The sequence below is a fragment of the Bacillus salitolerans genome (genome assembly GCF_042680805.1).
In the GTDB taxonomy this organism is placed as follows: domain Bacteria; phylum Bacillota; class Bacilli; order Bacillales; family SA4; genus Bacillus_CJ; species Bacillus_CJ salitolerans.
On the sequence record NZ_JBHUEM010000020.1, the window covers coordinates 1 to 57671 of the forward strand.

Genomic DNA, 57671 nt, shown 5'->3' on the forward strand with positions numbered 1-57671 from the left:
TCAAGGCTATATGTTCATGAAGACATTTATGATGAGTTCATGGAAAAGTTTGTAGAAAAGACGAAAAAGCTTCAATTAGGAAATCCATTTGATAAAGGGACTCACGTAGGTGCTATTATTGACCGTAATCAACTTGAAACCATTGATGGCTACGTGAAGTCAGCTATCCAAGATGGAGCAACGATTGTAACAGGTGGTAAGGAAGCAGCAGTTGAAGGCTTTGAAAATGGATACTGGTATGAGCCAACGATTATTGCAGATGTTAACCATGACATGAAGGTTGTAAAAGAAGAAATCTTTGGACCTGTAGTGGTTGTCATGAAATTCAAGGATGAAAAGGAAGCTATTAAACTAGCTAATGACAGCGAGTTTGGCTTAGGATCTGCCCTTTGGACAAAAGATTACGCACGTGCAACACGCGTGTCGAAACAAATCCAAGCTGGTATTGTCATGGTAAACTGCCCATTCTCAGCCTTCCCTGGCACGCCATTTGGTGGTTACAAACAATCAGGATTTGGACGCGAGCTGTGTGTTGAAACACTTGATCTTTACACTGAAACGAAAAGTGTCATATCCTATTTTGGAAGTCGCCCATTAAATCCGTTTGGAGTTTAGTATATTTATAGAAACGAGCACTACTAAAAGTGCTCGTTTCATTTCTAACAGATATTGCTTATGAGGTGAAAATAATGAATCTATTAATCGAACGTAACAACCATATTGTAACTGTAACACTGAATCGAGAAGAGGCTCTTAATTGTTTTAATTATGAGACACTGCAAGAGCTTGGAAATGTAGTTGATAGTTTAGCAACAGAAAAAGAGGCAAGAGTTATTATCTTTACAGGTGCTGGTGGTAAGGCTTTTAGCGCAGGTGCTGATTTAAAGGAAAGAAAGCATTTAACCGAGCAAGAAGTTAAACGAAATGTAAAAAAAATAAGAGAAGTATTTGATGCAGTGGCTAATCTTCCTCAACCTACAATTGCTGCAGTTAATGGCTATGCATTCGGTGGGGGCTTTGAGCTCATGCTAGCTTGTGATTTTAGAATTGCGGTCGAAGAAGCAAAAATGGGGCTTACAGAGGTGAGCTGGGGAATTATTCCAGGAGCGGGTGGGACACAGCGCCTACCTCGCCTAATCGGTGAAACGAAAGCGAAGGAATTAATCTTTACAGCACGTAAATTCTCTGCAGCACAAGCCCTCCAGGATGGAATCGTTAATTATGTTGTATCAAAAGACCAACTAATGGTAAAGTGCATGGAATTGGCAGAGGAAATGTTAAATAATGCTCCTGTTGCCCTGCAGCAAGCAAAATATGCGATTACCATGGGAATGAATACCGATTTACATTCTGGTCTCCTGATAGAAGGAAAAGCGTACGAATTAACGATTCCTACTAAAGATAGAGTAGAAGCTTTAGAAGCATTTAGTGAAAAGAGAAAACCAGTTTTTAAAGGAGAATAATAGTCCTTATCTTTAAAGTGTTTTATTCTAATAGAATTTATCGTGAGGTATCATGAGTTTTTATCACTGTAACACTTTAACTTGTTAATATATCAGGGGTGTGTTATTGTATTTTTTATTAGTTATGAACATATTCCGTATATACCGTAATCAAAACGTATTAATTCTAGAATTTAAAGGATGACTCGTAATATGAACACAAGATCAATGATATTTACATTATATGGGGATTATATCCGACATTATGGTAATAAAATCTGGATTGGAAGCCTTATTAAACTACTAAATGAGTTTGGCCATAACGACCAGGCTGTTCGTGCTGCTATCTCTAGAATGTCAAAACAAGGTTGGGTAGAGTCTGAAAAACAAGGGAATAAAAGCTACTATTTCCTATCAAGCCAAGGTGTAACCCGTATCGAAGAAGCTGCTAATCGTATTTTCAAGCTAAGACCAGAGAAATGGGATGGTAAATGGAGAGTATTAATGTACACCATTCCAGAGGAAATTCGCAATATTAGAGACGAATTAAGAAAAGAGCTAATTTGGAGTGGATTCGGTACCTTTTCAAACAGTTGTTGGGTTTCCCCAAACAATTTGGACACACAAGTAACCGAGTTAATTAAGAAGTACAATATTAAAGAGTACATTGATTTTTTTGAGGCTGAATACAAAGGACCTCATGATGATCACCGACTAGTTGAAAAGTCATGGAATCTGCATGAAATAAATGAAAAGTATCAAGGCTTCATTTCTGAATATAGCCAAAAATATATCATTGATCGAAATAAAATCCAAAAGGGTGAAATGACCCCTGCTGAATGTTTTGTCGAACGAACAAAATTAGTACATGAGTATAGAAAATTTCTGTTCGTTGATCCCGGTCTTCCTGAAGAACTTCTTCCCGATAAGTGGTTAGGTGGTCATGCAGCGACTTTATTTTCTGATTATTATAAAGAGTTAGCGGAACCAGCCTCGAAGTTTTTTGAAGAAGTCTTTAAAGAAGGTAACACACTTATGAAAAGAGATAAACAATATGATGTACTCAATCACCCATTGATGCTAGATTAAAGAGGATAAGAAAAAACCTATACGGTTTTTACAGGAGAGAAAATAATAAACTTGAGCCCACCAATTAGCACATACTTGGTGGGCTCTTTAATGCAATTCAATAAAGAACTATCCAACTATAATGCATTTAGTCTAATTATATTCTTGCAGGTGATAAATAAATCATCGTAAGTCAAAGAATGTGATAAATAAACTTGGATTTAGGTTTATTGGTGATTGAAAATACAATGATTGAACATTGTCCATTTACGATAATTTTATGAAGTATAATGTAATAGTTTTTTAGGAGGAGAAATAGATGGGCATAAAACATGACCTAGTTTTAGATATTGCTGGAGTTATTGCAACTAATTTCTCACCGATATTCTGGGAGGCTTTATCTTCAATATTTGAAGTTTCTCATGTGGATCTAATAACGTTTAGAACGGAAGTCCGTGAACAGTTATGGACTGGACAAATGAAAGAGCATGAATTTTGGGATAGGTTAGTTGAAAGGTTTCCAACAGTTGATGGAAGATATGCAGCAAACCTGCTATTATCAGTAATAAAACCATTACCTGCTCTTCTAGAAATCCCGTCGTGGAGTAAGCATGCAAATATTCATTTATTAAGTAATCATCGAATTGAATGGGTGAAACATATAATTAAACCTGTTGAGGGCTACGTAAAAAGTATTACTATATCTGGGGAAGTAGGATTTTGTAAACCACAACCCGAAATATACTTAAGTTAATTCTTACTTGAACGGAAAGGTACATGTTTTGTTCGTCGATGATCAAGAGAAAAATCTTATTGAGGCACGGAATATAGGGTGGAATACTCTACTTGCTGACGATAAAGGTGAATGGATAAGCAATGTCAGTCAACAGTTACTAAGCTAAAGGAGCAGTTATCTTTAATTTTTTTGGTAAAACCTAGTCATTAAAGGGGAGGGATAGGGTGAAGAAGTTCTTAGTTTTGTTATCTTTATTGTTATGGAAGGGATTTTGATATGTCCATAATAAATTCATTCAAGAAAGGTGCAGAGAAAATATCTCTGAAAAATAACCAAATTGATTATTTTTCACCTCCCGTTGAATCTTTTGCTGAATGGCATTCGGGTGCTGTTTCGTAGGTGAATTACGATGTTTTTATTCTGTTGAAATTATTGGAAGAGTTTTTATTGTAGATGAAGTTCAACAATCACTGATTAATTTAGTAAAACAAAAGTACTAAAGGTTATTAGTGTAACGGGTTCGTTTATGAAACAACTGTATTCAGAATTCATTTAAAGGTGTGGTGAATAGTGTTACTTTCAGAAACGAGTAAGTTTTCTCGGGGAATATTGTTTGCAGTGATGTATCTACTAAACATTTGTATAACATGGCTTGCATTATCACTTTCTGAATTTATTGTTTCATTATCAAGACTAGATGAGAGTAAAGGATATATGCTTACTAATGTTGAGGAATATCAGATTTTTATTACTCATACTGCCATAATGTTTGTTATCCAATGCCTTATTTTACGCTTTATTTATAAATTCATGAGAAGAAGACAATACAAAAAATTAATCATTACTATTAATATAACTGCTCATTCTTTACTGTTATTGTGGTTTGTGCTTTCGGCTTACATATATACAATAATCTTGGACTAAACCAAATTTCTATGAATAAAGAATTCTAATTCAAAGAGGTAGCAATTCGATTATAATTGCAGGCACTTATCCAGCTTTATAATTCAATGGATTTACTTATGGAGGTTATCATGCGCTTACTCCATATCAAGACGTACACATCATTATAAGAAGGCCATACTTATAAAAGGGTCAATCCTTTGCTCTGTCGAATGTAAAACTGACAGCGCGGGATATATTGTTGTTAATCAAAAAGTGTCTATAACTGAACAATTTGAAGTAACAAAAAAATCACTAGGAAATTTCCTAGTGATTTTTTGTGTCATTTACTAGTCAAATGAGAAATTTATAATGCGTTTAAACTTTCTCTTTTCTTTCTTATTTCTTCATAATTTCCTCTTTAAATTGTTGCCCTTTCTCAACGTACGAATCGATGGAAAGTTGGATTAGCTCAAGGTCTTTATCAGTTAATTCGCGAACTACTTTCCCTGGGGAGCCAACCACAAGTGAACGTGGGGGGATTTTTTTTCCAGGAGAAATTAAGGTATTTGCTCCGATAATACATTCTTCACCTATTTCAGCACCATCTAAAATAGTAGAGCCCATTCCAATGATGGTACGGTTATGTATGGTACATCCATGTAGAATGGCATTATGTCCAACTGTGACTTCATCGCCAATGACTAACGGAGAACCCTCGTATAAATGACAGGTAACATTATCCTGTATACTAGTCTTATTCCCAATCGTAATCGGTCCTTCATCTCCTCTTAAGACCGCATTAAACCAAACAGACGAGTATTCTCCAATCGTTACGTCCCCAATAATATGTGACCCAGGTGCTACAAATACAGAAGGATCCACTTTAGGTGATTTTTGTAAAAATGAATATAACACAGTTTTTCTCCCCCTATCTATTGTCATAATATTTCAATTAGTATAACATTATTTATACGGGGAGGGAAATTATATGAATAAACTAACACAATTTTTACATATAGACTATCCAATAATACAAGGTGGAATGGGTAATATTAGTAATGCTATTTTAACTTCTAGTATATCGAATGCAGGTGGTTTAGGAACAATTGGAGTTGGTACTATGACACCTGAAGAAGTGGAGAGAATTGTCATTGAAACGAAAGAGCATACATCTAAACCAATTGCAGTCAACATTCCAATTTCAGTGACAAAATTTCCAGAAGAGATGGCAGAGCTTGTAATAAAGTATAACGTTCCAATTGTTTCACTTTCAGCAGGTAATCCATCACCATACATTCCAGTATTTAAGCAAAAAGGGATAAAGATTATTTGTGTAGTGGCCACAAAAAAACAAGCAATAAAAGCGGAAGAGGCAGGGGCAGATATACTAGTTGCTGAAGGGTATGAAGCAGCCGGAATAAACTCTACTTTAGAGACCACAACACTGACATTAATTCCTCAAATTGTTTCAAGTGTAAAGATACCCGTTGTTGCTGCTGGAGGTATTGGTGATGGCAGAGGATTGGCCTCAATCTTAGCTCTAGGGGGAAGTGGAGTGCAAATGGGAACAAGATTTATTGCAACGAAAGAAGCTCCATTTCATCCAAACTATAAAGAGGCTTTATTAAAAGCTTCAGATATAGATACCGTAATTGTCGGTAGAACAGTAGGGAAAATTAGGAGGTTAATGAACACTTCTTATGCAAAAAGTCTATTAGAATATGAAAAAACGGGAATTTCTGAAGAGGAGTTTACTAAACTTACTTCAGAGGAGTATCATAAAATAGGTGCGCTGGAAGGAAGACTTGAAGAGGGATTTATTAATAGTGGGCAAATAGCGGGCCTTCTGGATGATCTACCATCAGTCGAGGAACTCATAAAAAGAATGATTCGTGAAGCAAAAGATAGAATTAACGAAATCCAACATTTATTATAAGAGAACCTAGTAAAAAACTAGGTTCTTTATTAATAAATGGATAGAAAACCATAAAATGTAAACATGTATATATATATAATATCTTGAAATAATATATTTTTCTAAAGTACTTAGAAAAATATGGATGAAAAAACGCTATTAATCTAAAATAACATTATTTCACCAAATTTTTTGAAAATTATTGACAATTAACATTTCGTGGTGATAATATAACGTTATAATAACGAAACGTGTGATTTACATCACATTTCTTGAAAACGTTTACAGTATACATACCTATATGTTGAAAATATTAGCAATTTTCCAATACTATTTTTGCTAGTGTTTTTCATATTCATTATTAGAAAACGGATCAGTTTCATTCATATGAATAATGATTTTTTGTTTTCTAACCATCAATTTTTTAATGAAAAAGGGGGATTTTTATGGGAAAGCGTTTTATTAGTATGATGATAGGTTTACTAGTTTTATCTGTAATTCTATCAGGATGTGGTCAAAGTGCATCATCTGACAAACAAATTGTGATTGGTGTTACGCAGATTGTTGAACATCCATCACTTGATGCTGCATTTGATGGCTTTAAACAGGCTCTGGAAGATAACGGTTACAAAGAAGGAGAAAATGTAAAGTATGATGTGCAAATTGCACAAGGTGATATGAATAACAGTCAAACTGTTGCGAATAACTTCGTTGGGGACAAAGTAGATCTTATCTTTGCAAACTCTACACCAAGTGCCCAAAGTGCTTTAAATGCGACAAAAGATATTCCTATTATCTTCACTTCTGTAACAGATCCGATTGGAGCAGAACTAGTCAAGTCATTTGAAGAACCAGGTGGAAACGTAACTGGTTATACTGATACTCACCCAGAAGCAATTGCCCAAACATTTGATTTTATCATTGAAGAAATGGGAGCAAAGAAAGTCGGCGTCATTTATAACGCTGGTGAACAAAACTCCGAGGTTCAAGTCGAAAAAATTAAAGAGATTGCTTCAAGTGCAGGTATAGAGATTGTTGAAGCTTCTGTTTCAACTTCAGCAGATGTAAAACAAGCTACAGATTCACTAGTAGGACGTGTTGACGTCATTTACGTACCAAAAGATAACACAGTAGTGTCAGCGTTAGAGTCAGTTATTTCTGTTGCAAATGATAAAGACATTCCTTTATTTGTTGGAGAGCTAGACTCCATGAAAAAAGGAGCTATTGCAGCAAGTGGATTCAGCTACTTTGATCTTGGATACTCAACCGGACTAATGGCTATTAAAGTGTTAGAAGGAGCCAAACCATCTGAACTTCCTGTAGGTGTTCCAGAAGAATTAAATATCGTTATTAATACTCTTGCAGCAAAGGAGCAAGGTGTGGAAATTAAAGATTCATGGAAAGACCTTGCAGAATTTTACGATGGAGAATAATAGAGAGGATGGATAACTAGTGTTTACTGCCATATTCGGCTCATTTGAGTCAGGAATCATCTACGCCATCATGGCTTTAGGTGTCTACTTATCATTTAGAATACTGAATTTTCCAGACTTGACCGTGGATGGCAGCTTTGTCACAGGTGCGGCTGTTGCAGCAACATTAATATATAGTGGGGTAAACCCAGTTGTTGCAACAGTTACCTCCCTTCTCGTAGGTTTTCTGGCAGGCTGTGCAACTGGTGCTTTACATACGTTTGGGAAAATAAACCCATTATTATCTGGTATTTTAATGATGATTGCCTTATATTCTATTAATTTACGAATAATGGGTAAATCAAACATGCCACTCTTAAATTCGGATACATTGTTCACATCAGTAGAGAATACTTCATCATCTTTAGGGATTGATAGCGTACTAAATAGCATTCTCAGCTTTATTGGATTAGGTGATTCCTTGCCTAGTTCATGGGGACTATTAGTATTCATGGTTATCGTTACATTTTTTATTAAGTTTTTAGTGGATGTATTCTTAAAAACTGAACTAGGATTAGCAATTCGGGCTACTGGGGATAATCAAAAAATGATTCGTAGCTTATCGGCAAACACAAATGGCTTAATTTTATTGGGCCTTGGAATATCAAATGCATTAGTTGCTTTATCAGGTGCACTTATCGCTCAATATGGCGGGTTTGCTGATATCGGTATGGGCATTGGGATGATTATTGTTGGTTTAGCTTCAGTTATTATTGGAGAGGCTTTATTCGGTACGAAGACTCTAGTACGAACGACGCTTGCAGTAATCGGTGGTGCTATAATTTACCGTATTGTTGTCAGCTTAGCACTAAGAGTAGATTTCTTAGAAACCGGAGACGTAAAAATAATAACAGCTACGATCGTTATTCTATCGCTAATTATTCCAAAAATTATGGATGCTTATAGGGAAAGAAAACGCAAGAGACTTAGACTTTTGGAATTACAAAAAGTAGACATTCCTGTATCTGGGGAGGGTGAAAATAATGCTGCAATTAAGTAAGATTCATAAGGTATTTAATGAAGGTACCCCAGATGAAAAGATAGCATTAGATAATATCAATCTTTCCTTAAAGCAAGGTGACTTTGTCACAATTATCGGAAGTAATGGTGCTGGTAAGTCAACACTCATGAATCTAGTCTCAGGGGTATTACAGCCAGATACGGGTACCGTTCTTATTGGAAACAAAGATGTAACCTATTTACCAGAACACAAAAGAGCGAAATTGATTGGACGTGTATTCCAGGATCCGATGGCTGGAACTGCTCCAACCATGACTATTGAGGAAAATTTGGCGATGGCCTTTTCAAGAGATAAAAGGAGAACCCTACGTCGGGGGGTTACAAAAAGTCGTCGCGAATTTTTTAAAGAAGTTTTAGAAAGCTTACATTTAGGACTTGAGAACAGATTTAATGCAAAGGTAGGTTTGTTATCAGGGGGAGAACGACAAGCACTTTCTCTTCTTATGGCTACCTTTACAGAGCCTTCTATTTTGCTTTTAGATGAGCATACGGCCGCATTAGATCCTTCAAGAGCTGAGCTAATCACAAACCTTACAAAGGAAATTGTTGATAAATATGGGTTGACTACCTTAATGGTTACTCATAATATGCAACAAGCAATCGATTTAGGTAATCGACTTATCATGATGGATAAAGGGCAAATTATCCTTCAATTTGAAGAAGAAGAAAAGAAGCAGTTAACAGTGGAGAGATTGCTACAAGAATTCCAGAAAATCCGCGGAACATCTATGACAAACGATCGTGCATTGCTTTCTTAAAATAACATGAGAACAAAGAGAGTAATTAGAATGGTTATTTGTCTATTACTCTTCTTTTTTGCGTAAATATGATGAAGAAGGAGGAGGCGCATGAAACCGGGTATTCAAATAGGAGATTCAATATCAATGGCAATAACAGTCACATCAGATATGTTCGCAAAATTCGATGGTGTGCTTGTGCATCCTGCTTATTCAACAGTCTCCATGGTCTACCATATGGAATGGGTATCTAGGCAAATCATTCTTCCATATTTAGAGGATCATGAGGAAGGAATGGGGAGTGCAGTATCTGTTAAACATATTGCACCATCAATTGAAGGTGCAAATCTAATGATTACCGCAACTGTTACAGCTTATGAATCTAACTTCGTCTTAACGAGAACAGATGTGAAGCATGGATCAAAATTAGTTGGTCTAGGGGAGGTCAAGCAAGTTATTTTACCGAAAGTTAAAATAAATGAGCTCTTACAAACTACAAAATAAAAACAATACCTATTATCGATTCTAGTTATCAATCTAAAAAATCGTGCAATTTATTCTCTTAAAGAGGTGAACAAGGATGAACATGTTTGAAAAAATTAGTGAACATCAACAAGTGGTTTTCTGTAATGACGAGCACACTGGATTAAAGGCAATTATAGCCATTCATAATACGACTCTTGGACCAGCACTAGGTGGTTGCCGAATGCAGCCATATAAATCAGTAGATGAGGCACTCGAGGATGTACTTCGTTTATCTAAAGGAATGACATATAAATGTGCAGCAGCAGATGTCGATTTTGGTGGTGGGAAAGCCGTTATCATTGGGGACCCACTCAAAGATAAAACACCTGAATTATTTAGAGCATTCGGTCAGTTTGTTGATTCGTTAAATGGACGCTTTTATACAGGGACTGATATGGGAACCACACCAGAAGACTTCGTACATGCTCTGAAAGAAACGAACTGCATTGTTGGAGTAGAAGAGGTTTATGGTGGAAGTGGAGATTCATCCGCACCTACAGCTTTAGGGGTTATTTATGGTCTACAAGCAACAAACAAGGCTGTTTGGGGCAGCGAAGACTTACATGGAAAAAGCTATGCTATACAAGGGCTTGGAAAGGTTGGATTTAAAGTAGCAGAAAGATTATTGGAAGAAGGAGCCAATCTTTATGTGACAGACATCCATCAGCATGTCATTGATGACTTGTTAACAAAAGCAAATAAGCTTGGTGTCACTGTAAATGTAGTAAAAGGTAATGAGATTTATTCAGTAGACGCAGATGTATTTATACCATGCGCAATAGGTGGAATTCTGAATGACGATAGCATCCGTGATCTAAAAGTAAAGGCAGTTGTAGGTTCCGCTAATAATCAGTTATTAGAATTAAAACATGGGAAAATACTCCAAGATAAGGGAATCTTATATGCTCCAGATTATATTGTTAACGCTGGTGGACTTATTCAAGTAGCTGATGAGCTATATGAACCGAATAAGGAAAGAGTATTGAGAAAAACAAAGGCAATTTATAACTCATTATTAGATATATATAAACAGGCAGAAGAATCAGGTTTGACGACTGTTGAAGCAGCTAACAGATTTTGTGAAGATCGGATGATGGCTCGAAAAAATAGAAATAGTTTCTTCTCTCATGCAAAACGTCCAAAATGGGATGTTCGAAACTAAATGTGTTGATTTTTTTAAGGGGTGAGGAAATGGAAAAACAATTTCCGATTATTGGAATAGTAGATGGAAATGGTAATGTCATAGGGAAGGATTATGAAGACAAGATTACGAGAGAACTAGCTGAAACATTTTATCAACATCTCATTAGAATTCGTACGTTTGATCGTAAGTGTGTGAGCTTACAGCGTCAAGGTAGAATTGGAACGTATGCACCCTTTGAAGGTCAAGAGGCATCCCAAGTGGGTACTGCTCTAGCACTTAAGGAAGATGATTGGCTGTTTCCTACCTACCGAGATCATGGTGCGGCCATGACATTTGGTCACTCCTTAACGAACATCCTTTTATTTTGGAATGGACGTAATGAAGGCTGTGTTCCTCCAAAGGGGAAGAAGATATTCCCACCAGGGATTCCGATTGCAACTCAAATACCTCATGCCGTCGGAGCAGCGTATGCTGAAATGAAAAAAGGAACTAAAAATGCAGCGATTGTTTACTTTGGTGATGGTGCTACATCAGAAGGAGATTTTCATGAAGGGTTAAATGTAGGAAGTGTTCTTAACGCACCAGTCGTGTTTTTTAATCAGAATAATGGTTACGCCATTTCTGTACCCCTTCATAAGCAAATGAAAACAAAAACAATCGCGCAAAAGGCATTAGCATACGATATACCAGGAATTAGGATCGATGGGAATGATATTTTCACCGTTTATTTTGAAACGTTAAAGGCATTGAATCGAGCTAGAAACGGTGAGGGACCAACATTAATTGAATCTGTAACTTGGAGATATGGTGCACATACAACAGCTGATGATCCAACTAAATACCGTAATCAAGAAGAAAGTTTAAGTAAACGAGAAACAACAGACCCAATCCTTAGAATTGAACGACTTATGAAAAATAAGGGCTGGTATAACGAAGAATGGGTGAAGCAAGTAGAGAGCGACGTGTCGGTCGAAATTGACTCCTCAATTGAAGAGATGGAGAACTATCCAAAGGCAAATCCGAGTGACATGTTCGATTATGTATTTGCTACACCAACTTGGTCCATAACCGAACAAAAAAATGCGTTAATAGCTCAGTTCCAAAGAGGTGAAAACTAATGCAAACATTGGCGAAAACAAATACATTTACTATGGTTCAAGCTATAACAGATGCCATGAGGATCATGTTATCGGAAACGAAGGATGTTATTTTGTTAGGTGAAGATATTGGCCAAAACGGAGGGGTGTTTCGTGTAACAGAGGGATTACAGTCCGAATTTGGTGAAGATAGAGTAGTGGATACACCACTCAGTGAAGCTGGATTTGTAGGTGCAGCCATTGGTATGGCAGTTGCTGGTTTCAGACCAGTTGCAGAAATCCAATTTTTAGGATTTATTTACCCGGCTTATGAACAAATTATGACTCATGCCTCTAGACTTCGTGCGAGAACGATGGGACACTTTACTGTTCCGATGGTAATTCGTGCTCCTTATGGTGCTGGAGTAAGAGCCCCAGAGATACACTCAGATAGCACAGAAGCAATCTTTACCCATATGCCTGGGTTAAAGGTTGTATGTCCTTCCAATCCATATGATGCAAAGGGACTATTGATTGCGGCGATTGAAGATCCAGATCCAGTTTTGTTTCTAGAACCTATGCGCTCTTATCGATCCACAAAGGCAGAGGTTCCAGAAGGTAAGTATACGATCGAAATTGGAATAGGCAGTAGACTGAAAGATGGTGAAGATGTTTCTATTTTCGCTTGGGGAGCAATGGTACCGACCGTTATGAAAGCTGCTGAAGAAATGGAGAAACAGGGTATTTCATGTGATGTCATTGATCTTCGTTCACTTTATCCTTTAGACCGTGATTTAATTATGGATTCTGTTCAAAAGACAGGAAGAACTGTCATCGTGCATGAGGGTCATGCAACAGGTGGAGTTTGCAACGATATTCTATCGATTATTAATGCTACTTCTTTCTTATACCAAAAGGCTCCAACAGAAATGGTTGTTGGATTTGATATCCCAGTGCCATATTTTGGCTTTGAAGACTATTATTTACCAACACCAAGCAGAATCATAGAAGCCATTCAAAAAGTAATGAAGTTCTAGGGGGGACAATGATGATTGAAGTTAAACTTCATGATATTGGTGAAGGCATGCATGAAGCTGATATCACTCACTTTTTTGTGAAGCCAGGTGACAGAGTAAAAGCAGATGATCCAATCGTGGAAGTACAAACAGATAAAATGACTGCAGAAATACCTGCCCCTAGAGCCGGTATTATTAAGGAGATTACCGTTGAGGCAGGACAAACGATTTCTGTAGGTACAACCGTAATTATTATAGAGGAAGATTCACCAAATCAAACAGTAGATGTATCTACTTCATCCAAAACTTCAAATGGAGTTCAAACAATACAAATACCTGCTCCAACTAGTATAGAAACGTCTAGTAAGAAAAAGCGAATATTAGCTTCTCCCTATACAAGAAAGCTAGCAAGGGAAAAGGGAATTGATATTGAACTTGTTCATGGAACTGGTCCAGCGGGACGAATCACTGATGAAGATGTAGCTAATTTTGCTATAGTTGATACTAGTGAAATAGAATCACTAAACAATACGAGTCTAGAAAAAGCAGTACAACCTGAGTCTGAAAAACCGAAAACTCAAATCGTCCAAAATGTAATTCCTTATCGCGGTAGAAGAAAACAAATAGGGAAGAAAATGCAGCAATCATTGTATACTGTTCCGCATTGTACTCACTTTGAAGAAGTGGATGTAACGGAATTAATTGCACTTCGTGAGCAGTTAAAAAAGGATGGAGTTAATATTTCGGCTACTGCTTTCTTTATCAAGGCGTTGTCGCTTTCCTTAAAAGAATTTCCGATTTTTAATGCTAGATTACATGATGAGAAGGAAGAAATTCATCTTATTCATGATCACCATGTTGGGCTGGCTACCGATACAGAAGACGGCTTAGTTGTGCCAATAATAAGGAATGTGGAACAAAAGTCTTTAAAGCAAATACATGCTGATATGAAAGAGCTGACTGGAAAAGCAATTGAAAATACGTTAACAGCAACTGATGTAACGGGTGGAACGTTTACAATTAGTAATGTTGGACCACTCGGTGGTTCCATTGGGGCGACCCCCATTATCAATCATCCAGAGGTTGGTCTTATGGCGTTTCATAAGACGAAGAAAATGCCAATTGTGAATGATAAAGATGAAATTGTTATTCGATCTATGATGAATGTATCCATGTCATTTGATCACCGAGTTGTTGACGGAGCAACAGCAGTGAAATTTACAAGTTATTTTGCAAAGCTAATTGGTAATCCAACTTTTATGCTTTTGGAGATGATATAAATGGTCGTTGGTGAACTAGCACAGGAACGTGATGTGATAATTATTGGTGGTGGTCCTGGTGGGTATCATGCAGCCATCCGGGCTGCACAACTGGGCTTACAAGTAACGTTAGTAGAATCTAATAAACTCGGAGGAGTTTGTTTAAATGAGGGATGTATACCCTCGAAAGTAGTTGCAACAAGTGCCCAAAAGTATAAAGAAGCAAGCAAGTATTCAGCATTTGGTATTGAGTTTACAGATATATCTATGAATCTTACAAAACTACAAGCCTATAAGCAGCAGGTCATTGATCAGTTGCGCCAAGGTGTTGAAGCTCTTTGTAAAGCAAATAAGGTTGAGGTTATTAAGGGCAACGGGTATTTCCTTTCAGAAGAAAAAATCGGTGTTGAATGTGGACATCAATTTGACGTATTTAAATTTAGAAACGCGATCATTGCTACAGGAGCCTCATTCAGTCAAAAGATTGATAAAAGTCCCAACATATTTAGTGAAAGAACCATCTATTCTCTTGAAGAGGTGCCAGAGCATTTAGTCGTGTTTGGTTCAGATTATATTTCGATTGAAGTCGCATTTGCCTATCATTCTTTAGGAGCAAAAGTCTCCTTATGCATAGAAGGGGATGACTTTTCGTTTGACTCGTCGATTAATCGTGAACTTATAAGGGTATGTAAAAAGAACAAAATAAAAGTGTACAAAAATAGTAAATTTATTGAAAGTGAGCAAAATGAGCAACTAGTAAAGATAACACTTCAGTCTGGAGAAGAACGAATTAGTCTCGAATCTACGCATTGTTACCGTTCAAGTGATGTGAGGGCAAATATCGACATGTTGGGATTGGATCGGATGAATATTCGTCTCTCAGCTAACAGGGAGATTCTGGTAGACAAACAATGTCGTACATCTATCCCGAATATATTTGCAGTAGGCGATGTTACAGATGGGGTTAAGCTTGCTGTAAGAGCAATAAAACAAGGAAAGGTGGCTGCGGAGGTGATTGCGGGTAAGTCATCTGAATATGATGAAGTGTTTATACCGGATGTTATCCATGCTGCGCCGCAAATAGCATGTGTCGGCTTAACGGAAGAAGAGGCAAACCTCCAATACCCCAAAATTAAGGTGAGTCAATTTCCACTTGCTTCTAATGGATATGCGGGTGTGGTTAATCAAAAGGAAGGCTTTGTAAAAGTTATAGCAGAAGAAGAATCAGGTCTTATCCTTGGCGTGCATATGATGGGGCAAGGTGCTATTGAACTATTGTCGAGTGGCATAATAGGGTTGGAAATGGTAGCGAGAGAGGAAGATTTCAAGCTAGCTTATTTCCCGCATCCGAGCATGAATGAAAGCTTACTTGAAGCGATTGAAGGATTACGTGGTGAAGCTGTCCATGTTCCCCCATCTAAACAAATAGAAAAACAGACTGTTTAGAAGGGACTATAGAATAATAGTGTTTGATTTTGTGACAAAAATACCTATGACGTTTAATATTCGATTTATCACTTTATCGCTATAAAGCGTTTTAGCTTTAACGAGAACTCTTGAGAAATATAATAATAGTTTAATATGATGTAGTCAGAATTATTTAAGTATTACCAAAATAATAGGAGGCGGTAGTATGCAAGAAAATACAATGGCCGTAAAATCGGATGTAGAAGATTTTTTTCCAGTAACTGATGTTGATTATTTAGAAATTTACTCGGGAAATGCGAAGCAAGCGAGTCATTATTTTTGTACAGCCTTTGGTTTTAAACCAGTAGCTTATTCAGGTCTTGAGACTGGAAACCGTGAGACAGTGTCGTATGTATTACAACAAAGAAAGGTTCGCTTAGTGATTACTGGATCTTTAACGGAAAGCAGTAGAGTCGCTGCATTCACGAAAAAACATGGTGATGGGGTAAAAGATGTTGCCTTAACTGTCGACAATGTTGAAAAGGCTTACAAAGAAGCTGTGTCTAGAGGAGCAATTGAAATTATGCCTCCAACGGAATTATCTGATGAGCATGGTACCATCAAAAAAGCCGTAATCGGTACTTATGGTGATACCATTCATACGCTTGTAGAACGTAACGACTATTCAGGTGTATTTATGCCAGGATTTATCCCTGCCGATTTCACAGTACCATATGAAGATGCAGGCATCATTGGTGTTGACCATGTAGTAGGTAATGTTGAAAGCATGGGTGAGTGGGTAGAATATTATGAGAAAGTTATGGGCTTTAAAGAGTTAAAGCACTTCACTGATAAAGATATTACAACTGAATATTCAGCACTTATGTCGAAAGTTATGCATAACGGTGGGCGTATAAAGTTCCCAATTAACGAACCTGCTGAAGGTAAGAGAAAGTCTCAAATTCAAGAATACTTAGAGTTTTATAACGGAGCGGGAGTACAACATATTGCTATTCTAACAGAAGATATTGTCAAAACAGTTGGAATCTTAAAGAAGAACGGTGTCGAGTTCTTAAATACTCCTGATAGTTATTATGAGATGCTCTCAGATCGTGTGGGAGAAATTGATGAGGAAATTTCAAAAATTAAAGAATTAAATATTTTAGTAGACCGTGACGATGAGGGGTATTTACTACAAATTTTTACAAAACCAATCGTTGATCGTCCTACACTCTTCATTGAGATTATTCAACGAAAAGGAGCAAAAGGATTTGGTGAGGGTAACTTTAAAGCCCTATTTGAATCAATTGAACGTGAACAAGAAAAGCGTGGTAACCTATAAACGAATGGAATAACCACTGAAAGGGAGATGGAAGCGTCTCCCTTCAGTTTGTAAAGATAGGACTATTCTCAAAACGTGTTGCTAGTTATAGGGAGATTAATTCTCCTTTTTGGAAAGGAAGTGTTTTCATGGTCGTAAAAATTAAAACAAAGCATGAAGTAGAGTCTATAGCCCCTTATGTGTTAGGAAAAAAGCTTGAGGATGTCCAAAAGGAGCTCGGGCTTAAATCGATTAGAAAAATGTCTGAAAATGAAAATATTTATGGGTGTTCAGATCGTGTTAAACAATCACTTGCTAGCCATGTTGAAAGACTTCATCTTTATCCTGACGGATTAGCTACCGATTTGGCAGAAGCGGTGAGTAAGGAATTAAATGTACGTCCAAGCCAGCTCTTATTTGGAAACGGGTCTGATGAAGTGATTCGAATACTTGCCAAAGCATATTTAAATCCCGGTGACGAGGCTATTATGGCTGATGTAACCTTTCCAAGGTATCGATCAAACGTATTTCTAGAAGGTGGAAAACCCATTATTGTTCCACTTACGAACGGTGTCCACGATTTAGCTTTGATGAAAGATGCAATCACTGATTGTACGAAAATGGTTTTTGTCTGTAACCCCAATAACCCAACAGGGACCATTGTAGGTAAAGAAGCCTTACTATCTTTTATCAAGGAAATACCTTCTCATATTTTAGTTATAGTGGATGAAGCATATTTCGAATATGTATCAACAGATGATTACTTACAGACCATTCCTCTTTTAAAAGAATTTCCAAATTTAATCATTTTACGAACTTTTTCTAAGATCTATGGACTTGCCAGCTTACGTGTAGGTTTTGGCATCATGGATGAAAGTATTGTATCAGAGCTTAGAAAGGTCAAGGATGTTTTTAACGTTAATCACATTGCACAAGTCGCGGCTAACGCTGCCATTTTAGATCAGGAACATGTTAGGAAGTGTAGTCAGCTAAATCAAGAAGGGCGAAGTTTTCTTGAGAAAGAGTTTACTCGATTAGGACTTACTTATTTTCCATCCCAAGCAAACTTTTTTATGGTTGATTGTAAAGTCTCAGGTGATGAGATCAGTCAATACTTAATGCAAAATGGAATCATTGTAAGATCGGGAAGCTTGTTAGGCTATCCGAATATGATCCGAGTAACGGTAGGTACAGAAGAAGATAATCATTATTTTATTTCATTAATTGAAAAAAATTTAATTGAACAGGGTGTGAAATAAATTGGATATTAAGCCTGATACTCTTGAATGGAAAGATGCCTATAAGCTTTTAGTCGGATCTATCGTACCAAGGCCAATTGCCTTTGTCTCAACAGTAGATCAAGACGGTGTAGCCAATTTATCTCCGTACAGCTTTTTTACAGCTATATGCGCAGATCCAATGCTCGTTTGCTTTTCCCCAATGAGAAAAGGAACAACAGGGGAGAAAAAGGATACCCTATTAAACATTGAAAGTACGAAGGAATTTGTCATTAACATTGTCGGTAGCTCAATAGCAGAGCAAATGAATGATACAGCTATAGAATATGAAAAAACAATAGATGAGTTTGAGGTCACTGGGTTAACAAAAGTGGGCAGTATGACAGTTAAGCCGCCTCGGGTAAAAGAGAGCCTTGTTCATCTTGAATGTGTGCTACATGAAGTACTTCATTTTGGAGATCATCCTGGTTCTGGAAGCTTAGTTATTGGAAAAGTGCAGCATGTTCACGTTGATGATGAACTTTATTTCGACGGAAAAATCGATACCGAAAAGTTAGATCCGATTGGAAGATTAGCCGGTCAAATGTTTACCAAACCCATGACAGATACTTTTGAACTTGTTCGAAAAAGGTGATGAACACACATGAAATTTATTACATTTGAGAAACCAAACGGTGAGCGAACCTGCGGATGGATGAATGACGATCAAACGGTCGTTGATATGTATGAGGCATCTAGTGGAAAATTGCCGAGTAAGCTACTGGAAGTGATTGAGAATTGGTCTTCGTTAGTGGAGGAGATTAATCAACTTCAAAGTTCCCCTATCTCAAAAGGCAAATATGAGCTTAGTGAAGTACAAATAAAAGCACCACTGCCAAGGCCAACAAGTGTTCGAGATTTCTATGCATTTGAAGAACATGTAAAAAACGCTAGAGCAAGAAGAGGGTTAGAGGTTGTTCCAGAATGGTATGAGCTGCCTGTATTCTATTTTACAAATCATTTAGCTATTAAAGGACCAGGTGACCAAATTCAAATACCACCAAATTGTGAATGGTTCGATTATGAGCTAGAGATTGCTTGTATTATCGGTAAAGAAGGAAGAAACATTAAAGCTCAAGAGGCAGATGAGTATATCTTTGGCTATTGTATTATGAATGATTGGAGTGCAAGAGATATACAGGCAAAGGAAATGAAGGTCGGTCTGGGACCTGCAAAAGGGAAGGATTTTGCAACCTCGATTGGTCCATATATAGTTACTAAAGATGAGCTTCAAAGTTATAGACAAGGTAATCGTTACAATTTATCTATGACAGCCAAAGTAAATGGAAAACTCCTATCTAGCGGGAATTTCCAAGATATATATTATACCTTTGGTGAAATGATAGAACGTGCTTCAAGCGGAGTAACCCTATATCCAGGAGATGTCATAGGTTCAGGAACAGTCGGAACCGGTTGTATTTTAGAGCTTGGTACAGACATCCATCGATGGCTTAAGCCGAATGATGAAGTAGAGTTGGAGATTACTGGTTTAGGAACATTAAAAAATAGAATTATAGAATAGGTAGGTGAAAGCTTTGTTTTACAGACAAATGGGAAAAATTTCCCCAAAAAGGCACACCATGTTTAAGAAAGAAGATGGTACATTATATCGTGAACAAGTTATGGGAACAAAAGGCTTTTCAGGAACACAGTCTATCCTGTATCATCATTACCTGCCAACAGAGGTAGTTAAATCTACGGTTATTGGTTCATATTTACCAGAATATGAGCAAGATGAGTCACTCAGTCATCGTCATCTAATGACAGAGGATATTACTAAGGTAGGTAACGCGCTTGCTGCAAGAGAGTATTTATTAGGAAATAATGATTTGTTAATTGCCACAGCATTTGTAACAGAAGAGATGACTAATTATTATCGAAATGGTGATGGCGATGAGATGCTTTACATTCACTATGGTTCGGGAAAAGTCGAAACCATGTTTGGTACGATTTCTTATCGTCCAGGTGATTACGTTATCATCCCGATTGGTACGATTTATCGTATTTTACCGGAGCAAGATACAAAGATGCTACTCGTTGAGTCTTTTAGTCAAATTACAACTCCTCGTAGATATAGAAACGAGTATGGTCAATTGCTAGAACACAGTCCTTTCTGTGAGAGAGACATTCGAGGACCAGAGGAACTTGTAACCTACACGGACCGCGGAGAGCATGAGGTGATTACAAAATCACGAGGTCTCTTACACTCACATCTATTAAACCATCATCCTCTTGATGTCGTAGGTTGGGATGGCTACTTATATCCATGGGTATTCAACATTGAGGATTTTGAGCCAATTACTGGCCGTATTCATCAGCCACCACCGGTACATCAGACGTTTGAAGGTCATAATTTTGTTGTTTGCTCATTTGTACCAAGATTGTATGATTACCATCCAGAAGCAATACCTGCTCCTTATTATCATAGTAATGTAAATAGTGATGAGCTATTGTACTACGTGGAAGGAAATTTCATGAGTAGGAAAGGGATTAAGCGAGGCTCAATCACATTACATCCAAGTGGAATCCCTCATGGTCCACACCCTGGTACAACTGAAGCAAGCATCGGTAAGAAGGAAACGCTAGAACTAGCCGTGATGATCGATACTTTTAAACCGTTAAAGGTTGTTAAAAAAGCTAGTGAGATTGAAGATAAGAACTATATGTATACATGGATTGAGAACTAGGAGAACCCAAAGGGTTCTCAGGCTGTCGAGAAAGTCTCGACAGCCATTTTTTACTTTTTAACACAATTACGGTGGTTGTATAGTATAGATCATTCATTTTTTTCTAGAAAAAAAAGAGAACATCCGACAACATTTCCATGAGCGGGGTTCTCGAAGACATTTTGATGGTCATGGACGTGTAAAATGTCTCAGAGAGGTGTTCTCAAAGACATTTTGATGCGCTTAGACTAGTGAAATGTCGATTAGGAGGATACTATTGGATATATTAATGTGTTTTGATTGTGAAATCCATTTCCGGTTTTTCAACAAAAAGAAGAGCTGATATAGTCATCTACAGGCAGTCGAGAAAGATATTGACAGACTTCTTCATGAATAAATAATTGAATAAATTACCGCGTTAATTTAGCGTAGTATCCTTACAAAAAATAGGATCGTGGATTAATGCTAGAACCCAAAAATACTAGACAAAATGAAGCAGAGTTTGTATATTTTGATGACCTTGTACCGTGAGGAAGATTTTTATTTCAGACTCAACAAAGGGTTCTCTTTTTACATACTAAGTAAGAAGTAGAATAGAGAAACAAAACAAGTTCAGACCAAATACACTTGGAACGCTCACAACAATATTTTATTTGATTCATAGATTATTAATCCATTCCTAAGAAAATAGCTTTATAATGGTAGGTGATAATAAGGAGTGATGACGAAAATGACAACTGTTCATATTGTAGAGAATCCCAATGATTTATTAACCATCGTTGAGCCTAAATTATTGGAAAGTGAAGCGAAACATAATCTTCTTCTAGGACTGCTAGCTAGGGCAGTAAAAGAAGATACTAGCTTGGATAAGTACTTGCTTGGTTATGTAAAAGCAGATGTTCATATAGTACTAGCTTTCATTAAAACTCCCGGTCAGAAATTAATTTTTTCGAGTCTTCATGAGTCTTCCGAGACCATGATTAGTGAACTGGTTCATGAGCTTATTCAGAAGGGAATTACGATACCAGGTGTAATAGGAGAAAAGCACTTAGTGAAGAAATTTGTCACCCAGTGGGAACAGGAACAGAAGGTAACTTCTAAAGTAGATATGCACCAATTCATTTATCAGTTAGATCGTGTTAATCATATCGAGTTGAGTGATGGGGAAATGAGGAAGGCTGTCATACAGGACGTTGATCTGATAACCGATTGGATTTACGACTTTTCCTTCATCACACCTGATCCACTTTCGAAAGAACAAGCTTATATTCTAGCATCCGATTCCATTCACTCAGAAACTATCTTTCTATGGGTAGACAATGATAAAATTGTTTCTATGGCTAAGAAAGCACGACCGACGAAAAATGGAATTGTCGTAAACCTAGTCTATACGCCTAGAGAATACCGTAACAGAGGATATGCTTCAAGCTTAGTTGCCACTTTAAGCCAACAATTGCTTGATGAAGGCTATAAATTTTGTAGCTTATATACGGATGCTTCAAATCCTACATCCAATCATATCTATACAGAAATTGGATATAAGGAAATAGCTGAGTCTATTGTGTATTCTTTCTGCTCTGAGGATAGTTGAAGGTAACCTCTACAAATTGATAATAATGATAATTCAAATTTTCTATGCAAATAAAACATCCCAAAATGTCGAAACTGAAAAATTCACATCTTCGTATTCTAGAAGGAACGATGGGAAGAAATGAAAATCAACGGGATTTTTGGAAGATATATTCCATATATATGGGGATGAGTATTCATATCTTGAACAAAAGGATTTCTATGATCCATATTATGGAAAATGTAATAGGTAATAGTCTTAAGCGATGATAAGGAGTTGAACAAGTCGTTCCAACAAGAATCGTATCGTAACAAAGTGAGTTGAATGGAGGCTACATATGCGTAAACGTATTGTTTTTACAGGCGGGGGATCTGCCGGTCATGTGATATTAAACTTAGCACTAATTCCTACTTTTGTTAAGGAAGGGTGGGATGTAAGTTATATAGGTTCGATAAATGGTATTGAAAGAGATTTAATTTCCAAAGTTGAGGGAGTTACTTATTATCCTATTGCAACTGGGAAATTACGAAGGTATTTTGACATAAAGAATATGAAGGATCCTTTCAACGTACTAAAGGGTACGTATCAATCCTACAAAATAATCAAAAAAGTCAAACCACATATTATTTTCTCAAAGGGTGGATTTGTTTCTGTTCCCGTTATCCTTGGAGGCAGACTAAATAAAGTACCTTCTATCATACATGAATCGGATGTCACACCAGGTCTCGCTAATAAAATTGCGATTCCATTTGCTACAAAGGTATGTGTGACATTTGAGGATACAATCAAGTGGTTTAAAGAGAAGGAAAAAGTTGTTTTTACAGGTGCCATTGTTAGAGATGAAATTTTTAAGGGGAATGTAGAACAGGGCTTAAAGGACTATAACTTTAACAATAAGAAGCCGGTACTATTAATAATGGGTGGAAGTCTTGGTTCAAAAAAAATAAATGAAATGGTAAGAGCAAACTTAACTGACTTACTAGAGTTATTTCAAGTGGTGCACATTTGTGGAAAAGGGAACGTGAAGCACTCTTTGCATCAAGTAGGCTACAAACAGGTAGAATATTTAACAGATGAATTACCGAATGTAGTAGCAATGACTGACATTGTCATTTCAAGAGCAGGCTCAAACTCCATCTTTGAGTTTTTAGCATTAAAAAAGCCAATGATCCTCATACCCTTAACGAGGGAGCAAAGTAGAGGGGATCAAATTATTAATGCTGAATCTTTTAGGAAAGCGGGTTACGCTGAAGTTTTGCATGAAGAAAAGCTATCTAAGGATCAATTTCTAACTACGATCAAGAATGTTTATTCTAATCGTGATCAATATTTGATGAAGATGGATGATTATGAAGGTGATTTTTCTATACAACCTGTAGTGTCATTAATTAAGGATGTTGCAGAGTAATAAAACGAATTCATGAGGAGGAATAGTAACAAATGCTGCCATTAAAGCTTCCTAAAGAGGATAAAGAGAGTATTGTTGAAGAGTTACAGTATTATTTTGAAACAGAACGTGGTGAACAAATAGGGAACCTTGCTGCAGAGGGGCTGTTAGATTTTTTGATAAAAGTAGCAGCCCCGCATATATATAATCAAGCCGTTCGTGATAGTAGAAAGATTTTACTCGAGAGAATGACTTCACTTGAAGAAGAATTATATACGCTAGAAAAACCTATTCGTAGATAGTTATGATTCACAATCAAAACGGTCCCCTTTGGATGGAGGCTGTGTAATAACGAGAAATTCAATATCTGCATCGCTTTTATTGAATATTTGATGAGGTAAACCTGGTGTGATCTCTATACCTTGCTGACTATGAAGGGTAAAGATCTCATTACTTATTTCTATCGTAGCAGTCCCAGTAATAATAAAGAAAAATTGATGTGCTTGTTTATGGTAGTGTCTATTTTCCTGCGTGTGTGGGGGCATTTTTTCCAAAATCACAGTCTGGTTCTTGTTTTTAGCAAAATACCACCCATCACATTTGTCTCCCCATTGGTAATGATCTGCTGTCTGTTTTGTTATGATCATAATATCGCTCCTATGCTTGATAGTTATCTTTAATGTAAGGGTTACGGTGAAAAAATGAAAGCAGAAATACTCAACCTATTAAGAGGAATAGAAGAAAAGCATTCTATCCAAATAGTATATGCATGTGAGGTAGGTAGTAGAGCGTGGGGTCTCGAACATCGAAATAGTGATTATGATGTCCGATTTATCTTTATATACCCTATAGAAACCTATCTATCACTAGATGAGCCACTAGATGTCATTGATGTTCAAAGCAAAGAGATTGATTGTCATGGTTGGGATATAAAAAAAACATTGAAATTATTTCGTAAGCACAACCCAACTCTTTTGGAATGGCTGCATAGCCCAGTCGTATATCAAGACTCTTATGAAATATCTAAGGTGCTAAGGTCTCTCAATGAATCTAATTTTCAGATAAAACCAGTGTTGTATCATTATGTCAATATGGCCAAAAAAAATCTCGAGGACTTGACGAAAAGAAACGATAGTAAACAATTAATCAATATTTTCCGTCCTATTTTAATATGCAAGTGGATTCTAACAAGGAACGAATTTCCACCTCTCCAGCTGAAAGAACTGATTGAGCCTATTCATGAGCAGGAAGTCAAAATCACCATGTATCACATCATCGATATTAAGAAAAAAACACTTGAAGAAAGCTCACTTCAACAATTGGAATTTAATCATTTACAAAAGTGGATGACAGAGGAGTTGAGGTTTATTGAAGAGAGTGTATCAAAGCTTCAAGAACATTCTGCTATGAAGGTAAACATGACTCGGGAGGTAAACAAGGTGTTCAGAAGCTTCGTTTTGAAGTCACAGTGAGAAAGAGGAGATTTAGGTGAAAAAAGTAACCTTACTACTAGTAATAAGTTTACTACTGACTTCCTCAGGATACATGTACAAAAAAATGGATGGATTAAGAATGGAAAATGAACAGCTTATAAACAGAATGACTGTACTTAAAACTGAAAACACAAAATTGCTTAACATGCTCGAAAACTATAAAAGTCAAACGACTGAGCCTGTTTCTATGCTATTTCTTGAAAAGGAGCATGAATTAAGGTTTGTCTCAAAAGAGTTGCCTCTATTGCTCTTCCCGCAAGAAGGGGCAAGTGGAATCAGTCAAGTACCGGCCAATACCGTTGTTTCGATCAATGATATTGTTTCAGTAAACGGCGAGACGTGGTTACATATTACAAAGCCTGTATTTGACTCACCTATGAACATGAAGGGCTGGATCAAGGAAGTGGATACAGAGCTATATACTCACCAAAATAAATCACTAGTAAAAAGCCCAATCATCGTACCGGAGCAAACTCCTATTTTCAATGTGGATTTTTCGGGAGAAATACAAATGGTTGAAAATACTACTACTCAATCGACAAAGCAATGTTTTATTTCTGATGAACAGGACGATTTCTTTGCTTTAGGCTGTGGAGGAGGAGAGTCACTTATCGTAAAGAAATCACAAGTCGTGTATCCTCCTATAGAGAACGATTAATAGATGAATAACCTAATATTGGTGTTCATCTTTTTTGTATCTTGGTTTCATTTGGAATTAGCTAAACCTATACATTAAAAACAGTCATATGAAACGATATTTAACCTCAATCACGAACGCACGTTCATTCTTTTATATCGATATGAATTGAATGGAATGTAGACGAAAAATATCGGGGTAGGAGTAAGAGATACTGACATTAGGTATACTAATTAATAATAAACATCATGGAGGTAATACTTTGTATGTTGGTTGTCATGTCAGTATAAGAGACGGCTATTTAGGTGCAGCGAAAATGGCTCATTCGTTCGGAGCAAGTGCTTTTCAGTACTTTCCGAAAAATCCAAGAAGTTTGTCCGTAAAAGAGTTCGATCAGGAAGATGCAACAGCATGCAAACAATATTGTTTGGAGCATAACATTCAATCAGTCGCACATACCCCTTATTCTACTAGTCTCACTCCTACTGAACAGAAAAAGGGGGCAACGATTCAATCGTTATTAAATGATTTACAGATTGCGAGTAGCTGTGGTTCTATTGGCGTTGTCGTACATTTTGGAAGTGAAATTGATCCATTAAATCCATTAGCCGGATATCAATTAATGATCACAATCCTAAATGAGGTACTAAAAGAATGGGATGGTGATGCCCTTCTACTCATTGAGAACTTGGCAGGAAAACCAGGGACAATGGGGACCACGATCGAGGAACATATTCAAATAAGAAATTTATGTGATTTTCCTGAAAAAATTGGATTTTGCTTTGATACTTGCCATGCATTTGCAAGCGGTCTATGGAATGGGGAAAATAGTGGAGCTCTTGTGAAGAGTGGTAAAGAACAGGAATACTTCAATCACCTTAAAGTTGTTCATTTAAATAATTCAAAATATGAAAGTAGTTCGGGTAAAGATCGCCACGATAATATTGTTTCTGGAAAAATTAAGGTAAGCCAGCTAAATGATTTATTGCATCAAGACGTATTTAGTAAGATTCCCTTCGTTTTAGAAACTCCAGATCCGCCAAGCGGGAATCATAGGGAAGAGATCGAAACAGTGAGAACATTATTTAATCGGTAAAAGAAATGCTTACTTGTTAAACTGACTGATGATTTCCGGCGAGGGAGCTCACTTTCCACACTAGCAAAGAATGTGCTTTTGTCTGGGTTTGCCACAGAATGTTGCAGCTTTCAGCAGATGTTCCTAAATATTTGCACTCGGCGCTGAGCGCCTGCATGAGTTACGCCCCATCATTTTCAATCAACTGGGTAATTAATAAATCAACAATAACCTATACATAGTAAAATGAAAGCAGTCACCTAATTGGTGGCTGCTTTTTGAAGCTCTCGTTTAAATCGTAATTGAATAAAACGTAATCGTATGAATAAGAGTAAAGCTCCCACGGTTAATCCTAAACTTAATCCAATCCAATACCCAAATGCTCCTAGAGATGTAAATTGTGCTAGTAAATAACCAGAAGGTAAGCCGATCACCCAAAATGATATTAACGATAATACTAATGTAACATTTACATCCTTATAACCACGAAGCGCACCCTGGATTGGAGCCCCAATCGCATCAGATAATTGAAAAAAGATGGCGTAAAATAGAAAATGTTTGGCTAATGAAATAACTTGTGAATCGGTACTATAAATGGCAGCAATCGTACTTGGAAATAGTAATAATATGATACCTGTTACAATGGCCATACCAATAGCAGTTCCGATTCCAAGGTAGCTATACTGCTTTGCATCATTCGTACGTTTTCCTCCAACCTCAAACCCTACACAAATGGTTAATGCCATTGAAATACTCAGAGGAATCATGTATAAGAAAGACGCAAAATTTAGTGCAATTTGATGGGCTGCTATCGTAATAGTGTCATATTGACTCATCAGCAATGTAACAGCTGAAAAAATACTAGTTTCAAAGAAAATAGCAAGTCCAATAGGAACCCCAATGAAAAGCAGTTCTTTCCATTTTGTAAATGATATTTTATAAAATGTTTTAAATACATGGAACTGTGAAAAGGGTTGCCTTTTATGAGCAATCCAAACAGTAATGGCTAAAATACACCAGTAAGTAATAGCTGTAGCATAACCTGCACCTACTCCTCCCAAACGGGGAAATCCAAACTTTCCGAAAATGAGCAGGTAATTAAACAAGGCGTTGATAGGTAGAGATAACAGTGTGACAATCATTGTCACTCTCGTTTCTCCTAGTGCATCCATAAAACATCGTAGTACAGTATAAACAAATAAAGGGATCATGCCGTAAGCTAATGCTTTTAGATAATAAAATGCGATTTCTCGAACAGGTTCTTCTAAATTCATCATATTCAATAAAGGCTTAATAGTTGCGGCTCCTGAAATAAGAATGATGATGACAATTACAATTGAAAGATAAATTCCCTGAACAACGGTAAAAGGAATAGCCTTCCTGTTATCTGCCCCGATTAATTGAGCAATAATGGGAGTCGTGGCGAGTAGGATCCCACTTAACCCCGTAAACACAGGTACCCAAAGACTAGAGCCGATTGCAACTCCTGCTATATCATTGGAACCTGCTCTTCCTGACATCATGATATCAAGGAAGTTCATGGCAAATAAACCTAATTGAGTGATTAAGATAGGTACTAATATTTTGATAAATAATATGGTTTTGTCTTTCAGAAGGTGAGTTTGATACATTTTTATTCCCTCATTCTTACGTCTAATAGCACATAATTATAACATAGCTATTTTAATTTAACAGGAATTTACACAATATACTTCACAGCAACCGGTTAACATTTTATGTAAAATATGATTTTTCGGATAGCGAAATAATTCTTTTAGTGGTATATTTTAAAAAGATATAGATATTGAGAAACGGAGACAACGATATGTGGAAACAGCGAAATGTTTGGATTTTGTTGATCGGTGAGTTTATTGCTGGAGTTGGGTTATGGACAGGAATCATTGGTAATCTTGAATTTATGCAAGAGCATGTACCTTCGGATTTCGCCAAATCCCTCATATTATTTACTGGATTATTAGCAGGTGTCATGATTGGTCCTCTTGCTGGAAGGATTATAGACTCATATAGTAAGAAAAAGGTAATGATTTATGCAGGTATTGTCAGGATGATTAGTGTTCTGTTTATGTTTTTAGCGATTGAATTCGAATCAGTTTGGTGGATGGTTTGTTTTATGGTGACGATTCAGTTGTCAGCGGCCTTTTATTTCCCTGCCCTTCAATCGTTAGTACCAATGGTCGTGAAGGAGAAAGATCTTCTACAAATGAATGGCGCACATATGAATGTTGCAACGATTTCTAGAATCATAGGAACTGCATTAGCGGGTGCAATGCTTGTCGTTATAAGTCTATATTCCTTATATATTGCATCATTTGTTGCTTATGGGCTTTTACTTCTGTCAACTTTCCTGTTATCGGTTGATGAGGATGAAAAAGAAAATGAAATGGTTAATAAGGGTAAAAAAGCAGCTAGCTTTAAAGAGGTTCTACCAGTATTAAAAGGGCTTCCTATTGCAATGATGGCTCTAGTTTTAACGATCATTCCAATGTTATTTCTTGGTGGATTTAATTTAATGGTAATTGAAATAAGCGAACTTCAAGATGATTCCACAATAAAGGGTTTAATCTATACAGTGGAAGGCTGCTGTTTTATGCTAGGTGCATTTCTCGTTAAGAGGATTAGTGAAAAAGTCAATCCAATTAGATTGATGTTTATATTCACAAGTGTTGTAGCAATTACTCAACTATCCTTATATTTCTCAGATATCAAACTTTTATCATTGATTTCATTTGGAGTGTTCGGGTTTTCACTAGGATTTTTCTTCCCAATTACTGCCACGATTTTTCAAACAAGGATTCCAAAAGAATTTCATGGAAGATTCTTTTCGTTTAAGAGCATGTTAGATCGAGTGATGTTCCAAGTTGTATTACTTGCCACTGGCTTGTTCCTTGATACAATTGGGTTTCACCTAATGGTCCTAGTGTTTGGTACAATTTCATTAGTATTGATATTTTACTTTGCACTTAGACATGCGAAGGTTTCACAGGAAACCCTAATGAATGAACAAAAATCACCATCTGTATAAGGGTAAAAGGGCAGCTACTCAGTTTATAGCTGCCTTTTCAGCTAGTAGGCAGTAGTAGTTTCCTAACGCATAAATAGGACTAGCCTAGTCTTTCTAAATAGGGTAGGTTAAAGAATTAAGTTGGTTTTTTAGCACTGTTGATTGACGTGGAAGGACCAGGGACTTCTCCTGAGGGAGCAGCGGGTCAGGTGAGACCCGGGATCTTTCACGGAAGTGAAAATATCATTTCGTTGCGGCGAGGAGACTCACCGACCGTCCTGTGGTAAGCGAGTGTCCTATAACGAAAATCAACAACTATGTTTAATAGAGCCAATAAATAAAGGAGTGTTACAATTGGGTTATGTTGAAGAGCTTAGAGCTATAGTAGGAAGTAGACCATTACTATTTGTCGGAGCAGTTGTTATAATCCTGGATAGTAAAGGAAGAATACTCCTTCAACAACGTAAATATCCAAGTGGATCGTGGGGACTTCCGGGTGGATTAATGGAATTAGGTGAATCAACAGAAGATACAGCAAAACGTGAGGTGTTTGAAGAAACGAATTTAACAGTAAATGATTTGAAATTAATCAATGTGTATTCGGGACCACAGAATTTTATAATAGCGGAAAATGGCGATGAGTTTTATGTCGTAACAACCGCGTACTACTCTAACAAAGTTTCAGGGCTACTGAAAGTTGACCGGTCAGAATCAATCACCTTTGAATATTTCGAACCCGATCAGCTCCCATGTTCTCTTGTTAAAAGTCATCAACGAATGATAAAAGAGTTTTTAAGTAACCATTATTCTAAGTTAAAGTTTTAAAACCCTTTCTTGAAGGGTTTATTTTTTTTATAATCTATTTACATATATCTAATTAGAATGATATCTAATTATTATATAGTAATGTGAGAAGAATATTAATTACATTAATGGAGAGTCATCCAACCATGATCCATATTGAGAAAGTAATTTTACATTCTGATCAAGGGCATAATCTGATTTCAACAGGTTCACCTGAAGTAGCAATCAAGAAATTAAAAAAGGAGCATCGAGAAAAAGAGAGGTTGTGTAAAGAACGCTTCTTAGTTGAGTATAGAGAAGGGTACATTGGTCTTTTCGACTTTACTATGATTAATCCAAATGATGAAAAATCCTTGGATTGGCCTTCTAGCTCTACATGTAGACTTTCGAAAAATGGGGTTAGGTCAAAAGGTTAATGACAAACTTGAAAAGAAAATGAGACAGAAGGGAGCAAGTAAAAGTAGACTAGGTTGTTTCAGTGCTAATCAAAAAGGATTGACGTTCTAGAGAAAACAAGACTATGAGGTGTATAAAAGGAATTTGACATTGAAAAAGTAGAATATTTCAGATTGCGACATTTTCGGACGCATTAAATGCCGAAGAACGTTATGATCGAACAGGTTACAAAGTGGTTGAATCAATCCTTAGAGCAAAGAAAAAGAAAGAAGTATTATGGACTAAACAAGAAAGAATTGAAGATTACTATGATATTAACGGTAATTTTGTTAAAAGTGTAGTTAAAGATATAGAATTTAAGAATAATTTAAAAACGGGAAAAGCAAAAGATAAAGTTAGAGAGAAGGTTTATACATCTCCACTCTTATCAGATAACCAACATATTGAAATTGAAGATTTAAAGACTAAGAAAAATGAACTTTCTGAAGAAAAAGAAAACAAAATCAAGGAAAAGATTGCCGTTAAGTTGAATGAATTAGATGCGAAGGAACTTCAGGATGTAGTTGGCTTTACTTATGAAGACATTAGTACGATGAAACAAAAAGTAGAAGAATACAATGAAGCAATGTCATTTACTGCTGCTGCTGATGATAGAATAGAACGTAAGGGAGCTTATGATAACTACTATAATTATGATTCTTATACAGGAGATTTTATTGTACAAGCACTAGGTTACTCTGCTCATTCATATATTAAGTATACAGGAAATACCATAGGGGATATGGCAAATGCAACCCAAGTAACTAGTTTTAAGAATAACATAATTTCATATGAAGAATATGTTAGAAGATATATGGAAACAGACCAGTTTTCTGAAACTTTAAGCTGGCTTGGTGGAGTTGCAGGACTAGTTAGTTTTGTATTTGGATATCCTACTGGACCAGTTGGATGGGCAGCAATTGTTTCAACATATTCTGGTGCAATGGGTGTATTTATATCTTGGACTTCTGAAGCATATGCTGATGAAACTAGACTTGAATATAGTAGAAGAGCTAAAAATTACCTACATGAAGCCCAAGAAGATATGGATTATACTCTTTGGGGAGATTATGACAGTACAGTTGTTTCAGGATTTTAATATTTGAAGAAATTTACAATACAAAGACTTCATACTGGAGTCTTTTATTGTATTATATTGATAAATAAATCTTCTTTTACAAGGATGTGTAACATGAATAGGAATAGTTTTAATTTCTGTAAACTGTTACTAGTTATTCTTTTTGTCTATCTTGTTAGTGGTTGTAGTAATGAAATTATTAAAATTGAGGTATTTTCTATCGATACACTGGAGGAAACTGAAAAAGGAACATTTGAAATCACAGGATTTAAGAAAGTTAACGTAATAACTACAATTAATAAGAGTGAAACTCATTTAAATACGGATGTTAAAAAAATTGAAGATTTTTATGTTACTAATGGAAAATATATAAAGACATTGGTTAAGCATACAATATATAAAAAAAATGACACAATAAAGTCTGAAGACGTGACCAGTAAAGAGAAAGAATTTCAATCTCCAAAGACTATCCTCATCCCAAAAGATATAAAAGGTGAGTATAAATTAGAAAGTATGGATCAATCAATTAAAGAACAAGTAGAACAACATGTTCTGTCTCTGATAAAACAAATAGAATGATATGTTGAATAAACGTAGAATTATAAAAAATCTATTAAAAGGGAATAGAGATTTAAAGACAAAAACCTTGAAGTTCAGGTTTTATATAATTTGAAGAGTTTTTTTTCGATAGTTTACTCATACTAACATTGAAGTTCAATATTTGGAGGGAGTATTTGATGACGAAAAGAAACAAAGCGACAAAGTCTGGCCTACAAAGTGCGAAAGCTATTACAGAATTTTCTTCAGAATTAACTCAAGATCAAAACAAAAAGGTAGAAAAAACAAAACCACACTAAGAGATAACCGGATGGTGCTTCATCCGGTTATGACTATTTTTTAATGGCTAGTCATCGGGTTCCAGATTACATTGTGGTATTAAAAATACTTTCCTAGGTGCTACTATGTTTTTGGACAGCTGCTCACGGTGGAATAGAATTCCTGAGCTAATGTGATTCGAGCAGTGATGTTAGATAATCCAAAGAAAAAAAAGAAGTATTCTACTATTTTTTTAATTATTAGAACAGAATCAAATAATCCAACGATTTTGTACTTTATTCCAACATTTTAACCAATAATGGAATGAGTTATGTTATATAGTCGAAGTACAATTAAATGATATTCAGCATTTTTCCCCTATTCCATTCATAAAATGAATCAGGTGTATGTCGAGGAGGGGATAGTATGTCAGGTAAGATTGTAAAAGTGATTTCAGAGGAATATGTAGCAAAGTATGTAGAGTTGAATGAACAGGCTAAAAGGATAAAAGAAGAAATGGACAAGATAAAACAGGTGTTCCATACGTATTTTGATGAACTTTGCGGAATGAATGAAAAGGGTGAATTCAACATTGGGGATTACTTTTTGCAAAGACAAATAAGAATCACGAATGCTTTTGATGAAGAAAGACTTGTTGAAAAACTAGAGGCACTAAAGCTTGGAGATTGTATTGAGTATGTAAAAAAACCGAATGAACAGAAATTAGAAGCTGCCATACAGCTAGGGCTTATTAGCGAAGAGGATATTAAAGAATATAGGCTTAGTAAAAGAACACAGGCTATTTCGGTGAAGAAAGCAAAATAAAGAATGGACAGATTGCTGTTGGATGCAATCTGTCTTTTATTTTAAGTTAAGAAGGTATAGTTTTCTGGTGTATAGTTAATGCAATGTTACGGCTAAATCCAGCGCACAGCCAAGATGAAATGGCGAAGATCTATGCCATTCATCCTACTCGAGGTCAAGAATATGTCATGAATAAACGGGAAAACCACCCTTTTTTTATGACAGAACATTTGCTCATCCTTAGGCTAAACGGAGCACACTGAGCCTTTTGTTCTTAATTATGATAAATTAATAGGTAAGAGAATAAGAAGAAACAAGTGAATCAATCGAGACGTACTGGAGATGAGAGGAGAAGGACGATGGATGATAGGTGGAAAGTGGCAGAAAACTCTTTAAATAGGATCAAAATATCTTCAAATCCGAATAACGAACCGGTTACCATACAGGGGGATTCTAATGATTTGAGGTGTGTCGGTATAGGTACAGATGCTGCTGTTTTTCAATATATCCATGAGCCATCTTATGCATTCAAAATTTATGCTAAAGATAAATGTTCAAAGATAGAAGTAGAAGCAAGTGTCTATAAGACACTGGGAACATCTCCCTATTTCTCGAAATGCTTTGCCACTACTGAAACGTATCTCGTCTTAAGCTTTGAAGAGGGGATTACGTTATATGATTGTCTACTCCAAGGTATCCATATTCCAAGGCAAGTGGTTGAGGATGTGGATGCTGCAAGAAAATACGTCAGAGAAAAATCTTTAAATCCCAGAGACATTCATTTAAAAAACATTTTCTTACAGGGTGGGAGAGCAAAAATCATTGATGTATCCGAATATGTTCAAGCTGGAAATGACAATAGATGGGAGCATTTGAAAAAAGCTTATCAGGAATACTATCATCTTATCGATGGGAAAACGGTTCCTTATTGGTTAGTTGAAACGATTCGAAAATGGTATAACGGACGAAACAAACACACAACTTTTGATGATTTTATGAAGAATGTTTTAAAGCTTAAACTGTTTTAATAGTAAAATATGAAAGATTCAGGTTTTAATTCCTTCAATACTTGGAAGTATGGTAAGAGATAAAAAAGCAAAAACGTTAGGAGTTCATATGATTCAAACATATGCAATAAATAAAGAAGGAAAAAAAGAGCTAAACATCTCCCTGCAAGCAGCGAACATTGAACAATATCAGTGGTTATGGGTAGATATTACAGAGCCGACAGAGACAGAAATGAAGGTTCTGTCAGATGTTTTTATGTTTCACCCACTAGCTATCGAGGATTGTATAAACCATACGATTCAACGACCGAAATTGGACTATTACCGAGATTTAACGTTTTTTATTACTCACGCTTTGAATAGACAGACATTCGACAAAGCAGAGGTAAGTATATTTTTAGGTGAGAATTATCTAGTTACTTTTCATTATAAAGACTTATCAGAGCTAAACGATGTTTGGAATAAGCTTATTTCCTCAACAAATATAGAGGAATGGGATCATTATTATGTGTTTTATCAAGTCTTCGACAAAATGGTAGATAATTACTTTCCCATCTTATATTCTCTCGAGGATCAATTAAATAGTTTGGACGAAAATAGAAATGGCTGGGCAATGGGAAAGCAGTTAGAAGAATTGTTTGAAATAAAAAGTAACCTTATCACGATTCGTCACACCATTCATCCAATGAGGGACTTACTGTACAGAATGGTAAACTCCCATCATCTAGAAGGTGTAAGAGAACGTAAGGAATATTTTTCAGATATATATGATCACTTACTAAAGCTGTCAGAAATGGTGGATTCTAACCGCGAAATGACAAATGACCTACGTGATAGTTATTTATCACTAACCACTCACCAACAAAATAAGATTATGCAAGTACTAACTGTTATTACAACTATTTTCATGCCGCTTACCTTTATAGCCGGAGTTTACGGCATGAATTTTGAGAACATGCCTGAACTCAAGTGGCGATATGGATATTTTATCACTTTGTCTCTAATGACATTAATAGGATTAAGTATGTTTTACTTTTTCAAAAAGAAGGGATGGTTTAAATAAGTAAGGAATAGCCTATTAAGCTATTCCTTACTTTCATTGCCGTTGTTTTCGAATGTTTTCCCATTCTTCACGCAGCATACCCATTTTTATGGAGTCAAAATACTCACCATTCACAATTCTCGCTTTTCGAATTCTTCCTTCTATAATCATCCCTGTTTTTCTGGCCAATGCCATCATCCTGTCGTTTCCAGACCATGTTGATATACCCACTCTCACAACATCCATGTTTTCAAAGATGTAGTCTGTCCATAGCTGGAAAGCCTCGGTACCATATCCACCAGACCAGTAGGTTGAGTCAAATATGACAATCCCATTACTCAACCAGTTTGTTTCCTTACTTTCCCAGTACCAATTAACCGTACCAATTACCTTTCCATCTACTTCGATTATTAGGATATTCCTAACTTCGTCTGTACCTACAAGCTCAACTTTTGATCGGTAGCTTTTTTCATAGAATTCCTCATAGCTATAATTAGGAAGTTGAAAATAAGGACCGTTCCATTTTAGGTGTTCACGGTCTTTTGCTTGATAATTCCAATAATAAATTTTTTCAACATCACCTTGCGTAATGTCACGCAAAATTACTTTATTCCCTTTTAGTTTTACATTCAATATTAACTAGCTCCCTTCATATGATTCCTTTTTAATTGTAATTTTTCACCTTGTAAACTAGCAATCCCTATTATTGAGATTAAGCTAATAAATACACAAGTTATCCATAGGAGATTTGGAAGTCCAATGTTTTTTCCATAATCTAATAGTGATGCCCCTATTAGTTGACCAATTCCTCCACCTAATGCAAGTGAAAAAATGGAGAATCCAAAATAGCTAGCTGTCAACCCGGGTTTTGAAAGCCGAGCTGTTAGCTCAAAAGAGGTCGGTTCGATGAGGATTACCCCTACCGAGAAAAAGAACATTCCAACTAGAAACAAGGTAGCGTTTGTTGTTATTCCAACAACAAAAAGCGAGCCTCCAAGAAATAGATAACCTACCTTAATGATATTATACGGAGAATACTTTTCCGCAAACTTCTGAATCGGAAGTTGAAGGCAAACGATTGTTACAGCAAACACAAGCAATGTCCAAGATATGGCTCTATTATCATGAAAAATAGTGATAGCTTGAGAGGGAATAGTAACATAGATTTGCATAAATAGAAACCAGTATCCAGACATACAGAGTGTAAATAACACAAAGGGTGGATCTGAAAGAACTGTTTTCCAAGCTTGGACATAGGACACCGTTGAACTTGTACTATTTTTAGCAGGAAGAACTATAAGCGCGAGAATCCCTCCAAGAAAGAACAATGAACTTGAAAGAAGGCTTAGTAGTGTAAAACTTTGTGAAATCAGTAATCCCGCTAGTAAAGCCGCTATTACTGTACCGACATTTTTGACCACTTTATCAATCGAGAACGCCATGCTTCTGCCTTCTGAAGTAGAGTAAGCAACAAGTGCCGCTTTACTCGCTGGTTCAAAGAATGCTCCTCCTAATCCAGACAATACGGCAGCAGCAAGGAGTCCAAGTTTTGAAGTTACAATACCGAATAGAAGAAAACCCACTCCTCTCGTAATCATCCCAATAGCAATTATTGTCCGATAGCTTGATTTATCAGCGACACTACCTGTAATAAGACTCAATCCTTGTTGACTAATTTGTCTCAACATAAGTACAGTTCCTGCCAATATAGATGAATAGAGTAAGTCCTTTGTAATGTAATAGGAGAGAAACGGGATAAAGGAAAAAAAGCTTACATTCATTAAAAAAGAGTTTACATATAAGACAATTAAGTTTTTATTCATTACATCATCTCACTTCTTTTGTGTGTTATGTGTTATCTTATAAAAGGTATTCGGATTTGTATAACGAATTATTTTAATAGTAATAATTAAAAAAAATGATAATGGGTGATAAGTGAATGGAAATTGATCAGTTAAGGGCATTTATTGCAGTTGTACAAACTAAGAACTTCACGAAGGCCGCCGAAACCTTACATGTTGCACAATCAACTATTACGACGAGAATCAAATCTTTGGAGGATTCGATAGGTAAATCACTATTTGAGAGAGATAATCGAACTGTACAGTTAACTTCTAGTGGTAAGGTTTTTCTGCCATATGCCCAAAAGGTACTAGAGTTAATACAAAAGAGTAGGAATGCTATTAATAGCGACAATTATTTTGATAAATATATTGTAGTTGGGAGTACTCATACAATATGGGACTATGTTCTTTACCCGATTGTTAGAGACTTTCAGGATCATAATCGAAATATTGGATTAAGATTTATTACAAACCATTCACAAGAAGTTATCCAAGGAATTATGGATGGAATAATTGATATAGCAGTTGTTTACTTACGTCCCCATCATCCAGAAATCCAAGTGAACTTTTTTAGAGAAGAGCATATTCACCTAGTTGGTTCCAAAACTTATTTTGATGAATTAGAGGTTGTTGGAGATAATGTCCTACGGAACTATCCTTTTATTCACTTAGATTGGGGAACTCCTTTTAGCGAGTGGTTTAATGAAGTAATAGGAAAAGATGAGCCGTTCTTCTTACAAGTTGACCACATGTCTATTCATATTCAATATTTACTAGAAGGTAAGGGTATAGGATTCATGCCAACTTCCGTTTTGGAAAGATATAAAGAGGAAGGTCTAGTGGAATTACCGACTAATTTTTCAAAGCCGATTCCTACAAGACCAATGTATATCATTTATCTGAAACGTAAACATGAGTTCATTCAATCATTATTATCAGATCTAAATAAGTAACTTTTCTTACGGAACAAAATTGTGTATGATGAAAAAAGCTAGGTAAAAGTTGTAGGAGGATTGATTATGCTTCATTTATCATGGAAAGATAAAGAAACAATTAAAAGAGTAAAATGTATCCATACGAATGCTGAAAAGTATATGGTTGAAAATGTGTTAACAGTTGGACAAGAATACGATGTTAAGAATGAAACAGAAGAATTTTATTTCGTTGTAGACAATACCGGTACGGTTGGTGGATTTTATAAGGATTATTTTCAAGAAGTGTAGGATAGGTCAAAAGTGACCTATCTTTTTTGTTGGATTTAAAAAGATAAAGGATTATGATTTTCCTTTGGCGAATATACTTCAGTAAATGAATGAGAGGAGATTGATGAAAGATGGATTCTCTTAGATTTCCTATTGGAAAATATACGGTCCCAACTAGCTTTACGACCGACGAAAGAATAGGTTGGGTTCATGATATTAAACAACTACCTATTAAACTAAAACAGAGTATCGAAGGTTTAACAGATGAAGCATTAAATACACCATATCGCGAAGGGGGATGGACAATCCGGCAAGTCATCCATCATTTAGCTGATAGTCATATGAACAGCTTTATCCGATTCAAACTAGCCTTAACAGAGGATTATCCTACCATTAAGACCTACGAGGAGAATAAATGGGCAGAGTTAGAGGACAGTCTAGGCTCGGTTTCTACCTCTCTTCAAATAATTGATGGACTTCACGAGCGATGGGGAATTTTACTAGAGTCACTATCTGAGGAGGATTTTCAAAAAGGATTTTATCATCCTGAAATTGGTAGGGTCACACTAGGTGCCGTTACAGCTTTGTATTCATGGCATAGTAGACATCACCATGCACATATTGAGCTTGCTAAAAGGAATGCGACCAAAGAAAATTAATAGAAGAGGCTGAGTGAGGAGGTTTCCTATTCTCAGCTTTTTTTATTGTTTAGGAAATTATAAATGCTCACTATTGTGGATAACTGAGTGATGTGCGTAGTAATCCGGCTCCAGCGCCCAGCCAAGATGAAATTGCAAAGGTCGTCGCAATTTCATCCTACTCGAGGGAAAAAGAAAAATCACTTTTTCCTTGGTCAAATAACCCTTGAAGAGTAAAAGGGAAAGAGCGCCCTTTTTCTCTTCAAGGAACATTTGCTATGCCTGAGGCTAAACGGGGCGCCCTGAGTCTTTTGTTCTTGATAAGAGTAGAATTTTTAATTAGATCCTTTTATATTGCATAATTGGAAAAATTTCTATAACTCGACTTATCCTTGTGAAGGTGTGCAATTTAATGTTAAAATAATACGGTTAGACAATTGACAGTTGAATTATTTTCCATTAATATAAAAATTCTCGCTTAAAAAATTCAGTAAAATGAGGGACGGTATGAAAACAGAAGCATTGAAAGACAAAATCTTATCTAGAAAGACCTTTGCGATTATTTCTCACCCAGATGCTGGGAAAACAACGCTAACGGAGCAGCTTCTTCTATTCGGAGGAGTTATTCGGAATGCAGGTACTGTAAAAGGGAAGAAATCTGGAAAATTTGCTACTTCAGATTGGATGGAAATTGAAAAGCAACGTGGTATTTCTGTTACATCAAGTGTAATGCAGTTTCAGTACAAGAATCGTCATATCAACATTTTAGATACCCCTGGACACCAAGACTTTAGTGAAGATACGTACCGTACATTAACAGCTGTTGATAGTGCTGTCATGGTCATTGATTCAACAAAGGGGATTGAGGATCAAACGATTAAACTGTTCCAAGTTTGTCGTAAACGAGGTATTCCCATTTTTACTTTCATGAACAAAATGGATCGAATCGGTAAGGATCCATTAGAATTACTAGCGGAACTAGAAGAAGTTCTTGGTATTGAATCATATCCTATGAACTGGCCTATAGGTATGGGTAAAGACTTCTTAGGTGTTTATGATCGGTACTACAACCGAATTGAGCAAGTGCGAGAGACTGGAGAAAACCGTTATTTAGCCCTTGATGAAAACGGACATGCACCAGACGGGGCAAACATAACAAGCTCTCCTCTATATTCAACTTGCATAGAGGAAGTTCAACTACTAAGTGAAGCTGGAAATGAATTTTCTATAGAAAAAATTCAAAATGGAACGTTAACACCTGTCTTTTTTGGTAGTGGGTTAACAAATTTTGGTGTTCAAACATTTTTAGACACGTATGTAGAGCTTGCCCCGTCTCCACAGCCTAGACATTCGAATGAAGGATTTATGGAACCAACTACAACTCCGTTCTCTGGATTCATCTTTAAAATACAAGCCAATATGAATCCAGCTCACCGCGATCGGATTGCATTCCTCCGAATTTGCTCAGGGCAATTTGAGAGAGGGATGAGTGTAAATATTGCAAGAACTGGAAAACCGGTTAAGCTTGCTCAGTCTACTCAGTTTATGGCTGATGATCGCCATACGGTGGATGAGGCTGTTGCAGGAGATATTATCGGTCTGTATGATCCAGGCATTTATCAAATTGGTGATACATTAGTAGAAGGTAAAGATTTATTTCAATATGATCGATTACCTACTTTTACACCTGATTTGTTTATGAAAGTAACAGCTAAAAACGTAATGAAGCAAAAGCAGTTCCAAAAAGGATTAAGCCAGCTTGTACAAGAAGGTGCTGTTCAACTGTATCGTTCCTTGATGACGGAAGAGTACATCTTAGGTGCTGTTGGACAACTACAATTTGAAGTATTTGAGCATCGAATGAGAGGCGAATATAACGTTGATACAGTGATGCAATCAATGGGTTCCAAAATACCGAGATGGGTTGAGGATGATAGTGTAGATGAGTCATTATCAAGCTCAAGAAGTTTACTTGTACGGGACCGTTATGACAAAAAAGTGTTCCTATTTGAAAATGACTTTGCATTAAGATGGTTTGAAGAGAAAAATCCTTCTGTAAAGCTTTACAATCCGATGGAGGTATAGAAACAAAAAATATCAATGTGGTTCACCGTTTTCCATTTCACCGTTTGAAAGGAGATCGTTATGTCTATACAGAATCACCCAGATTTTGAATTAGAAAAAGAACGTCTTACGTTTACCAAAAACTATATTGATACAATCATCATCGCATCTGAAACAAGTAAAGAACAGTACCGAGAAAAGATGACAGAAGCGTTCCAAGATCTTGATTGGCTTGATAGTAGTCTTAGTTACACAAATGTGTTAACGAATGCGGCATTTATGGAACGCACGGCAGAAGAAGTAAGAAACTTAAAAAATATTCGTTCAAAACCTTATTTTGCGAGAATAAATTTTAAACCTAATGACCGGTTAAAAGAGGAAATACTCTATATAGGTAAAGCTTCTGTTTTTGATCGTGAATCACAACAGCCAATTATTGTGGACTGGCGCTCACCCATTGCAAACGTATACTATGACGGTAGATTAGGAGATGTCGAGTACGAGGCAGAAGGGGGAAAATATGAAGGGTATTTATCCTTAAAACGACAGTATGAAATTAATGAAAAGCTTATTAGTTTTCGTGATGTGGATTTAACAACAAATGATGAACTGCTGCAAGAATCGTTAGCAAGAAGTTCGGATAATCGACTGAATGAAATTGTCTCGACCATCCAAACGGAACAGAACAAAATCATTCGTGCCGATTTAAATCGACCAATCATTGTTCAAGGAGCTGCGGGAAGCGGGAAAACAACCATTGCCCTTCACCGCATCTCCTATTTCATTTATACGCTTGGCCAAGAATTTAATCCCGAAAACATGATGGTAATTGCCCCAAATCGGTTATTTATTGACTACATATCTGAGGTGTTGCCAGAGCTTGGTGTTGATCGAATTCGTCAAACAACCTACATAGAATATGTTCAGGATTGTATTGGGAAAAAGATAAAAGTAATTCCGCAAGAAAAGAAGTTAATGGCTTTAGTCACAGAGAATGGACAAGCTACGGATACCATGAGATGGGTTTCAAAATTTAAAGGTTCGTTTGAATATAAAACGTTAATAGACCGGTATGTAAGAGAGCTTAGGGCAACGTTCTATCCAAAAGAGGACTTTGCAGTAGAAAAGTTTAGGCTAATGACTACAGGTAAAATTAAATCGTTATTTGCTAAAGAGTACCATTACTTGCCTTACTATCGCAGGTTAGATCGGATTAAGAAGGTACTTCAAGGTGATGTGAAACGTAAGAAAAAACAAATGCTTGCAAAGGTGCAGCACTACTATGAGCATGAAATTGACAAAGCTCTTGCGATCAAGGAGCCTCTCAGAAGACGTGAATCTGTTTCAAAGCTAATGGATGAAAAGGAATATCGATTAAAAGATATTCCTAAACAAGCAAGAAATGCAGTCAATCAATATATGAAACAATTCCCTAAACAAGCCTTGTTAGACTATTATCACGATATGTTTATTCATGATCGTTTTAAGAAGCTTGCGGATGGGATATTGTCAGAAAAGGAAATAATCGTTTTTTTAACTCACCAAGCAAAGCTTCAGCAAAAACGTGAATATGAAGTCGAGGACTTAGCATCTTTGCTCTATTTACAGCATCATCTATACGGGATCAATGAAGAGTTACGAGCAAGGAACGTTGTTATAGATGAAGCACAAGATTATAGTTATTTTCAGTTTGTTGCCCTAAAGGAGCTGCTCAAAACAGACATGTTTACTATAGTAGGTGATTTAGCACAGGGTATTCATGCTTATCGCGGGATGAATAATTGGAAAGTTTTAGTTGATAAAGTGTTCCCAAGAGCAAATTATTTAACCATGCAAAAAAGCTATCGGACAACGGTAGAGATTATGAATGTCGCTAATGAAATATTAGCTTTAATGGAGGAAGATATTCCAATCGTTGAGCCTGTAGTAAGACATGGTGAGAAGCCATCCTTTTATCAGGTATCCGATCTAAGCGAAATGATTGCAAAGCTTACAGAAAGAATTGTTGAGCAGAAGGAATCTGGTTTTAAAACATTTGCACTTATCACCAAAACGGAGAGAGAAGGCAGATTACTAGAATCAGCGTTTCTTAAATTAAGCAAGATAGATGTAACCCTTCTAATTGGTGCGGAGCAGATGACGAAAGATAAAGTAGTTATTACACCCTCATATATTGCAAAAGGTTTAGAATTCGATAGCGTGTTTGTTGTCAGTTTAGACGATGCATATTCTCTCACAGATGTAGACATTAAACTCCTTTATGTTGCGATGACAAGACCTTTGCATCGTTTAACATTGATTGCCAAGAATCGTGAAGACCTATTACTCGATTGGGTTGATTCACCGTTGTATACATTATTATAGATTTTTTGCAGCTAAAACATGAAATTAACCAGAAAAGAGGGTGATCTACCCTCTTCAGCTTGAGGAGAAAGGGTATATTTTCTCTACAAGCTTTTTAATTTTGGGGAAAGTTAACCCCTTTTTTAAGACTTTATTATCGGAAAATCAGAACGCTACACATCCTAACCAAGTTTGGCAAGGTATGTAGCGATCAATTCAAAATGTCGATTAGATTCTGTTATTCGGCTTTTCACACTGCAAATCACTTCAAATGTCGATTAGATTCTGTAATTCGACTTTTCACACCGCAAACCAGTTCAAAATGTCGATTAAATCCTGTAATTCGATTTTTCACTCCGCGAACCAGTTCAAAATGTCGATTAAATCCTGTAATTCGACTTTTCATACCGCAAATCACTTCAAAATGTCGATTATGAGAATTCAAACCTCAATCCTCATAATATTCCTATAGATTTATTAACATAAAAAAAGACTGTCGAGATCTTTCTCGACAGCCTGAAGAGGGTGATCTACCCTCTTTTTAACATATTTAATCTACCACAATATAAGCGATCATAGGTCCATTATGCTCTTTATCAGGGTGGGCTGTGCATATTAACCGATATGTACCCTCTTTAGAAAACTTCATCGTAACAACGGTTTCTTCCCCTTTTTTAACTGTACCTTTTACATTTGTTCCTTCGATAAAAAATGGATGTTCTTTACCATTTACTCCAAGAATCGTTAAAGTGATTTCTTTCCCCATAGGAACAACAATCGTCCCTGGATCCCAGCGGTACGCCTCGATTTCCTTCCCAGATTCTGTAGTTGTTGAAAACTCACCAGTTACCATGTGGAAGGTGTAAACTTCATGTTCATCAGTTGAAGGCTCAACATTTACTGGTACAACATTTGGTCTGAAAAATAATAGTCCGCAAATAATAAGTGTTAAACTGATAGCGGAAATAATGACCCATTTCCTTTTAATAAATATAAATCTCAAAATTCCCATCTCCCTTTCGTGTATGCTTGTCTCTTTATTCATATGATTAGATGGTACTAGACTTGTCAGTTTTAGAAAAAATAAAAAATCACCTAGTCAAGTTGATAGGTGATAAGTAATAAGCACTTATTAAAATGGTTTATCCTTTGTAGAATCCCAATAATAAACTTTGGGTAGACCAATATAGATCCACATGTCTTGAACAATAGAGGCACCAACAAAGAATACAAGCTGCCAATCGAGTTGTTTCATGCTACACCTCCTATTATCCTATATCTCACAATACGATCATCAAGTGTTGTCCCATGACTAATTTTGCAAACAAAATATTAAAAACAGAAAAAACGAAAGAGTTCGTGTATGTGAGTTGGTAAGAAGGATTTCTTAATAAATAATCAACATTTTTCAATTATTTTCCCCACTTTACAGTCAATCAATGGAGGAGTATAGTACTCTCATAGTTTCTCATTCTTATATCGCTTAATCTCATTTAATGAGAGCGGGGGAACCAACGTGACGTATTCTGTCACATGGGGTGAAACCTTAATGGTGGGGTTCTCTCATAAACCCAAACCCGGCAGCTAACTTCGTAAGCGTTAGGGAGAAAGAATAGAAACCTTGAGTTTCGTAAAATAGTACGACTACAAGGTTAATTTCCTTGTGGTCTTTTTTTTCGCCCAAAGCTATTTATAAAAAGGAGTTATGGTATGAACACAAAATGGGTAAGACTAAATCCCTCTCAGCTACTAATCTTTATTTTTGGCGTTTTTATTCTCCTTGGGACAGTCTTGTTGAAACTACCCTTTGCTACAAATGAACCTATATCTTGGCTTGATGCTCTTTTTACAGCAACGTCAGCAATGACTGTTACGGGGTTAGTTGTATTTGATACGGGAACTGTATATACCTTATTCGGAGAAATAGTCATCGTGTCACTTATTCAATTAGGCGGGCTTGGAATTATGTCTTTTGCTGTACTGATCTTTATCATGCTTGGCCGAAAAATTGGTATAAAAGAGAGAATCGTCGTTCAACATGCATTAAATCAAACCTCTCTAGGGGGCGTTGTTAATCTTGTAAAGCATTTATTCATTTTCTCTTTTACGATTGAACTAATTGCGATGTTATTTCTAGCCATACGGTGGATTCCAGAATATGGTGTGGGAACAGGATTATATTACAGCTTCTTTCACTCAATATCAGCATTTAACAATGCAGGGTTTGGATTGTGGCCAGATAACCTAATGGGGTATGTCGGTGACCCAGTTGTCAATATTATCATTTCTTTTTTATTTATCATAGGAGGAATCGGATTCACTGTATTAATGGATATTCATTCCAAGAAAAATTTCAGGAGATTATCCTTACATACAAAAATCATGTTGTGGGGATCACTCGTTATAAATACGGTGGCCATGTTCATCCTATTTATTATTGAATATACAAATCCAAATACACTTGGCGGTCTTACTTTTGTAGACAAACTCTTTGCAGCATATTTTCAGGCTGTAGCTCCTCGGACTGCGGGCTTTAATACAATTGATCTAGCGTCTTTGCATGAACCTAGTATTCTTCTAATCATTATTCTAATGTTTATTGGAGCGGGGAGTGCTTCTACTGGAGGCGGAATTAAGTTAACAACCTTTGTTATTATTGTTTGGAGTGTTATCACCTTTCTTAAAGGGAAAGAAGAAATCGTTATAGCAAGGAGATCCATTCAAGATAGATTTGTTTTAAAGTCTCTATCCATTACAGTCATTTCTCTTTTATTTGTTGTCCTTGGAATATTTATTTTAAGTGTAACGGAAAAGGCACCACTTCTTCATATCTTTTTTGAGGTTGTTTCAGCCTTCGGAACAGTAGGCCTTACATTGGGGCTTACTTATGTTTTAACACCAATAGGAAAAGTTGTAATCATTATCGTTATGTTTCTTGGAAAGCTAGGACCGTTAACCATGGTTTACTCTCTAGCAAAACCTGAAAAGGCTAAAATTAAATATCCAAGCGAAGATGTTTTAGCAGGATAAGAACAAAACGGCGTTAGATGAATAATATATAAGAACTTTTTGAAAAGGAGCATGTAAAATGCCATCTTTGGTAGGTTCTATAAATATTACTAGCGTTGGTGGTGGAACATTTACAGTCGGAGATGTATTTCGAATTTCACCAGACGATAGTGGGTTTACAACGAGTGGATCTGGTGGTTTTAATACAGGAGATTTTATGGTTGTGTCAAATAAAAAGAGTGTAACAAATACAAATGATGCTGACATTTCAGATCAAAAGACATTCCAAATCAATCCTTATATTTAAAAAGTTATCATGAAGAGTTGACAATTAGAAAAAAAAGCCATATATTTAATTAAAATATTATTATTTAAAAGGAGTATGTTTTATGAGTGGAGTCGTTCTTAACTAAACGTAATTTTATACGTTTGAATCAATTTTCCTTTGAAGACATCCAATATAGTGATGTTTATTTAAGTATAGGTAAAATGATTCATGTTAAGAACACAGCATACATGCATATTCTTTCATAGTTTTGATTGGGATAAAGCACTGTGCTATTTGGCACAGTTTTTTTGTTCAATAGGCTTTTTTGAGTGCCTATTTATTAAAATTATGTAAACCGCATTGAACTAGTGTTCAATGCGGTTTTTTTTATTCCGCTCTAACTGGCGCTAAGATCCCCACTTCAAAACTTTAGAAGATTCGAAGAAGTTTAAGTGGGGGATAAACGCCAGTAAGAACCCTGTATAGGAACACAGACTAAAGTCGCCACCTCCTGTGGCAACGTCTGTGTGACCCACAGTGTGGGCAGGGGCTAACAATTAGTGGATATGAGGAAAACCTCCACTGATTGAAGTTTCACTTTATATTAAGGAGGAAGAAAAGTGGATACAAAAACAATTCAAACGCTACAATTTGACGAAATTAAAAAGAGACTAGCTGAGTATGCGATGTCAGATATGGCAAAAGAACAAATCCAAAGTCTTTACCCGTCAACAAATAAAAACCAAATTACGAATTGGTTAGAAGAAGTGACTGAAGCAAAGGCGGTGTTAACCAATACCACAAGTATACCGATATCTTCTTTAACTGGGATAGGCAACGCTCTAAAAAATATAAACAAAGGTGTAGCATTAAGACCAGATCAATTGAAGGAGATATTTAATTTAATCGACTGTGCAGATAAATTAAGGAGATTTATGAAAGATAAAGAATATTTGGCTCCTAAAATTAGTACATTTATTTACTCCTTGCATGATTTATCCGTGCTTGGGGAGGAAATCAGTAGGTGTATTAGAAATGGTCAGGTTGATGATTATGCCAGTAAGGAATTATTAAAGATTCGAAAGCAGATTAGTATCCTTCAGACCCGATTAAAGGAAAAGGTAGACCATGTAGTAAAGTCATCAAAATATAATAAATATTTGCAAGAAAATGTGGTCAGTTTACGCAATGGTCGATATGCAATACCGATTAAAAAGGAGTATCGCAAACAAATTAATGGAGTTGTTCTAGATACATCAGCCTCAGGATCCACGGTGTACATGGAACCGGAAGAATTAGGGTCCATACAGGATGAAATCAATTATGTAAAGTATGACGAAGAAGCAGAGGAACAAAACATATTACTTTATTTAACAGGTCTTGTCGAAAAGTATGAACACGAATTAAAAATAGCAGTTGATACACTTGTATACTACGATCTAGTCTTTGCTAAAGGGAAATACAGCTTAGCGATTGAAGGTCAGTCAGTAAGAATAAACGAACACCATACGATCAAGCTCAAAAATGCAAAACACCCTCTATTAGGAAAGGAGGCTATTCCTTTAACTATCATTATCGGAGAAGAATTTGATGCACTTCTAATAACTGGCCCGAATACTGGGGGGAAAACCGTTACGATGAAAACGGTTGGATTACTTACGATAATGGCGATGTCTGGTTTGCATGTTCCAGTAGAAACCGGAAGCGAATTAGCGATCTTTCAAGAAGTGCTTGTTGATATTGGAGATGGACAAAGCATAGAGGAATCATTAAGTACATTTTCATCGCGTATAAAAAATGTCATCGATATCCTTAGTAAGGCTACACCACAAACGTTAGTATTACTTGATGAATTAGGTTCTGGAACTGATCCGGCAGAGGGGATGGGATTAGCAACATCCATACTTGAAGAACTATACAAAAAAGGGGCAACGATTTTGGCAACGACTCATTATAGTGAAATCAAAGAATATGCGATGACAACGGAAGGCTTTCAAAATGCATCAATGGAATTTGACATAGAGACATTAAGGCCAACCTATCGCCTTATTATAGGCGAAAGCGGTACCAGTCAAGCCTTCTCAATAGCACTGAAATTAGGGATGCACCCAAAGATTATAGAGAGGGCACATGCCATAACGTATAAAGAAGAGAAAAATTATGATGAAGAAACTACTTATAGTATTCATCAATTAAATAAACAGCTAGGCTTTAATAACAAACACATACGAAAACAGAAGCATCTTATGAAAGAAAAGAGACTAACTCAGCACACCGAATCCAAATTTAACGTGGGGGATAATGTGAAGATACCTTTCATGAATGAGTATGGAATTGTATACAAGCCAGAAGACAAAGATGGAAATGTAATAGTCGTCATTAAGGGAGTAAAAAAGATAATCAATCAAAAACGACTTGAACTCTATATAAAGGCGGAAGAACTGTACCCTGAAGAATATGAGATGGATATAGTATTTGAATCTAAAGACAATAGAAAAAAAGACAAATTGTTAAACAAAGGCCATGTTGAAGGACTTACTATTGAAAGGGAAAAATAACGAGTAAAAAAGAGGACGAAAAGTTGCTGAAAGAGTTGTCATAGTTGCTGAAAAAATTACAATAGTTGTTAATAAAATCTTGATGATAAATTACCAAAGTCTAAAAAAATATAAGATAACAGCCAAGTTGACTTTACAAAACTAGTAGAGAAGCTTAGGAGGAAAATTTTACAAGAACCCCCCAAAAAATGAATATGAAATTGTACAATTTTTAGGAAATACCGTATATTTTTTAGCTTGAGTGAAAGAGGCGAGACTCCTTCAAAGAACGGCTGACGGGAAACCCATGCAGGTGAATTAAGTTGAAGAGGAAGTTTAATCTTTGCTTATGGCTGCTACAGCCCTTTCGCACATTAAACTAGAGATGCCAGCACATCCAAAACTAGTCCGGAATGGGAGTCCCTTTCTCGCAATAAGAAATAGGATAGCAGAAGCGATAACCGTTCTTCTTGTTTATTTGGAATACAATTGTTCACATTGAGAAACGTTATAGGTATAAATAGAAGGTTCTATTATGAAATGGAATTAACTTTAGAAAAGAGGGATGATTATGGATTGGAGTCTTCTCTGGAAAGCAGTTGTAATCGTAATAGGGGGGACGTTAATACTCAGATTTGCAGGAAGAAAATCAATATCACAAATGACACTTGCACAGGTTGTCATTATGGTTGGTATTGGATCATTGCTAGTTCAACCAATTGTTGGTCGGAATGTATGGGCAACTTTAGTGGTTGGTATCGCTTTAGTAGCAACATTAGTCGTAATAGAATATGGTCAAGTCAAATTTGATTTTTTTGAATCATTTGTCTCTGGAAAATCAAAGCTTCTAATTGATAATGGGGTAATCCAAGAAAAAAATATGCTTAAACTAAGAATGACAGTCGATCAATTAGAAATTCAGCTTCGTCAAAACAATGTAACGAATATTAGTGATGTTCAATATGCCACACTTGAGCCTAGTGGAAAATTAGGTTTCATATTGAAACAAAACAAACAAAATGCGACCAAAGAAGATATTCAGTATATACTAGACCAAATTCAACAGCTAAGACAAGAAATTGAACTAAAGCTTCCACAAACAAAAGTAGTATTTAAAGCGAATCCAAAACAAAACCAAAGCACGAATCCTAATCCTCCAAATACGCAAACCAATCCGAACCAACCAATTCAAAATAGTTTGTTTGAAGAAGTTCGAGATAAGGGTCATCATGAGGAGCCTCCTCAATACTTACAGTAACCAAGAGCTGACGTGTTCTTGGTTATGATTTACAGAATGTTGGTCAACCAGGCGAGCTACAACACGTTGTGATTTTAGTTCTCGCATCTTAGCGCAGGGCGGTTCTATAGCGTTTTGTTATTGACATTATTTTGAAAGTAGGATATAGTAAGTAGTATAGTTTATAAATTCTACCTTATTAGTCATTCACATATTATAAAAAGTGATCATCTTATTTGGTACTTTTTATAATATGTGAATTTTTTTTGTTAAAAAATAGCATATTATATTTAAAGTGGAGGTTTTCAACATGAAAACAGGTACAGTTAAATGGTTTAATGCAGAAAAAGGATTCGGATTTATCGAAGTTCAAGGAGAAGCAGACGTATTTGTACATTTCTCTGCGATCACTGGAGAAGGCTTTAAATCTCTTGACGAAGGTCAACAAGTTGAATTTGAAGTAACTGAAGGAAATAGAGGACCACAAGCAGCAAACGTTGTAAAACTATAATAAAAGGTGAGGATGAAAGCTAACAAGAATGCTGGGTTAGCTTTCAAATTCTATCCTATATAGGGGGCAAAAAGTATGGTGTTTGGTAAAAAAAATGTTGAAGAAATTAAAATGGCAGATACAAAAATCTGGGTGTGTACATCAGATTCATGTAATTGTTGGGTTCGTGATAACTTCAAGAGTAAAGACGCAACTAAATGCCCGATGTGCAATAGTGAAATGGAAATGACATCGAAAGAGCTTCAAATCATTCATAACCACTCAGTCGCTGAATAATATTTAGCTCTTCTCATTTTGATCCGCAGAATTCTTTTTATTTCTTTATTCCTAAAATTCTTTCATACTACTGTTAATTATGTTTGTAAAATTTGTCTGTTTTTTTCTAATTCTCACTGGCGTGGCCTAGGAGTCACAAGGATGGAGGAGAGGTAGGGCTTTCATTGTTTTAGAATTACATGTAACAACTTATGAGATGATCATTGTTATAATTAAATGACAACGAAACCTTTGCTTTAATAAAGCACCTTTCATTAAGAAAGGTGCTTTTCCAATTGAGAAATTTATTCAGCTTTGATGGCTTAAATCCAGATATATTTTAAAAACTTTGTTCTAACTCATCAATTAATGAGCCAACAAATGTAACAGCTTTTCTAATCGCGTCGGGTTCTGACATATCAAGACCTGCGTGTTTAATTAAATCAAGTGGTGTCATTGTTCCACCAGATTTAAGGACTTCTAACCAGCGATCAACGGCTGGTTGACCTTCTTCTTTGATTAATTGCGCAACAGCTGTTGAGACGGTTAGTCCTGCTGAATAGGTATATGGATATAGACCCATATAGTAATGAGGCTGTCGCATCCACGTTAAAGATGCTCCTTCATCAATATCCACCGTATCACCCCAGAACGTTTTTAATACATCTGCTTTTTGTTCACATAATGTAGTTGCTGTAATTGGTTTACCGTTCTCAGCTAGGTCATACACTCTGCGCTGAAGCTCACCTTCTAATAAATGAGTAACAAAATTATGATAGTACGTACCTAAGAATTGTAGCACGACCCAACGCCTCATGCGTTTATCTGTTGTGTTAGACAAAATATGTTGGCCAAGTAACAATTCGTTCATGGTTGATGGAGCTTCTACGAAATAAGTGGATGGTCTTGTATTCAAAAGGCTTTGATGCTTATTGGCTAGATAGAAATGGCCAGCATGACCTAGTTCATGAGCAAGAATGAAGGCACCTCTCATTGTGTCTGTCCACGTAATTAAAATAAATGGATGTGATCCATAAGGTGAGGCACAAAAAGCACCAGTAGCTTTACCGATATTGTCAGGCAAATCTACCCACCGTTCGGTTAATCCTTTCTTCATAATATCGACATACTCTGGTCCCATTACTTGAAGAGAATCAATAATAAGCTTTGAAGCTTCTTCATATGTGGTCTTTGGATTAAAGTCCGGATCAAGTGGTGCTTTTAAATCACAAAATTTTAACGTATCAAGACCTAAAACTTTCTTCTTTAATCTTGCAAAACGTTGCATATGGGGAGAAAGCTCTTGTAAAATCACATCTAGTTGATTATGATACATCTCTTCTGTGACTTGCTGTGGTTGTAGCAGCATTTGAGTAACTGAATCGTATTGACGAAGTCTAGAAAGTGTTACTTGCTTTTTGATTTCGGTGGCATACGTAGCGGCAAACGTATTTTTATAGTTCCGTAAAGTAGCCACAAATGAATCATAGGCTTTCCGTCTTACTTCTGTCTTCGGAGATAGCTCATATCGATCTTCAAATAAGGCAAATGATAACGGCAATTCATGACCATTTGCATCTTGGATTGCGTCAAATTGCATATCCGAAGATTTACTTCTAGAATAGATAGTGTATGGAGCACCATGAACTTCACCTAATGCAGCTAAAGCCTCTTCTGTTTCTGGATGAAGCTGATGTGGCTTTGTAATAAGGATATCATGTATTACTTTTTTATATGTATGAAGTTCCTTTTTTTCATTGAAATATTGTTCAACGGTTCCATCAGGAAGATCCAGTATTTCAGAATTAATAAATGATAATGAAGCGCCAACTTTTGAGAGTAATGAGCCTACACGAGATGTATCAGCTTGGTTAGTTGGATCAGTTCCATCACCAGAAATTCGTAAATTAGCATACGTTGACAGTCGAATCAGCTTCTCCTGAAGGTCTTCTTGAGCGACTAAGCAATCGAACAGATTTTCAGGACTGTTTTTAAGGCGTCCTTTGTATTTAGTTACAGTAGGTATTTCTAGCAAGATCGATTCTAATGCCTCTTCAAAAGCTGAATAGGTAGGAAAGAGGTCCTCCAATTTCCATGTTAAATCTACATTTACTTCCGAACGATGGGGTCTTTTAACAACAGTGTTTTCCATTTTGACGCACTCTCCTTAAATAAAAAATAGATAGATGATTTATTTCGTGAGTCTAAATAAATTATAACTGAAACATCTACACTTGACTATAATTATTATAATTTTTTGAAAATAAGCAGGCCGCCTATTTAATAGGCGTCCCCTTACTCAATCGAACATCCTTAAAAGATAGCGTATTCGCTATTAATCGATCATAGGTTAACAAATGGTTCTGAACAGTATCTTCATTTATAGTAAGTAGACCTAAATTGTTGGTTGTGTGAATAATAGATCCGTTTAGGAGTGGGATATAATTAATAGTTTCCTTCCAGGAATGGGGTGCCTCATGATTACCTCGACTGTAGAAAATTGAATGATTATCAGGTGAAAATCGATAGATAGCTTTATTCTTTCTTTTTAAAGAATTAATCGATATGGAAAGCTTTAGAAGATAACCCCATATGCCTGTGAAACTCATATTTTTTAGAGGACTACTTGTGAATTGAACAACTTTTAACTTCTCACCATTTTCTAATTGAACAGATGCCTTTACTGCATGAGCATTGTGGACATCACCAGAAAGTATGAAACAATAGGATGGATTCAAGTTAAATAGTGAATATAAAAAATGAGAGAACCCTTTCCCATTAAGCTTCCATGCTTCCATATCAAAGGTTTGGTGAACCTGTAAACCAAGAGCTCTAAGAGGAAATACATAAGAGTTTAGAAATGATTCTAATAATCCAATACCATATAACGGGGTTGGAGAGGCTATTACAAGTGGTGTTTGTTGTTCCCAGTTGCTATCAATAAGAGATTGGGTCAAAGCTTCCCATTCAGCTGGACATATTAGCTGTGGTGGATAAGACTTTTCTTCAAATAATTTTCCTAGCTTAATAGGTTTTGCCTCGAAATCATAGCCTCTACGTGTTCTCGTATCTAGAAATAGTGTCTTAGGTTCAGTCGGAGCGACAAAGTGCCACTGTTTGAAATCCCATAGACAATTAAGCCAATCAGAGTATGCTGTTGATTTTATTGAAAATGTTTTCAAATATCTTTTTAACTTGTATTTAAATGACGATTGAAAGGTCTTTGGGGAATTTCCCCATCCTTGAAACAACCAATAGGCTGTTAATCCATTTGCAACTACATGCCTCCCAAGTGGTGATTCCCAAACGCTCTGCTTCCAGTTATATGAAATGTTCCAATCATCAGTAATATCATGATCATCGAATATCATGTAAGTAGAAACGTTTGCTAACAACCTACGAATCCTTGGTAGAGTATAAAGAGATTCCTGAATAGCTCGCCATTGTCTCTCATACCGGTCTCTAGCTTGAGCTTTCTCTTGCTTGTGTTTAGAAACGAAGGGCTCTTCATTTGGAAAAACAAAATGAATATTATTTGTTCGGACATGTTCATCAAATGAATAAAATAAACGGTGATCTTGTAACCATTTCCATAACTCTGGACTAAAAGATAATAAATACAAGGCTGAAAACTCACTAAATTTTATAAGATGGTTATAGGCTTCTCCTGAAGTAAATCTACATAGTTCATTCATGATAAATTGTCTTCCATGGATTTGGTTCATTGATTTTTGTAAGGATCCAGCTTCTAACCGTATATCTAAGACCGAAAGATTCTCGTCTAGTGGGATTAGTGCATTCGCTACTTCCGAAATGATTGGGAACATAGGATCAGAAATATCATCAGCGTAAATTTGATCTCCTAATAAAAATAACGAGTGAGGTCTTTTGTTCAAATTATCAAATTCTTCTTCTAATACAATATCCCCACTAACTAATGCATCATCTCCTTCGCCGTGTTGCTTTCGGCAAGACCCATAAAGGATATTTGACTTCTGGCCTTTGGAAATAATGAAGGTTGGGTATTTTAAATTACCATAAACAATGGAAAATGGATTAGACTGCTCAAGTAGTCCAAAGCTATATAAATCTAACGTTGAAGCTTCATTCTGAAAGGTTAAATTATACCCGAGCAAACAATTTGTAGGAAAGGTACCAATTGTTGGAATTATTTCTAGTAAATAGATATATAGTCTATTTCCGCAACGGATAGTCTCTGAAGTACACTGAATATCTATTGAATAATAGTTACATATATTATGACTTTTTCTTATAGAATATAATTCAGCCCCAAGTCGGAACGGTTTGCTAGTAGCAATCCATATACAGACGGAAGTCTCATCTACTCTTCTTACGATGGGTCCAGACAAGATTGTAGGGAGATTCATTGTAACGCCTCCGCATAAAAGAGATTTTCTATAGTCTATTTTAGGGATGGGCAGTTAATTTTCACCAGTTTAGCGCAACGTTCAAGTATACAAAAATTCAACATGAATATTGGCGGTAATTTCTTGTTGACCAGGCATTATAGGTGTTGTTTCTGCAAGCGATACTGCATATGGGGTGGGTCTTATTACTTCTTGATAGTTTTCAGTGATAGAGATAGGAGTGGGGTGTATGTTAACGCCCATTACTCTTGACAAATCGAATGCCTTTTGTTTAGCCTGAAGAAACGCTTTTTGCAGTGCTCTATTATAAATAGCGTCTCTATTTAGAACTTCAAATCGTAAATCAGATACTGAATTGACTCCATTTTGAACAGCTGTATCTATAATGATACCCACATTTTTTAAGTCACTAATTTTTACTTGTAATAAGTGTGTCACTTTATATCCAAGAAGTAGAGGTTGATTCTCATTGTATTCATAAATGGGATCAACCCGATATTGTGTAGTTTGAATATCATTCTTTTCAACTCCAAGTTGTAATAATGATTGTATAACCCGACTTGTGCTAAGGGAATTTTCCTGTTGTATAGTGCTTAATGATTTACCATCTGTGACGACACCTAATGTTATAACCCCTTGAGTAGGAACAACTGTTTGAATACCTGTACCCATTACTTTTATTTTGGGAGCTTTGTAATCCATTTACATCCAACCCTTCAAGGAAAAGATACCTATACATATGCAGAGTTTCTTGTTTGAATCCACAAGAAATGAAAAAAATGAAGATTTTACCATTTTTTGATAGAAAATTTACAAGAACCCACTATCCCATCCTTTAGATTCCCAATTTATTCAGTCAGTGTCGAAATGGCTATTGAAGCAGGTAGTAGATTCAGAAGGTAATAAGCAAGTAGAAATTACAGTGTAGAGGATTGAAACGAAGATGACTATGACTGTTATCGTATCAAAGAATGTTTCCCGACTATTATTCTTACATTTGGAAGTTTTATTATTTTTGGAATCATCACAACATTCTTAACCTATCCAATGTTTCAAGGCTTTATATTTCCGGGTACGAATTGGTTATTCTTAGTCTTTTGGATAGCACCTATCATTACCATTTTTACGATTCTAGTAGAGGTTCTAGTTTCAGCCCGTGCCAAAAGCTTTCAAGAAGCTCAGCAAATCGGTGGTCTCGTTATTTTACCGATTATTGCATTGTTTGTTGGTCAAGCTACA

The 57671-nt window shown here is 36.2% G+C and carries 57 protein-coding genes and 1 riboswitch (1 of these 58 running past the window's edge); of the genes, 46 read left to right on the forward strand and 11 right to left on the reverse strand.

The genetic code is table 11. From position 1 onward, the window contains the following. The 4 genes from ACFSCX_RS11615 to ACFSCX_RS11630 all read left to right on the forward strand — a co-directional run. Positions 1-615: aldehyde dehydrogenase family protein (locus tag ACFSCX_RS11615; protein ID WP_377928403.1), on the forward strand; the 615-nt coding region annotated here is incomplete at its 5' end. 74 nt (positions 616-689) lie between these two features. Continuing rightward, complete coding sequence (locus tag ACFSCX_RS11620) at positions 690-1463, forward strand: enoyl-CoA hydratase-related protein (RefSeq protein ID WP_377928404.1); 774 nt, start codon at positions 690-692, stop codon at positions 1461-1463. 192 nt (positions 1464-1655) lie between these two features. After that, positions 1656-2531, forward strand: a complete 876-nt coding sequence (paaX, locus tag ACFSCX_RS11625) for a phenylacetic acid degradation operon negative regulatory protein PaaX (RefSeq protein ID WP_377928406.1) — start codon at positions 1656-1658, stop codon at positions 2529-2531. 298 nt (positions 2532-2829) lie between these two features. Continuing rightward, positions 2830-3264 (forward strand): HAD family hydrolase, encoded by a 435-nt coding sequence (locus tag ACFSCX_RS11630; RefSeq protein ID WP_377928407.1) that lies wholly within the window; start codon positions 2830-2832, stop codon positions 3262-3264. Positions 3265-4527: 1263 nt separating this feature from the next. Here ACFSCX_RS11630 and ACFSCX_RS11635 read toward each other — a convergent pair. Further along, positions 4528-5046, reverse strand: a complete 519-nt coding sequence (locus ACFSCX_RS11635; protein WP_377928408.1) for a gamma carbonic anhydrase family protein — start codon at positions 5044-5046, stop codon at positions 4528-4530. Positions 5047-5119: 73 nt separating this feature from the next. Between ACFSCX_RS11635 and ACFSCX_RS11640 the strand changes: the two genes are divergently transcribed. The 18 genes from ACFSCX_RS11640 to ACFSCX_RS11725 all read left to right on the forward strand — a co-directional run bounded on the left by ACFSCX_RS11640 (position 5120) and on the right by ACFSCX_RS11725 (position 24225). Continuing rightward, complete coding sequence (locus tag ACFSCX_RS11640) at positions 5120-6067, forward strand: NAD(P)H-dependent flavin oxidoreductase (protein WP_377928409.1); 948 nt, start codon at positions 5120-5122, stop codon at positions 6065-6067. A 425-nt stretch (positions 6068-6492) separates the two neighbouring features. Beyond that, on the forward strand, positions 6493-7479 hold the full coding sequence (locus tag ACFSCX_RS11645; protein ID WP_377928410.1) for an ABC transporter substrate-binding protein: 987 nt from the start codon (positions 6493-6495) through the stop codon (positions 7477-7479). 19 nt (positions 7480-7498) lie between these two features. Beyond that, positions 7499-8518 carry an ABC transporter permease gene (locus ACFSCX_RS11650; protein ID WP_377928412.1) on the forward strand — a complete coding sequence of 340 codons (1020 nt, stop codon included), beginning with the start codon at positions 7499-7501 and terminating at the stop codon, positions 8516-8518. Next, the gene (locus ACFSCX_RS11655; protein ID WP_377928413.1) at positions 8502-9296 is read left to right on the forward strand and encodes an ABC transporter ATP-binding protein; all 795 of its coding nucleotides are present in this window, start codon (positions 8502-8504) and stop codon (positions 9294-9296) included. Before ACFSCX_RS11650 ends, ACFSCX_RS11655 begins: the two co-directional genes overlap by 17 nt. A 90-nt stretch (positions 9297-9386) precedes the next feature. After that, positions 9387-9779, forward strand: coding sequence for a thioesterase family protein (locus tag ACFSCX_RS11660; RefSeq protein WP_377928414.1), 393 nt, complete (start codon positions 9387-9389; stop codon positions 9777-9779). Positions 9780-9855: 76 nt separating this feature from the next. Continuing rightward, positions 9856-10962 carry a Leu/Phe/Val dehydrogenase gene (locus tag ACFSCX_RS11665; protein ID WP_377928415.1) on the forward strand — a complete coding sequence of 369 codons (1107 nt, stop codon included), beginning with the start codon at positions 9856-9858 and terminating at the stop codon, positions 10960-10962. A gap of 29 nt (positions 10963-10991) precedes the next feature. Continuing rightward, a complete protein-coding gene (gene pdhA / locus ACFSCX_RS11670) occupies positions 10992-12062 on the forward strand; it encodes a pyruvate dehydrogenase (acetyl-transferring) E1 component subunit alpha (RefSeq protein WP_377928416.1) in 1071 nt (356 codons plus the stop codon). Further along, on the forward strand, positions 12062-13057 hold the full coding sequence (locus ACFSCX_RS11675; RefSeq protein ID WP_377928417.1) for an alpha-ketoacid dehydrogenase subunit beta: 996 nt from the start codon (positions 12062-12064) through the stop codon (positions 13055-13057). Before pdhA ends, ACFSCX_RS11675 begins: the two co-directional genes overlap by 1 nt. Positions 13058-13071: 14 nt before the next feature. Beyond that, the gene (locus ACFSCX_RS11680) at positions 13072-14316 is read left to right on the forward strand and encodes a dihydrolipoamide acetyltransferase family protein (RefSeq protein WP_377928786.1); all 1245 of its coding nucleotides are present in this window, start codon (positions 13072-13074) and stop codon (positions 14314-14316) included. Further along, entirely contained in the window at positions 14317-15741 is a 1425-nt protein-coding gene (gene lpdA, locus ACFSCX_RS11685) for a dihydrolipoyl dehydrogenase (protein ID WP_377928418.1), read from the forward strand. Between the two features lie 187 nt (positions 15742-15928). Further along, a complete protein-coding gene (gene hppD / locus ACFSCX_RS11690; RefSeq protein ID WP_377928419.1) occupies positions 15929-17044 on the forward strand; it encodes a 4-hydroxyphenylpyruvate dioxygenase in 1116 nt (371 codons plus the stop codon). Positions 17045-17172: 128 nt separating this feature from the next. Next, on the forward strand, positions 17173-18282 hold the full coding sequence (gene hisC / locus ACFSCX_RS11695) for a histidinol-phosphate transaminase (RefSeq protein WP_377928420.1): 1110 nt from the start codon (positions 17173-17175) through the stop codon (positions 18280-18282). A 1-nt stretch (position 18283) separates the two neighbouring features. Continuing rightward, positions 18284-18895, forward strand: coding sequence for a flavin reductase family protein (locus ACFSCX_RS11700; protein ID WP_377928421.1), 612 nt, complete (start codon positions 18284-18286; stop codon positions 18893-18895). Positions 18896-18904: 9 nt separating this feature from the next. Beyond that, positions 18905-19822, forward strand: coding sequence for a fumarylacetoacetate hydrolase family protein (locus ACFSCX_RS11705; protein ID WP_377928422.1), 918 nt, complete (start codon positions 18905-18907; stop codon positions 19820-19822). A 58-nt stretch (positions 19823-19880) separates the two neighbouring features. Continuing rightward, positions 19881-20987 carry a homogentisate 1,2-dioxygenase gene (locus tag ACFSCX_RS11710; RefSeq protein WP_377928423.1) on the forward strand — a complete coding sequence of 369 codons (1107 nt, stop codon included), beginning with the start codon at positions 19881-19883 and terminating at the stop codon, positions 20985-20987. A gap of 709 nt (positions 20988-21696) precedes the next feature. Continuing rightward, a complete protein-coding gene (locus tag ACFSCX_RS11715) occupies positions 21697-22557 on the forward strand; it encodes a GNAT family N-acetyltransferase (protein ID WP_377928424.1) in 861 nt (286 codons plus the stop codon). Between the two features lie 316 nt (positions 22558-22873). Then, on the forward strand, positions 22874-23944 hold the full coding sequence (locus tag ACFSCX_RS11720; RefSeq protein ID WP_377928425.1) for an undecaprenyldiphospho-muramoylpentapeptide beta-N-acetylglucosaminyltransferase: 1071 nt from the start codon (positions 22874-22876) through the stop codon (positions 23942-23944). 32 nt (positions 23945-23976) lie between these two features. After that, a complete protein-coding gene (locus ACFSCX_RS11725; RefSeq protein ID WP_377928426.1) occupies positions 23977-24225 on the forward strand; it encodes a DUF2164 domain-containing protein in 249 nt (82 codons plus the stop codon). Here the strand turns inward: ACFSCX_RS11725 and ACFSCX_RS11730 are convergent, their stop codons facing one another. After that, the gene (locus ACFSCX_RS11730; RefSeq protein ID WP_377928427.1) at positions 24226-24570 is read right to left on the reverse strand and encodes a cupin domain-containing protein; all 345 of its coding nucleotides are present in this window, start codon (positions 24568-24570) and stop codon (positions 24226-24228) included. Between the two features lie 54 nt (positions 24571-24624). Here ACFSCX_RS11730 and ACFSCX_RS11735 point away from each other — a divergent pair, with 54 nt between their 5' ends. From ACFSCX_RS11735 to ACFSCX_RS11745, 3 genes are all read left to right on the forward strand, one after another. After that, positions 24625-25395, forward strand: coding sequence for a DNA polymerase beta superfamily protein (locus ACFSCX_RS11735; protein WP_377928428.1), 771 nt, complete (start codon positions 24625-24627; stop codon positions 25393-25395). 16 nt (positions 25396-25411) lie between these two features. After that, positions 25412-26074: a hypothetical protein gene (locus tag ACFSCX_RS11740; RefSeq protein WP_377928429.1), complete on the forward strand. Its 663-nt coding sequence runs from the start codon at positions 25412-25414 to the stop codon at positions 26072-26074. A 241-nt stretch (positions 26075-26315) separates the two neighbouring features. Then, the gene (locus ACFSCX_RS11745; protein ID WP_377928430.1) at positions 26316-27149 is read left to right on the forward strand and encodes a deoxyribonuclease IV; all 834 of its coding nucleotides are present in this window, start codon (positions 26316-26318) and stop codon (positions 27147-27149) included. 239 nt (positions 27150-27388) lie between these two features. Here the strand turns inward: ACFSCX_RS11745 and ACFSCX_RS11750 are convergent, their stop codons facing one another. Next, the gene (locus ACFSCX_RS11750; RefSeq protein ID WP_377928431.1) at positions 27389-28759 is read right to left on the reverse strand and encodes an MATE family efflux transporter; all 1371 of its coding nucleotides are present in this window, start codon (positions 28757-28759) and stop codon (positions 27389-27391) included. 194 nt (positions 28760-28953) lie between these two features. Here ACFSCX_RS11750 and ACFSCX_RS11755 point away from each other — a divergent pair, with 194 nt between their 5' ends. The 9 genes from ACFSCX_RS11755 to corA all read left to right on the forward strand — a co-directional run bounded on the left by ACFSCX_RS11755 (position 28954) and on the right by corA (position 36157). After that, positions 28954-30171 (forward strand): MFS transporter, encoded by a 1218-nt coding sequence (locus tag ACFSCX_RS11755; RefSeq protein WP_377928432.1) that lies wholly within the window; start codon positions 28954-28956, stop codon positions 30169-30171. A 333-nt stretch (positions 30172-30504) separates the two neighbouring features. Then, on the forward strand, positions 30505-30975 hold the full coding sequence (locus tag ACFSCX_RS11760) for an NUDIX hydrolase (RefSeq protein ID WP_377928433.1): 471 nt from the start codon (positions 30505-30507) through the stop codon (positions 30973-30975). A 125-nt stretch (positions 30976-31100) separates the two neighbouring features. Beyond that, entirely contained in the window at positions 31101-31370 is a 270-nt protein-coding gene (locus ACFSCX_RS11765) for a hypothetical protein (protein ID WP_377928803.1), read from the forward strand. Then, the gene (locus ACFSCX_RS11770; RefSeq protein ID WP_377928787.1) at positions 31348-31461 is read left to right on the forward strand and encodes a hypothetical protein; all 114 of its coding nucleotides are present in this window, start codon (positions 31348-31350) and stop codon (positions 31459-31461) included. The genes ACFSCX_RS11765 and ACFSCX_RS11770 overlap by 23 nt, the downstream gene beginning before the upstream one ends. 121 nt (positions 31462-31582) lie before the next feature. Then, entirely contained in the window at positions 31583-32488 is a 906-nt protein-coding gene (locus tag ACFSCX_RS11775; protein WP_377928434.1) for a hypothetical protein, read from the forward strand. Positions 32489-32581: 93 nt separating this feature from the next. After that, positions 32582-33046 carry a hypothetical protein gene (locus tag ACFSCX_RS11780; RefSeq protein ID WP_377928435.1) on the forward strand — a complete coding sequence of 155 codons (465 nt, stop codon included), beginning with the start codon at positions 32582-32584 and terminating at the stop codon, positions 33044-33046. A gap of 663 nt (positions 33047-33709) precedes the next feature. Further along, positions 33710-34108, forward strand: a complete 399-nt coding sequence (locus tag ACFSCX_RS11785) for a hypothetical protein (RefSeq protein WP_377928436.1) — start codon at positions 33710-33712, stop codon at positions 34106-34108. Positions 34109-34446: 338 nt separating this feature from the next. Further along, positions 34447-35115: a serine/threonine protein kinase gene (locus ACFSCX_RS11790; protein WP_377928437.1), complete on the forward strand. Its 669-nt coding sequence runs from the start codon at positions 34447-34449 to the stop codon at positions 35113-35115. Between the two features lie 88 nt (positions 35116-35203). Next, positions 35204-36157 (forward strand): magnesium/cobalt transporter CorA, encoded by a 954-nt coding sequence (corA, locus tag ACFSCX_RS11795; RefSeq protein WP_377928438.1) that lies wholly within the window; start codon positions 35204-35206, stop codon positions 36155-36157. A 33-nt stretch (positions 36158-36190) separates the two neighbouring features. Here corA and ACFSCX_RS11800 read toward each other — a convergent pair whose 3' ends face one another. Together ACFSCX_RS11800 and ACFSCX_RS11805 are read right to left on the reverse strand one after the other, a co-directional pair. Further along, positions 36191-36769, reverse strand: a complete 579-nt coding sequence (locus ACFSCX_RS11800) for a GNAT family N-acetyltransferase (protein WP_377928439.1) — start codon at positions 36767-36769, stop codon at positions 36191-36193. A gap of 2 nt (positions 36770-36771) precedes the next feature. Then, positions 36772-37959 carry an MFS transporter gene (locus ACFSCX_RS11805; protein ID WP_377928440.1) on the reverse strand — a complete coding sequence of 396 codons (1188 nt, stop codon included), beginning with the start codon at positions 37957-37959 and terminating at the stop codon, positions 36772-36774. A gap of 116 nt (positions 37960-38075) precedes the next feature. On the opposite strand from ACFSCX_RS11805, the gene ACFSCX_RS11810 reads away from it, so the two are divergent. The 5 genes from ACFSCX_RS11810 (at position 38076) to helD (ending at position 44248) form a co-directional block, all read left to right on the forward strand. Beyond that, entirely contained in the window at positions 38076-38933 is an 858-nt protein-coding gene (locus tag ACFSCX_RS11810) for a LysR family transcriptional regulator (RefSeq protein ID WP_377928441.1), read from the forward strand. A 66-nt stretch (positions 38934-38999) separates the two neighbouring features. Beyond that, positions 39000-39203: a DUF6501 family protein gene (locus ACFSCX_RS11815; RefSeq protein WP_377928442.1), complete on the forward strand. Its 204-nt coding sequence runs from the start codon at positions 39000-39002 to the stop codon at positions 39201-39203. Positions 39204-39313: 110 nt separating this feature from the next. Then, positions 39314-39841 carry a YfiT family bacillithiol transferase gene (locus tag ACFSCX_RS11820; RefSeq protein ID WP_377928443.1) on the forward strand — a complete coding sequence of 176 codons (528 nt, stop codon included), beginning with the start codon at positions 39314-39316 and terminating at the stop codon, positions 39839-39841. A gap of 486 nt (positions 39842-40327) precedes the next feature. Then, positions 40328-41905: a peptide chain release factor 3 gene (locus ACFSCX_RS11825; RefSeq protein WP_377928444.1), complete on the forward strand. Its 1578-nt coding sequence runs from the start codon at positions 40328-40330 to the stop codon at positions 41903-41905. Between the two features lie 60 nt (positions 41906-41965). After that, the gene (gene helD / locus ACFSCX_RS11830; protein ID WP_377928445.1) at positions 41966-44248 is read left to right on the forward strand and encodes an RNA polymerase recycling motor HelD; all 2283 of its coding nucleotides are present in this window, start codon (positions 41966-41968) and stop codon (positions 44246-44248) included. 241 nt (positions 44249-44489) lie between these two features. Here helD and ACFSCX_RS11835 read toward each other — a convergent pair whose 3' ends face one another. The 3 genes from ACFSCX_RS11835 to ACFSCX_RS11845 form a co-directional block, all read right to left on the reverse strand. Then, positions 44490-44672 (reverse strand): hypothetical protein, encoded by a 183-nt coding sequence (locus tag ACFSCX_RS11835; protein ID WP_377928446.1) that lies wholly within the window; start codon positions 44670-44672, stop codon positions 44490-44492. A 105-nt stretch (positions 44673-44777) separates the two neighbouring features. Then, positions 44778-45230 carry a cupredoxin domain-containing protein gene (locus ACFSCX_RS11840; protein WP_377928447.1) on the reverse strand — a complete coding sequence of 151 codons (453 nt, stop codon included), beginning with the start codon at positions 45228-45230 and terminating at the stop codon, positions 44778-44780. A 129-nt stretch (positions 45231-45359) separates the two neighbouring features. Next, positions 45360-45482: a hypothetical protein gene (locus ACFSCX_RS11845; RefSeq protein ID WP_377928448.1), complete on the reverse strand. Its 123-nt coding sequence runs from the start codon at positions 45480-45482 to the stop codon at positions 45360-45362. A gap of 215 nt (positions 45483-45697) precedes the next feature. Next, positions 45698-45841, forward strand: a riboswitch (cyclic di-AMP (ydaO/yuaA leader). Positions 45842-45937: 96 nt separating this feature from the next. Here ACFSCX_RS11845 and ACFSCX_RS11850 point away from each other — a divergent pair. The 6 genes from ACFSCX_RS11850 (at position 45938) to ACFSCX_RS11875 (ending at position 52065) form a co-directional block, all read left to right on the forward strand. Further along, complete coding sequence (locus ACFSCX_RS11850) at positions 45938-47257, forward strand: TrkH family potassium uptake protein (RefSeq protein ID WP_377928449.1); 1320 nt, start codon at positions 45938-45940, stop codon at positions 47255-47257. A 58-nt stretch (positions 47258-47315) separates the two neighbouring features. Then, positions 47316-47543, forward strand: a complete 228-nt coding sequence (locus ACFSCX_RS11855; protein WP_377928450.1) for a spore germination protein — start codon at positions 47316-47318, stop codon at positions 47541-47543. Between the two features lie 581 nt (positions 47544-48124). Next, on the forward strand, positions 48125-50062 hold the full coding sequence (locus tag ACFSCX_RS11860) for an endonuclease MutS2 (RefSeq protein ID WP_377928451.1): 1938 nt from the start codon (positions 48125-48127) through the stop codon (positions 50060-50062). A gap of 550 nt (positions 50063-50612) precedes the next feature. After that, a complete protein-coding gene (locus ACFSCX_RS11865) occupies positions 50613-51299 on the forward strand; it encodes a DUF421 domain-containing protein (RefSeq protein ID WP_377928452.1) in 687 nt (228 codons plus the stop codon). Positions 51300-51588: 289 nt separating this feature from the next. Then, positions 51589-51789, forward strand: a complete 201-nt coding sequence (locus tag ACFSCX_RS11870) for a cold-shock protein (protein WP_377928453.1) — start codon at positions 51589-51591, stop codon at positions 51787-51789. A gap of 75 nt (positions 51790-51864) precedes the next feature. After that, entirely contained in the window at positions 51865-52065 is a 201-nt protein-coding gene (locus ACFSCX_RS11875) for a cold-inducible protein YdjO-related protein (RefSeq protein ID WP_377928454.1), read from the forward strand. 319 nt (positions 52066-52384) lie between these two features. Here the strand turns inward: ACFSCX_RS11875 and pepF are convergent, their stop codons facing one another. The 3 genes from pepF to ACFSCX_RS11890 all read right to left on the reverse strand — a co-directional run bounded on the left by pepF (position 52385) and on the right by ACFSCX_RS11890 (position 57134). Beyond that, positions 52385-54196 carry an oligoendopeptidase F gene (gene pepF / locus ACFSCX_RS11880; protein WP_377928455.1) on the reverse strand — a complete coding sequence of 604 codons (1812 nt, stop codon included), beginning with the start codon at positions 54194-54196 and terminating at the stop codon, positions 52385-52387. Between the two features lie 124 nt (positions 54197-54320). Further along, positions 54321-56432 (reverse strand): metallophosphoesterase family protein, encoded by a 2112-nt coding sequence (locus tag ACFSCX_RS11885; RefSeq protein WP_377928456.1) that lies wholly within the window; start codon positions 56430-56432, stop codon positions 54321-54323. A gap of 81 nt (positions 56433-56513) precedes the next feature. Then, positions 56514-57134 (reverse strand): SIMPL domain-containing protein, encoded by a 621-nt coding sequence (locus ACFSCX_RS11890; RefSeq protein ID WP_377928457.1) that lies wholly within the window; start codon positions 57132-57134, stop codon positions 56514-56516. A gap of 345 nt (positions 57135-57479) precedes the next feature. Here ACFSCX_RS11890 and ACFSCX_RS11895 point away from each other — a divergent pair, with 345 nt between their 5' ends. Then, positions 57480-57671 carry the 5' portion of a hypothetical protein gene (locus ACFSCX_RS11895; protein WP_377928458.1) on the forward strand. Its footprint extends 129 nt past the window's final position, so the window shows 192 of its 321 coding nt (coding positions 1-192); the start codon lies at positions 57480-57482; its stop codon lies off the right edge, out of view.

Excerpts from the sequence above, each read along its gene's own strand:
- ACFSCX_RS11620 (WP_377928404.1), top strand. The coding sequence starts at position 690 with ATGAATCTATTAATCGAACGTAACAACCATATTGTAACTGTAACACTG.
- paaX (WP_377928406.1), top strand. The coding sequence starts at position 1,656 with ATGAACACAAGATCAATGATATTTACATTATATGGGGATTATATCCGA.
- ACFSCX_RS11630 (WP_377928407.1), top strand. The coding sequence starts at position 2,830 with ATGGGCATAAAACATGACCTAGTTTTAGATATTGCTGGAGTTATTGCA.
- ACFSCX_RS11640 (WP_377928409.1), top strand. The coding sequence starts at position 5,120 with ATGAATAAACTAACACAATTTTTACATATAGACTATCCAATAATACAA.
- ACFSCX_RS11645 (WP_377928410.1), top strand. The coding sequence starts at position 6,493 with ATGGGAAAGCGTTTTATTAGTATGATGATAGGTTTACTAGTTTTATCT.
- ACFSCX_RS11655 (WP_377928413.1), top strand. The coding sequence starts at position 8,502 with ATGCTGCAATTAAGTAAGATTCATAAGGTATTTAATGAAGGTACCCCA.
- ACFSCX_RS11660 (WP_377928414.1), top strand. The coding sequence starts at position 9,387 with ATGAAACCGGGTATTCAAATAGGAGATTCAATATCAATGGCAATAACA.
- ACFSCX_RS11665 (WP_377928415.1), top strand. The coding sequence starts at position 9,856 with ATGAACATGTTTGAAAAAATTAGTGAACATCAACAAGTGGTTTTCTGT.
- pdhA (WP_377928416.1), top strand. The coding sequence starts at position 10,992 with ATGGAAAAACAATTTCCGATTATTGGAATAGTAGATGGAAATGGTAAT.
- ACFSCX_RS11675 (WP_377928417.1), top strand. The coding sequence starts at position 12,062 with ATGCAAACATTGGCGAAAACAAATACATTTACTATGGTTCAAGCTATA.
- lpdA (WP_377928418.1), top strand. The coding sequence starts at position 14,317 with ATGGTCGTTGGTGAACTAGCACAGGAACGTGATGTGATAATTATTGGT.
- hppD (WP_377928419.1), top strand. The coding sequence starts at position 15,929 with ATGCAAGAAAATACAATGGCCGTAAAATCGGATGTAGAAGATTTTTTT.
- hisC (WP_377928420.1), top strand. The coding sequence starts at position 17,173 with ATGGTCGTAAAAATTAAAACAAAGCATGAAGTAGAGTCTATAGCCCCT.
- ACFSCX_RS11705 (WP_377928422.1), top strand. The coding sequence starts at position 18,905 with ATGAAATTTATTACATTTGAGAAACCAAACGGTGAGCGAACCTGCGGA.
- ACFSCX_RS11710 (WP_377928423.1), top strand. The coding sequence starts at position 19,881 with ATGTTTAAGAAAGAAGATGGTACATTATATCGTGAACAAGTTATGGGA.
- ACFSCX_RS11715 (WP_377928424.1), top strand. The coding sequence starts at position 21,697 with ATGACAACTGTTCATATTGTAGAGAATCCCAATGATTTATTAACCATC.
- ACFSCX_RS11720 (WP_377928425.1), top strand. The coding sequence starts at position 22,874 with ATGCGTAAACGTATTGTTTTTACAGGCGGGGGATCTGCCGGTCATGTG.
- ACFSCX_RS11725 (WP_377928426.1), top strand. The coding sequence starts at position 23,977 with ATGCTGCCATTAAAGCTTCCTAAAGAGGATAAAGAGAGTATTGTTGAA.
- ACFSCX_RS11730 (WP_377928427.1), bottom strand. The coding sequence starts at position 24,570 with ATGATCATAACAAAACAGACAGCAGATCATTACCAATGGGGAGACAAA.
- ACFSCX_RS11735 (WP_377928428.1), top strand. The coding sequence starts at position 24,625 with ATGAAAGCAGAAATACTCAACCTATTAAGAGGAATAGAAGAAAAGCAT.
- ACFSCX_RS11750 (WP_377928431.1), bottom strand. The coding sequence starts at position 28,759 with ATGTATCAAACTCACCTTCTGAAAGACAAAACCATATTATTTATCAAA.
- ACFSCX_RS11755 (WP_377928432.1), top strand. The coding sequence starts at position 28,954 with ATGTGGAAACAGCGAAATGTTTGGATTTTGTTGATCGGTGAGTTTATT.
- ACFSCX_RS11765 (WP_377928803.1), top strand. The coding sequence starts at position 31,101 with ATGATCCATATTGAGAAAGTAATTTTACATTCTGATCAAGGGCATAAT.
- ACFSCX_RS11770 (WP_377928787.1), top strand. The coding sequence starts at position 31,348 with ATGGGGTTAGGTCAAAAGGTTAATGACAAACTTGAAAAGAAAATGAGA.
- ACFSCX_RS11780 (WP_377928435.1), top strand. The coding sequence starts at position 32,582 with ATGAATAGGAATAGTTTTAATTTCTGTAAACTGTTACTAGTTATTCTT.
- ACFSCX_RS11785 (WP_377928436.1), top strand. The coding sequence starts at position 33,710 with ATGTCAGGTAAGATTGTAAAAGTGATTTCAGAGGAATATGTAGCAAAG.
- ACFSCX_RS11790 (WP_377928437.1), top strand. The coding sequence starts at position 34,447 with ATGGATGATAGGTGGAAAGTGGCAGAAAACTCTTTAAATAGGATCAAA.
- corA (WP_377928438.1), top strand. The coding sequence starts at position 35,204 with ATGATTCAAACATATGCAATAAATAAAGAAGGAAAAAAAGAGCTAAAC.
- ACFSCX_RS11805 (WP_377928440.1), bottom strand. The coding sequence starts at position 37,959 with ATGAATAAAAACTTAATTGTCTTATATGTAAACTCTTTTTTAATGAAT.
- ACFSCX_RS11810 (WP_377928441.1), top strand. The coding sequence starts at position 38,076 with ATGGAAATTGATCAGTTAAGGGCATTTATTGCAGTTGTACAAACTAAG.
- ACFSCX_RS11815 (WP_377928442.1), top strand. The coding sequence starts at position 39,000 with ATGCTTCATTTATCATGGAAAGATAAAGAAACAATTAAAAGAGTAAAA.
- ACFSCX_RS11820 (WP_377928443.1), top strand. The coding sequence starts at position 39,314 with ATGGATTCTCTTAGATTTCCTATTGGAAAATATACGGTCCCAACTAGC.
- ACFSCX_RS11825 (WP_377928444.1), top strand. The coding sequence starts at position 40,328 with ATGAAAACAGAAGCATTGAAAGACAAAATCTTATCTAGAAAGACCTTT.
- helD (WP_377928445.1), top strand. The coding sequence starts at position 41,966 with ATGTCTATACAGAATCACCCAGATTTTGAATTAGAAAAAGAACGTCTT.
- ACFSCX_RS11845 (WP_377928448.1), bottom strand. The coding sequence starts at position 45,482 with ATGAAACAACTCGATTGGCAGCTTGTATTCTTTGTTGGTGCCTCTATT.
- ACFSCX_RS11850 (WP_377928449.1), top strand. The coding sequence starts at position 45,938 with ATGAACACAAAATGGGTAAGACTAAATCCCTCTCAGCTACTAATCTTT.
- ACFSCX_RS11855 (WP_377928450.1), top strand. The coding sequence starts at position 47,316 with ATGCCATCTTTGGTAGGTTCTATAAATATTACTAGCGTTGGTGGTGGA.
- ACFSCX_RS11865 (WP_377928452.1), top strand. The coding sequence starts at position 50,613 with ATGGATTGGAGTCTTCTCTGGAAAGCAGTTGTAATCGTAATAGGGGGG.
- ACFSCX_RS11870 (WP_377928453.1), top strand. The coding sequence starts at position 51,589 with ATGAAAACAGGTACAGTTAAATGGTTTAATGCAGAAAAAGGATTCGGA.
- ACFSCX_RS11875 (WP_377928454.1), top strand. The coding sequence starts at position 51,865 with ATGGTGTTTGGTAAAAAAAATGTTGAAGAAATTAAAATGGCAGATACA.
- pepF (WP_377928455.1), bottom strand. The coding sequence starts at position 54,196 with ATGGAAAACACTGTTGTTAAAAGACCCCATCGTTCGGAAGTAAATGTA.
- ACFSCX_RS11885 (WP_377928456.1), bottom strand. The coding sequence starts at position 56,432 with ATGAATCTCCCTACAATCTTGTCTGGACCCATCGTAAGAAGAGTAGAT.
- ACFSCX_RS11890 (WP_377928457.1), bottom strand. The coding sequence starts at position 57,134 with ATGGATTACAAAGCTCCCAAAATAAAAGTAATGGGTACAGGTATTCAA.